Below are 57,050 nucleotides of genomic sequence, written 5' to 3'. Positions count from 1 at the left end.
TGCCGTCGAAACTGGCGCCATGGCTGGCCGGCACCAGGCTGAGCTTGCCATGCGCAAAGTTCTTGTCATCGGCGGGGTCCGGCGCCACCGGGCGGGCGCGGCGCAGGATGACGTTGACGCGCGCCACCAGCTCGCGCGGGCTGAACGGTTTCGTCACATAGTCGTCGCCGCCCATTTCGAGCCCGAGGATGCGATCGATCTCCTCGTCTCGCGCCGACAGGAACAGAACCGGCACATCGGAGCGCTGCCTCAGCCGCCGGCAGACTTCCAGCCCGTCCATCTCCGGCATGCCGATATCGAGCACGACGAGGTCGGGCTCGCGGCCTTCGATCGTCTGCAGGGCGGCTGCGCCGTCAGCGACGGCCTGCGTCTTCATCCCGGCCCTCTCCAGCGCAAAGCAGATGATCTCGCGAATGTGCGGATCGTCGTCGGCGACCAGGATCTGATGCGGCATGGATCTAACGGTCCGGCACTGAAGGTTGCGAGGGCTGGGTAGGTGGAGGAAGCACGAGCGGACCTCTCTTGTCGAGAACCTGCACGAGCCTCCAGCCGCGAAAGCTCCAGGCGCGCCACTGCTTCTGCTCGGCGATAGTGTCGTCGATCATCATTTGATCGGCCAGACAGGTGGTTTGGTTTCCGAATTGATGCATGTAGAGGCGGTCCAGCGCCGGCATGGCGGCAGCGCCAAGCGAGCGCAGATATTCGGTATCGATAGGCGTGCCGTCGCCGGTCATTTCAAGGGAATGGTCGACATTGAAGTTGGCGATCGCTGCGGCGAAGTTGATGAAGCAGCAGGCATAAAGCGTCGCCGATAACGTCGCAAGATTGGCGGAGAGCAGCCATTCGTTGGATTTTCCAAGCGCGATGCGGGCAATGATCAGTACAAGCCCTGACGCCACCAACCCCATCCAGACGAAGGCGGCGATGCGCCAGTAGGTCAGTGCATAGACGCCGATATAGAGATCGAGCCTGAGAATCGACGAGATGACCAGCACGATGTTCTGCGCCACCCAGGCATAGACCAGCCGGCGGATCAGCGGATCGCCTGAGGTTTCGCTGCCCGGCCGCAGCGCCGCCAGCACGAAGCCGGCGGCCAGCAGCGCGGTGGCGATCAGCGGATACGCGCCGCGATGGGCATAGGCGGCATAGCTCAACCCGTCGGGAAGGGCGACCCCGCCCCAGAGATAGGCGGCGTCGAGCCCGGTCTGCAACGCAAACAGGGCATTGAAGACGATCAGCGCGCGCAAGATCGCGGCCTTGCCGAAGACGACGGCCTCGATCGTTGTCGCTGGTTTAGTCGCGGCCGGTGCGGCCACGGCTGCAGGCGGCGTCAAAGGTGGAAGGCGGCGTGGAAGGCGGCGCGGGAAACGCGGCAGGCGAGGCCGCAGGAAAGCCCAGACGCCGGCGAGCACGAACAGCCAGAAGACGATCCGCGCCAGTTGGATGAGATCGAGCAGCTTCATCAGGTCGATCAGCGACAGCCAGTATTCGATGACCGGATTGGCGGCGCCGAACAAGAACAGGAACACCGCGCCCAGCGTCACCGGCATCACCCAGACGATGATGGACGCCAGGCGGATGCGGCGGCCGCCAAGCCGGCGCACCGTGCGGCGCCATTGGAAAAAGTCACGGATAAGGCGCAGCGGCGCCGCCAGCAGGAACAGCGCGACCTGGCCGGCAATGCGGGCGATGCCGTGCCGCAGCCGCCCGGACAGGGACAGCGCAAACACCACCAGCGCCACGACAGCTATCGCCACCGACAGCGGGCTGACGTTCTCGGCCAGCGGCAGCAGCGCGACGAACAAAGCGGCCGGCTTGAGCCAGGGTCGGGTGGAATTCAGTGCGGCAGGATGCACAGCGACCACCGCGCCGGCGATCAGGATGGCAAACAGCAGCACCGTGATCCCGGCGGGCTGGCCGTAAAAGAAAAAATCCGCCAGCGCCACGAGCAGGACGGCGATGCCGAAGCGGCTGGAAAAGCTTGCAAACGATGTCATGCGCGGATTTTCCTGATGGGCTGGGTCCGCTCGGCCGGTGGGCGGATAAAGGGAGCAGGCTCGCTTCCAGGTAAGGGCGGGCCTCCGTCCGGGGCGGATCCACCAACCACCAGCTTTCGCTGCGCAGGCGATAGGGCAAGGACCAAAGGTGAGCGTTTCGCTGTTGCATGCCGCTGTTGTCGCGGGCTCGCATGGAAACGGCGGGGCGCAGCGGAGGAGGTTTTCCGCAGGGATGTGCAGTTTTCGTGCAGGACCTGCGCTTCCAGCCAGGCTCCTTTTTCCTCTCCCTCCGGAGGGGGAGAGGTGGCTCGGCGAAGCCGAGACGGAGTGGGGGAATCACCTGGCAATCGCCGCGAACGGACATCGGAAGGGCACTGAGCGCATTGCTCGCGTTGCGCCCAAGGGTCGCTGGGGGCGCCCCCCCCCCCGCGGCCCCCGGCCGCACCCCAGCCCCCCCCCCCCCGCGCCCCCCCACGCCCGGGCGGCCTCCCCCCCCCACCTCTCCCCCGATCGACGGGGGAGAGGAAAGGCCCCCTTCCGCAACTGCTGCGGGACGGGCGGGGCAGCGCAAGCTTTCGCAGTTGGCTCGTCATCAGGTACCGGTCGGACGCTTGCCTCACCCGCCCCCACGCGGCATAGATCGGCCATGACAAGCGAACCTTACCGCCTGCGCCGCTCGGTGCTTTACGTCCCCGCCTCCAACGACAAGGCGCTGGCCAAGATCGCGACGCTGGCCTGCGATGCCGTGATCATCGACCTCGAAGACGCCGTCGCGCCCTCAGACAAGATCGCCGCGCGGGACAAACTGGCTGGCATTTTCGCCAGCCGACCGAAACGCCGCTGCGAGATGATCGTGCGCGTCAACGCGCTGTCCAGCGAATGGGGCACTGAAGACCTGCTCGCCGCGGCAAAATTCGAGCCCGACGGCATCCTGTTGTCCAAGGTCGCCACGCCGCGCGATATCCTCGAAGTCGGCGACGTGCTCGACGACAATTTTGCCCCGGACAGCGTCAAGCTCTGGGCGATGATCGAGACGCCCAAGGCCATGCTCAACATCGGCGCCATTGCCGAACTCGGCCGCGACCCGGCCTCCCGCCTAGCTTGTTTCGTGGCCGGAACGAACGATCTGGTCAAGGAAACCGGCATTCTGGCGACGCCCGATCGGCGCTACCTCGTGCCTTGGCTGATGCAGATGGTGCTGGCAGCGCGGGCCGGCGGCATCGACATGCTCGACGGCGTCTCCAACGATTTTCGCGACCTCGACGCGTTTGCGCGCGAATGCACGGAAGCCGCTGCCATGGGGTTCGATGGCAAGACGCTGATCCACCCCGCCCAGATCGAAACCGCCAACCGAGCCTTTGCGCCCGCGCCCGAAGCCTTGGCCCAGGCGCGCGCGGTGAAGGATGCCTTCGCCTTGCCGGAAAATGCCGGCAAGGGCGTGATTGCTTTGAACGGCAGGATGGTCGAGCGGCTGCACCTGGCGCAGGCCGAAAAATTGCTGGCGAAGGCCGCCGCCATCGGCGCATGATCCGCCCCGAAAAGACGAACTCACGACAGGATCTGACCCATGAGACTTTACCGCTTTTTGTCCGCCCCCGACGATTCAACCTTCTGCCACAAGGTGACCGCGGCGCTGAACAAGGGCTGGCACCTGTACGGCTCGCCGACCTACGCCTACGACAAGAAGACCAAATCGATGCGCTGCGGCCAGGCGGTGGTGAAGGATATCGACGGCCAGGAATACGGGCCGGATACCAAGCTGAGCGACTGGTAGGCTTTGCCAGGCACGGACGCAGGCTGTGTCGAGATTCAGGTCAGGCCGAGCCGAGAACAGTGGTTTCCGAGAACCGGAGCGGAGCGTACTTAAAGTACGCTTGCACCGGAAGCGCAGGAAGCTGCCGTTCGCAGGCCGGCTTCACCTGAATATCGGCGCAGCCTCACTCCGCCGCCTCTTCGATTTTCTCCATATCATCATCCGACAGGCCGAAATGGTGGCCGATCTCGTGGATCAGCACGTGGGTGACGATGTCGCCCAGCGTCTCTTCGTTCTCGGCCCAGTAGTCGAGGATGGCGCGGCGGTAGAGGGTGATGCGGTTCGGGCCTTCGCCGGTCTGCGGGTTCCAGCGCTCGGCGATGCCGCGGCCCTCGAACAGGCCGAGCAGGTCGAACGGCGTCTCCAGCGACAGATCGTCCATGATCTCGTCGGTCGGGAATTCGGCGATCATGATGACGATCTCGCCGGTCAGCTTGCGGAAATCGTCGGGCAGATGCGCGTACGCCTCCAGCGCCAGAAACTCCATCTCCTCGATCGAGGGCGAGAGTTCATCGTGCCAGGTGCGGGTCTTGTAGATGCGGGCCATGCTTTGTCCTTTGATCCCGGCATATAGGCTTTCCCTCCGGACTCGGCAAATGGACGGGTACCTGGCCGATGACTGTTTCTTTGCGCCGAATGGCTGCGACCAAAGTCCAAGGTTGGCCTCGCCACCTTTGATCAAGGAATAAATTCCTTCTGACTCCGCTTGACTCTTTCGGCACCCTCTGGAATCTATAGGAACATAACAGGAACAATTATGAGAGAAATTGACCGTCATGGCGACATCAGCCGTGGCGCGGGAGACTGTTTTTGCCCTGCGCCGCCAGATCGCGAAGATCGAGGGAACGCTGCCCGAGCGCCTGGCCGTGCCGGCCGGCGAGCGACCTCGTGCGCGTGCTGAGGGCTGTCTCCACGCCGCGCCTGAACCCGATTCCGATGTTACCATCATCCGGCGCGGGCTTGCCGCAGCTTTGCCGGATGCTTTCCTGGCCACCGGCATCGAACGCCTCGATGCGGCCCTCAGCGGCGGCCTTCCGAAAGCCGCCTTGAGCGAAATCCATGGCCTTGAGACCCGCAATGCCGGGGCCGTCGCAGGCTTTGTGCTGTCGCTTGTCAGCCTGATCCTCAAGGGCCAGCCCTTGCCCGTGCTGTGGATCGGCACGTCGGAGATTTTTCGCGAGGCCGGCTTTCCCTATGCCAGGGGATTGCAGGGCATGTTCGGTATCGCACCGGAGCAGTTGCTGTTTTCCGAGGCGCCGAAACTCACCGATGCGCTGTGGGTAGCCGAGGAGGCCGCCAAGATGACGGCGCTCGCCGCAATCATCCTCGAAATCCGTGGCAGCCCGCAGCGGCTCGACCTCACCGCGACGCGCCGGCTGCACGCGCGCGCCCAAAACGCCGGCCGGCCGGTATTCCTGCTGCGCCAGGCCGGCGAAGCCGAGCCGACCGCCGCCCCGGTGCGCCTCATCGTGTCGGCTGCACCAGCGACATCGCGCCGGACGATCGCCGGGCCGCTTGCCGGGTCGATCGGCCACCCTGCCTTCACCGTCAGCATCGGCAAGAGCCGCACCGCTCTGCCTGGACAATTCACACTGGAGTGGAACCCCGATGAACACGCATTCGAAGAAAGAAAGCCCCGCGAAAAACGGCCAGAGAATTCTGTCGCTGTGGTTCCCGCATCTGGCGGCCGAACGGATCCTGCGCCAGCGCCTGGGACGGTCGTGGCGTTCCCGGCCTTCGGATCATTTCCCGCTCGTGATCAGCCATCGCGACCGCAACGCCCAGCGCATATCGGCCCTCGACGAGCGGGCTGAGGCGCTGCATCTGAAGCCTGGCATGGGCATTGCCGACGCCCGTGCCATGCATCCCTCGATCGACATTGTCGAGGCCGATCCGGAGGCCGACCGCCGGCTGCTCGAAGGCCTCGCCGACTGGTGCGACCGCTATACGCCGCTGGTGGCGCTTGACGGCGTCGACGGGCTTTATCTCGACGTCACCGGCTGTACCCACCTGTTCGGCGGCGAGCGCGCCATGCTGGACGACATCCTTGCGCGGTTTTTCCAGCAGGGTTTCGATGTCCGCGCCGGGTTGGCCGCGACGCCGGGTGCAGCCTGGGCGGCAGCGCGCTTTTGCGGCGACCGCATCGTTGTCTCCGGCGAGGAGGAAGCGCTGCTCGCCCCCTTGCCGCTGGCCGCACTGCGCATCGAGGCCGATATCCGCGCCAGCCTGGAAAGCGTCGGTCTGCGCACCGCCGGCGCGGTCATGGCAGCGCCGCGAGCGCCGCTCGCCCGCCGTTTCGGCGCGACCTTGCTGTTGCGTCTTGACCAGGCGCTCGGCCGCCTCGACGAGGCGGTATCGCCGCGCCTGCCGGTGGCCCCGCTTTCGGTCGAACGCCACCTGGCCGAGCCGGTCGTGCTGACCGCCGAGATCGAACGGCTGGTGCTCTTGCTGGCGGTGACGCTGAAGGCCGATCTCGAACGCCGCGGCGAGGGCGCAAGGATGCTGGCGCTGCTTTTGTTTCGCGTCGACGGCGCCGTCAGCCGCATCGCTGTCGGTACCTCGCGACCGTTGCGCGAACCCAAGCTTATCCAGCGCCTGTTCCATGAGCGGCTGGCCGCGCTCGAACAGGACATCGATGCCGGCTACGGCTTCGACCTGGTGCGGCTTTCGGTGCTGGCGGCCGCCGGCTTCGACATGCAGCAGGCCGATTTGACCGGCGAGACCGAGGATGACGGCGCCGACATGGCACTCTTTGCCGACCGCATCCGCGCCAGGCTCGGCGACAGTGCGGTGCTGAAACCGGTCGCCCTCGAGAGCCATCTGCCGGAGCGCGCCATCGCCACCATCCCGTTCTCGGAAGCGCCACAACGCAAAACACCGCTCAGGAAGCCGGGCTCGAAAGACGCGCCGCGCGCAACCATCTTCCCGCCGGAACGGCCGATCCGGCTGTTCCGTTCGCCCGAGCCGATCGAGGTGCCGGCCACCGAAATGCCTGAGGGTCCGCCGATGAATTTCCGCTGGCGCCGCGCGCTCTACCGGGTCGCGCGCGCCGAGGGGCCGGAACGCATCGCGCCGGAATGGTGGCGTGAAACGTCAAGCGATCCGCTCACATCGACGCGTGACTATTTCCGGATCGAGGATGCCGACGGCCGCCGCTACTGGCTCTACCGGCAAGGCCTCTATGGCAACCCGCAGGTGCCGCCGCGCTGGTTCATGCATGGGGTCTTCGCATGAACGCGCTGACCGTCATCCCCTATGCGGAATTCGGCATCCAGTCGAACTTCTCCTTCCTGCGCGGCGCCTCCAAGCCGGAGGAGCTGGTGGTGGCGGCCAAATTCCTCGACTTTTCCTCGATCGGACTGGCAGACCGCAACACGGTGGCCGGCGTCGTGCGCGCCTGGCAGCAGGCCAAGGTCGAGAAGCTCGCCTATCACCCCGGTTGCCGCCTGGTGTTCGGCGACGGCACGCCGGACATTCTCGCCTATCCGCAGAACCGCAAGGGCTGGGGCCATCTCTGCCGCATGCTGACGCAAGCCAATTTGCGCGATGAAAACGAGAAGGGCGCGACCCTTCTCCAGCGCAGCGACCTGCTCGAATGGGGCGACCTGCTGTCGCTGGCGGTGCTGCCGGATCTCTCGGCGAATGCCGACGATCCCCTGGCATTGGTCCGTCAACTGAAAGACCGTTTCGGCGCTAATTTGCGGCTAGGCATGGCGCCGGATTATCGCGGCAATGACCGTTTCCGCATCGAGCAGGCGGCGGGCATGGCGGACATCGCCGGCGTGCCGCTGATGGCGACCAACGACGTGCTTTATCACAGCGCCGAGCGCCGCTCGCTGCAAGATGTGCTCACCGCCATCCGCCTCAATTTGCCGGTCGCCGAGGTCGGGCTGGAGCTGACGGCCAACGCCGAGCGCCATCTGAAGCCGCCGCTGGAAATGGCCCGTCTCTTCCGCCGCCATCCACCGGCGCTGGCCGAGACGCTGCGCTTTGCCGGCGAACTGACCTTCTCGCTCAGCGACCTCCAGTACAATTATCCCGACGAGCCGACGCAATCAGGGCTTGGGCCGCAGGCCGAGCTAGAGCGTCTGGCCAGGGAGGGGGCCGCCACGCGCTATCCGGCGGGCGTCCCCGCTTCCGTCTTGCAGCGCATCAGTGAGGAGCTCGCTCTGATCGAGCGTCTGAATTATGCGCGCTATTTCCTGACCGTTTACGACATCGTCCAGTTCGCCCGCAATGAGGGCATTCTGTGCCAGGGCAGAGGCTCGGCCGCCAACTCGATCGTCTGCTACTGCATCGGCATCACCGAGGTCGGCCCCGAGCGCATCGACACGTTGTTCGAGCGCTTCATTTCCGAGGAGCGCAACGAGCCGCCCGACATCGACGTCGATTTCGAGCATGAGCGGCGTGAGGAGGTGATCCAGTACATCTACTCCAAATACAGCGCCAAGCGCACCGCGCTGGCTGCCGCCGTCATCAGCTATCGCGGCCGCTGGGCGCTGCGCGAGGTGGCCAAGGCCATGGGCCTGTCGGACGATGTCCGCATTGCGCTCTCCAGTTCGATCTGGGGCTGGTCGACCTCGGAGCTCGGCGAGAAGGAGGCGCATGCCGGCGGCCTCGACCGCAACGAGACCTCGACCCGTCACGTGATCGCCCACGCCAACGAGATCATGGGCTTTCCCCGGCATCTGTCGCAGCATGTCGGCGGCTTCGTCATTACCCGCGACCGGCTCGACGAGATCGTCCCCATCGTCAAGACGGCGATGGAGGCGCGCAAGATGGTCGAGTGGGATAAGGACGATCTCGACGCGGTGAAGATCCTGAAGGTGGATATTCTAGCGCTTGGCATGCTGACCTGCCTGAAGCGCGCCTTCACCTTGCTCACCGACCATTATCCGAAGGCCCGGGATGATTACGGCCGACCCTATGTGCTGGCCACCCTGCCGCCGGAAGAGAACGACGTGTACGACATGATCTGCCGCGCCGACACGCTCGGCGTCTTCCAGATCGAATCGCGCGCGCAGATGTCGATGCTGCCGCGTCTAAGCCCGCGCGAATTCTACGACCTGGTCATCGAGGTGGCGATCGTGCGGCCCGGCCCGATCCAGGGCGACATGGTGCACCCCTATCTGCGCCGTCGGCAGGGCAAGGAAGCGGCTGAATATCAAAAGCCAGAGCTGGAGGCTATTCTCAAGAAGACACTCGGCGTGCCGCTGTTTCAGGAACAGGCGATGAATATTGCAATCGTCGCCGGTGGTTTCAAACCCGGCGAAGCCGACGAACTACGCCGCGCCATGGCCACCTTCAAGCGCACCGGCACCATCGGCAATTACCGCCAGCGCATGATCGACGGCATGGTCGGCAAGGGATACACCAAGGACTTCGCCGAGCGCTGCTTCAAGCAGATCGAAGGCTTCGGCGAATACGGCTTTCCCGAAAGCCACGCCGCCTCCTTCGCTTTGCTCGTCTATGCCTCCTGCTGGTTCAAGACCTTTTATCCCGACGTGTTCTGCGCCGCGATCCTGAATTCGCAGCCGATGGGGTTTTACCAGCCGGCCCAGCTGGTGCGCGACGCGCGCGACCATGGCGTCGACATCCGCGACGTCGACGTCAATTTTTCCGACTGGGACTGCACCCTGGAGAAAGCCCAATTCGATCCGGGCCGCATCCTGGCGCGCCATGCCGAAATGCGCGGTGTCATCAAGACCCGGTACGCCGTCCGGCTTGGCTTCCGTCAGATCAAGGGCTTGGCCGAGAAGCGTATGGAAGCTTTCACCGCGCGGCGCGGCGCCGGCTATACAAGCGTCAGGGATGTCTGGCTGCGCTCGGGCCTCGATGTCGGCGAAATCGAAAGACTGGCGCAGGCTGACGCCTTCCGCTCACTCGGCCTCGATCGTCGTGAAGCCTTGTGGGCGGTGCGCGCGCTGGATGGCAAGAGCGCCGCCGAACGGCTGCCGCTGTTCGACCAGCCGGCGATCCGGCTGCGCGAACTCGAGCCCGAGACAAAACTGCCGACAATGCCGCTCGGCGAGCACGTCATCCACGACTACCGCGCGCTCGGCCTGTCGCTGAAGGCGCATCCGGTCGCCTTTCTGCGCGAGCGGCTCGACCGCGCCGGCGTCATTCCCAATGCCAATCTCGGCTCGGTGCGCGACGGCAGGCGGGTCTCGGTCGCCGGCCTGGTGCTGGTGCGGCAGCGGCCCGGCAAGGGCAATGCGATCTTCCTGACGCTAGAAGACGACAAGGCCGTCGCCAACGTCATTTTCTGGGAGCGGACCTTTACCCGTTTCCGGCCCATCGTCATGGGCGCGCGCTTCGTCAAGGTCACCGGCAAGCTGCAGTCGGAATCCGACGTCATCCACATCGTCGCCGAAAAGATCGAGGATTTGACACCGTGGCTGACGGTGCTGCTGGAAGAGATGACGCCGGCTGCCCGGCCCGACATTGCCACCCTCTCGGACAAAGCTGAAAGGGTCATGCCCAAGGGGCGGAATTTTCAGTAGGGCAAGTGCAGGGCGGTCGGGAGCCCATGACATTAATGCCGGCAAGGGCAGAGGGGGGCGCGAAGGATCGCCAACAGAATGGCTTCTTAGGCTGAGGTCCGTTTGAACCACCCCTGGTCCCTCAGCCCGGCCCACCCAATCGCGGCGGCGACAGCACGTCTTCCGCCGAAATCGTCCGCGCCTCCGAGGGCAGCATGATCGGGATGCCGTCGCGCACGGGATAAGCGAGCTTGGCGATCCGCGAGATCAACTCGCCGCGCACCGGGTCCCAGGCCAGCGGCCCCTTGGTCAGCGGGCAGGCCAGCAGCTCCAGCAATTTTGGATCGACATTGACCGACTTGCCGTCACGCCCATCCGCAGCCATTGGATCCCCCTTCAGCCATCGGCTCAGCCCTTATTGCAGGCTGGAGCCAAAGTCCTCATTCTCGCGCGCCAGCGCCATTTCGGTGATGGCGATCAGCGTCTCCGCGCGGGCTTTCAGGTCGGGCGCCTCCAGCAGCGCCTGTTTCTCGGCCGGTCCGTAGGGCGCCATCATCGACAGCGCATTGACCAGCATGGTGTTCTCGGCGCGGCTGACGCTTTCCCAATCGGCTTCGAGATCGTTGGCCTGCAGATAGGCGCGAAACGCTTTCAACAGCGCCGGCCGGTCGACCTCGCTTGCCGCCTGGTCTTCGGCAAGATCGGTGAGGAACGGCGCCAGCTTGCATTGCCGGAAAGGCGTCTTCACCGGCAATTCGCTGGTGATGCGGAAACGGCAGACGCCCTGCAGCGAAATCAGATAGCGGCCGTCGCCGCTCTCGGCCATCGAGATGATGCGCCCGGCGCAGCCGACATTGCACAGTTCCGGCTCGCCGTCGGCGCGCAACGCGCCATTGAGGCTGGGCTGGACGATGCCGATCAGCCGCGCGCCGGCGATCGCCTCATCCACCATCTGCAGATAGCGCGGCTCGAAGATGTTGAGCGGCATGCGCCCGCCCGGCAGCAGCAGCGCGCCGGCAAGCGGAAACACCGGAATGGTTGCCGGCAGATCCTTGCCGACCCGGTAAAATGCGTTTCCGACCTGCACCTTCACTCCTCCGACCCGCTTCGGGCGCGATGTTATCGGCCTAATCTGGCGCGGCGGCCGCCGACCGCAAGGCCCGACAGCCACGCCCCGGCAATTTGGCCGGCAAACGGCTCAGGAAAACAGCAGCGACGACAATTTGCGCCGTGCCGCCAGCGTCGCCTCGTCGGTCATGCCCCAGGCCTCGAACAGTTTCAGCAACTGCGCCCTGGCGCCGTCCTCGTTCCACGTCCGGTCGGCTTTTATAATCGCCAGAAGATTGTCGGCCGCCGCATGGCGCTCGCCCTTGGCGTTCTGGATCATGGCGAGGTCGAAACGCGCCTGGTGGTCGCCGGGATTGGCGGCCAGTCGCTGCTCGAATTCAGCTGGATTGCCAAGTGCTGCCGCTTCCGCAGCCAGCGTCATCTTGGCACGCAGCGCGGCAAGTGCCGGCGCATTCTTCTTGGCCTCCGGCGCCGTTGCCAGCAGCGCCTCGGCGCCGTCGCTGTCGCCGGCCTCGAACAGAAGCTCGCCCAGCCCGGCAATCGCCTCGATCGTCTCCGGCGCCTGCGCCAGGATGGCGTCGTAAATGTCGGCTGCGGTCTGCGCATCGCCCGCCGCATGCGCTTCCGCCGCCGCGGCCAGTGCTTCGGCGACGGGCGGCGCGCCATTGCCCTTGCCGCCGACCTTGGTGATGAACTCGGCGATCTGGCTCTCGGGGATGGCGCCCATGAAGCCGTCGACAGGCTGGCCGTCCTTGAAGGCGATGACCGCCGGGATCGATTGGATGCCGAGCTGGCCGGCGATCGAGGGATGATCGTCAATGTTCATCTTGACCAGCTTGACCTTGCCGCCGGCGGCCTTGATCGCCTTTTCCAGAAGCGGCGTGAGCTGCTTGCAGGGCCCGCACCACGGCGCCCAGAAATCGACCAGTACCGGCTGTTTGCGCGATTCCTGGATGACGTCGGCGGCGAAAGTGGCGGTCGTGGTGTCCTTGATCAGCTCGCCAGCGGCAGGTGCTGCGCCGGGTGTCGGGCCAAGTGCCGACTTGGCCGGCTCGGCGCCGCCATATTGCACGGACGTGGTGTACTGGCCAGAATTGCCGCCGAATTGGCCGCCAAACGGATTGTTGTTGTCGCTCATGTCGTCGCCCTTCCGATCGCGCCCAGCGGAGCAGCGCGACGTCCTTAACTAGAGGTCAGTTTTCGCCATCCATGTGGCGATCAAGCCGAGACTTTCAAGATAGCAGCATCATGTCCGGTTGCCTCGACGAATCTGATGAGGTCGGCGGACGCGATCGACGTCGTCGCCTCATTGGTCAGCGGATGCGCGTTGACTGTCGCATGTGCCATCAAATCCTGGTCGAGCACCACCTTGACCCGTCTTTCGGTGTCGTTGATCAGCCCGAACACGGTGACCGCGCCCGGAATGACACCGAGCAGCTCCATCAGCATCTCCGGCTTGCCGAACGACACCCGGCCGGCGGCGCCGATGATCGTGTGGATCTGCTTCAGGTCGACGACCGCCTCCTCGCCGACGCTGACCAGGAAGAAATTGTCCTTCTTGTCCTTGAGAAACAGATTTTTCGTGTGCCCGCCCGGTATCTCGCCGCGCAGCGACTGCGAATCGGCCACCGTATAGAGCGGCGGATGGCGCACGGTCGACACTGATATGCCGAGATCGGCAAGAAAGGCGAAAAGCTCGGCTTCGGTCTTCGGCATTGGTGGTCTTCCCCTGTATCGGCGCGCGGCAAAGCCGTTTACGGCCAATGATGCCGCCGAGACAAGACCGTCATGCGGGAAGTCGATGAACCACCCGCGTGGCCGACAAGGTTCCGCCAAGCGATTTGCCGCGACCAAAAAGCCCGTCATTTCCCTGTTGCAATCGCCGCGCTCTTCAGCCATATAGGCCCGGCTTGCGGCCCCGAGGGCCGTGTGAGCGGGTGTAGCTCAGGGGTAGAGCACAACCTTGCCAAGGTTGGGGTCGAGCGTTCGAATCGCTTCACCCGCTCCAGTTTCCTCTAGGGGGAATCAAGCGATGAAGAGGCGCCTTTCGGGGCGCCTTTTGCTTTTTCCAGACCGGCGATGTAAGCGCGTTGCGGGACACTTGTTCTCCCTCAGAACCAGGCGCAGGTAAGACGGCGTGGCGCATAATCCCTTGGTTTCCAGTTCGGCGAACGGCGGCACCGCATCCGAAGCGCTTGCTTGGCTGGCGTTGCGGAACGCCGCGTCCGAATGCGGCTCAGGCTCGCGCTCGATAGACCCGCAGCCCCTGCGCGCGCTCCCGGCGGGACGCAAGTGGGCGCGTGAGATCGCCAAGGTGATCTTCGATGGCCTTGTGGCAGGAAGCCTTTCGGTGCCGGGGCAACTGGCTGCCCGGTGGGACAGCTTCGGCGGTGCCATCACAGCGTTGATCATCGGACTGGGCACGGTCTGGGACAATCCCGCAGCGGCTCGCCGCGTCCAGTACCAGCTTGAGCAAATGCTTCTCGAACCCGACGATCTTGCCACGCCGCGCAGGCTGGCGCGAACGCTCGGAGTTCGCGTCGACGCTCGCAACCCGACCGCGACCGAACTGCCGGAAGGCATCGATCAGATTTATGCCCATCTGATGCTGGATGGCCGGATCGAGGCTGTCGTGCAGTTCGGTGCACTCGGGACTGTGACGAGCGATCATTGGATTGAATTGATCCTGGATGTAGTGCCTGCTGAGCGGCTTGCGGGAGGATCGCCTGCACCGCAAAAGGGCGCCGGCGCGACCACGTCAAACACGCCTGCAGCCGAGGCATCGTTTGCCATGGCGGGAAGCGAGCCCGATCCGGACAGCCATTTCGGCAAACTCGCGCAATTGGCCGCACAGGCGCATGACCTGGTTCGGTCGAGCGCTGAACCGTCAGAGCCTGTTGCGCCGCGCCGCGCACGGGTCGCGGACAAGCACGACAAGGATCGCACGGCGTTCTGGAACAGCTATTTCGCGACCGAAGATCCCTGGAACTACGGTTCGTCCTATGAGCAGGAAAAATATGAGCGCCAGCTCGAAATTCTGCCTCCCGGTTCCATCGGGCGGGCGCTTGAGTTGGCCTGTGCGGAGGGTCATTTCACGCGGCAGCTGGCGCCTCGCGTCGGCCATTTGACCGCAACCGACATCTCCGCCATAGCCGTCGGGCGGGCCCGCGTGCGATGCACCGATCAGCCGAATGTCGAGTTCGGGGTACTCGATTTCGCTGCCGACACGCTGCCGGGTAAGATGGATCTGATCGTCTGCTCGGAAGTGCTCTACTACCTCGATGACCTCGCCGAGCTACGGCGCATCGCCAGGAAATTCGCCCAGGCGTTGGCGCCTGGCGGCAGCATCATCAGCGCACACGCATTCGTGCTGCGTGACAATGTCGAAAAGACCGGCTTCGACTGGAATACATTCGGTGCCCAGTCGATCTCCGAGACGCTGGCGGCGACCGAAGGCCTCGTCCTCGAGCAATCGATCCAGACCGAGCTCTACCGCATAGATCGCTTCCGCCGCCTGTCGTCGGGCGATGTGGCGACGGACCCGGTGATCGATCATGTGCCGATCCGCGCGCCCATCGAAATCGGCGTCGCGCGAAATATCGTCTGGGGTGGGGCGCGAGCCTTGCGCCGCGACGTCGCACGTAACGAGCAGCGCCGGCATATCCCTGTCCTCATGTATCACGGCGTTGCCGATGAAGGTCCGGCCGCGCTCGCTCGCTTTCGGCTCACGCCCGCCGCATTCGCCAGCCAGATGGCATGGCTGCGCGCCAATGGCTTTCACGCCATTGGCTCCGAGCAGTTGGAGCAGTTCATCACCAACCGTCAGCCTTTCGTCGGCCGCCCGGTGCTCATCACCTTCGATGACGGCTTCCAGAACTTCGCCGACCATGCCTGGCCGATCTTGCGCGCCAACGACCTGACCGCGGAAGTGTTCCTGGTGACGGACCTGGTGGGCGAAAGTGCAAAGTGGGACACCGACATCGGTCCGCCGACGCCGCTTATGGGCGCCGGGACGGTGCGACGCCTCGCTGCCGAAGGCGCCTTCTTCGGCAGCCACATGGCGACGCATCGCGCCATCGATGGTCTGTCGAGCGCTGACCTGGCCGCCGAGCTCCTGCGCTCTCGTCTGTTCATCGAACGCTGGACCGGCCGTCCAACCACGGCGTTCGCGGCACCCTTCTCCGTCACCGACCGACGGCTTGGCCGGCTGGCCAGGGAGTGCGGCTATCGAGTAGGCTTCGGCCGCAGGCACGGGCCGGCGGACCTCCATAGCGATCTCATCGACCTTCCGCGCATCGAGATTCGCGGCGACCGCTCGCTCGATGACTTTGTCGCCACTGTCGAGGCCGTGCTCGGATAAACGGTGAACTTGTCAGTTCATTATTGGGCGACTTGCGACACGGCTGACATCAGCTCCTTCGGGTTTGGGGCGCCAAACATGTATCGCCCACCCTCCGGGACCTCCGTGAAGCTCCAGCGGACGATCCCCTGCCGGTCCAGCAGGAACTGACCAACCAGTTGTCCGTGTCCCGTGGCCATCATCTGCTCGTCGGCTTCGGTCAGTTCGTAGTTGTCCTTCTTGTCGAGGATTGCGGCGGCTGTCATCGGATCCATGGGACCGGGCAATTCGCCAGGTATGTCGACCCGCATGTCCTGTGCCGCTGCCATCGCGACCTTGTACGGCCAGTTCGTCTCGTTCTCGGTGAATTCGAGATTGGGCAGTCCAAAAGCACGATGTGAAGCGCGTTCCGGGTCCGACGCCGCAAGCAGGTTCGGCATTGGATGGTAGCGGAAATAGAGCCGCGCCCGTTCGATCGGCGTGTTGACCACCGTCAGGCTCTCCACGCCCTTTTCGCGCAGCTCCGGATCGAGACGCGCCTGAGCGGCGATGTGGCGCCGGCAAAACGCACAATGCAGACCTCGAAACAGGCCGACCAGCACCGGTTTTTGCCCGCGAAAGTCGTCAAGCGCAATCTTGCCTTCCTGGGTAATGGCGTCGAGTATCAGGTTCGGCGCCCGGTCGCCCGGTTGAAGCGGTATCAATCCACTAGGCGCGGACATGTCCAACCCCCTATCCCGGCTAGTCGAGAAAAGGCAGCACCACAAGCGCTTCCGGGTCGAGCCCGTGCTGGGCGCATATACCCTGCGCCAGGGAAAAGTAGCGTTCGGCCTCGGCCAGATTGTCGAGGTCGAGATTAAGCGTTGCGAGTCCATCATAGCACGGAAACAGCAGTTGGGGCTCGCCCGTTTCGCGGGCTACCTCCAGTGCTTCGTGGAACAAGCCGATCGCCAGTTCCGGATGGCCGTTGCACTGGTGGATCTGCCCAAGCACGATCAACGGCACTGGCAGGTGCTCGCGCTGGTCGAGCGCCCGGTCAATCTCGATGGCCTTCTCGGCAGCAGGCACGCCCTCCGTTGGACAGCGATCCGTGAAAGTACAACAAGCTACCGCCAGATTGGCGAGGAGGCGCGCCTGGAAACCCAAATCGCCAATACGGCGCGCCACTTCAAGACCGCGCCGACAGACCTCCATCGCCTTCGCCGGATCGATGGTCGTGTAGAGCACCCCGAGATTGGTGTAGCCGCGGCAGGCCGCGCCCAGCAGACCGGCGGCTTCGGCCAATTCAATGCTGCGCTCAACCTCACGCACGGCTTCATGGTTTCGCCCAAGGCGAGCCAGCGCAACAGCCTTGGTATTAAGTGCCTCGGCGGTCACGAGGGTGGCATCATCGGAGACATGTTCCGTTGTCAGAGAGCGTACGCAATCCAGCGCCGCGTCTGCCCATTTTGCCGCGAGAGTGTGATCTCCGCTGCGGAACGCCTGTCGGCCACGTTCTTGCCAGAGATGCGCCTGCTCGATCGGGGCATCCGCTCCATCGAGGAGCGCTGCCGCTTCAGCGTAGCGCGATTCCGCGTCGTCCCGCTTGCCCACGTCCCAAAACAGCCGACCGATCTTGCGCAAAACGCGCGCCGCCGCGACACGATCGGCTGACTCGCGATAGGCCTGCAGCACCGCCTCGTAGTGGCGGTGTGCAATCTCGCGGCGGCCTGCCGGGCCGCTCAAATCGGCAATGCGCTCTGCAATTGCCAGTTTGAGCGGTGTTTGCCCGATCGCGCCCAACGCAGTCAGTGCTCGCTCGTAGAAACGAAGGGCGTCGTCATTGGCGTATATCATGCGAGCGCGATCTCCCGCCGCCTGCAGGTAATGCGCGCCCCTCTCCCGCTCGGCGCTCTGAGCGAAATGATGACCGAGCACGGCCAGATCCTCGAACCGTTCCGGCTTGTCGCCGCACAGTTGCTCCAGGGCGGCACCTACCCGGCGGTGGATGTCGGTCCGGCGTTGCAGGAGCAGATTCTGGTAGATCACGTCCTGCAGCAATGTTTGCGTAAAGCGGTAGCTTTGCGACGAGACCGAGCCTGATCCGGCAACTTCCTCGATGATTTCCGCATCGCAAAGCAGTTCGCAGCCCGCTTCCAGTCGGCCGGGGTCGGCTGCCACGGCTTTCAGAAGCGTGGCATCGAAGCGCGGGCCGATTACCGCGGCTTCCTGGGCCAACCGGCGCACCTCTTGCGGCAGCCGGTCGACGCGAGCAAGCAACATTGCCTGGATCGTGGCGGGGATGCCGGTTGCGACTTCGCCTGCCACGGTCCGCCATTGCTGGCCCTCGCGCACCAATACACCGCGATCGATAAGGCCGCGAACGATCTCCTCCAAGAAAAGCGGGTTGCCGCCCGCGCGCTCGAGGATCTGGTCGAGAAGCCCTCCTGCGGCGTTTACCCAGCTCTCGCCGAAAAGCGCCGCCACCAGGCGGCGTCCGTCATCGCTGTCGAGCGGCGAAAGCCTGAGCGCTGTGTGGCTGACCCGACTTGAGTCGAGTTGGTCGTTGTCCGACGCCGGACGATGCGTGACCAGCAACATCAGCCGCGTGCGTTCCAGTCTGTCCATCACGAAACGCAGTGCCTCGAGCGAGACGGAGTCGGCCCAGTGCAGGTCTTCGACGACAATCAATAGCGGCGACAACGCAAGCCGCCGTTCCATGATTGTGCGGACCGCGTAGAGAATTTGCCGCCGCAGCTGCTCGGGCTCGACATGCTGCAAGGTGGCATCGGGGTCGCCGAGGCCAAGCACATGGTAGAGCAAAGGCATCAGCCGCTTCGCCTCCTCGCCCTGCAGGCCGAGATCGGCAAGCAAGGCTGCGAGCTTGCCCCGCATTTCGTCCCCATTGTCGTTTTGCATCATCCCGGCAGCGCTGCGCACCACTGCACCCAGGGCGCCAAATGATTGTTCACCCAGCGGTGAGCACGTGGCCTGCCGCACGGCGACGTTGCGAAAACGATCCTCGTCGCCGACGCGGGCGACGAACTCCTTCACCAACCGCGACTTCCCGATACCGGCTTCGCCGACGAGGCGGACAAGCTGGGCCGAGCCGCCGCACGCCAAGTCAAGGCTCGCCAGCATTCTGTTGAGCTCCGCATCACGACCTATTATGGGCGCACTGAGGCCGAGCGCCTCGAGCCCGCGCGCTGCACGCGGCGCCGCAAGCGGTGCATCCAGTCGGTGGACGAGCACACTGCCAGCCTTGCCGCGAAAGACGACATCGCCCAGCGACTCGTACGAGAAGGCATGCCGGGTCAGCCTGTGCGTGAGTTCGCCCACCAGCACCTCACCCGGTGCAGCCAGCGATTGCAGGCGTTGCGCCGTATTCACCGTGTCGCCGGTCACCGAATAGGATTTGGCGGTGCCGATGCCCAATCCGCCAGTAACGACCGGACCCGTGTTTATGCCTATGTGGAGCAGCAGCGGCGAGCCGGAGTGGCGGGTGCTTTCACCGAGCCGCGCCGTCCGGGCGATCATGTCGAGAGCGGCTCGAAGCGCACGTTCCGGATCGTCCTCATGCGCGACCGGCGCACCGAACAAGGCGAGCAGAGCGTCGCCGATGAATTTGTCGACGAAACCACCAAAGCCTTGCACGGCCGCCGTCAATTCCTTGAACAGTTCGTTCTGCAGCGCCTGCATGACCTCGGGGTCGAGCTGCTCGCTGAGTGTCGTGAAGCCGCAGAGATCGGCGAACAGCACCGTTACCGTTCGTCGATCGGCGTCGGAGACGGAATGCGGCCCCTCTTCGCTTTCGATGTTCGGCGATGGAGCTCGAGAGGGCTGCGCAATGGTGCGGCTTGGTGTCGGAGCAGGCCGTTCGGCAGCTTTTGCGGACGCACCGACGCTTGCCCCACATTTAGGACAGAACTCGAAATCAGGTGCGCAGGCGTAGCCGCAACTGGCGCATGGCACGGGCTGGCGGCGGCCACACTTCGGACAGAAGGCGTAACCGCCCTCGATCTCGAAACCGCAGCCCGAGCAGTTCATGGACACCTCACCAGAGCATGATGCCGAAGAGTGTGAAGCGGTTTTCGGACGACATCATGCTCTATCTCTTTGACCTTGGGCCATGACGCGTGATCTCGCCACGCTCGTCACGGCCGGGGTATTCACAAGGATGAACCGATAGTCGTCAACCGGCAAGCGGCAGCGCAAATGGGCATCGGTCTGGGTTCGGCGGTGGAGCACTGCCGATACGGGCGGCTGCGTGGCCGTGATTTGCGAAAATTCCCTCGTCCCGCCGTCTTCCTGCTATGATGGAGATGAGGAGGCGACCCATGAGCGAGAACCGTAAGCTGGCCGCAATCCTGGCTGCAGATGTGGTCGGATACAGCCGGCTCGCGAGCGCGGACGAAGATCGTACCTTGGCGCGGTTGCGGGCACTGCGCAGCGACCTGATCGATCCGATCATTGCAGTGCACCACGGGCGGGTTATCAAGCGTACCGGAGATGGGGCACTGGTTGAGTTTCGCAGTGTGGTCGATGCCGTGCGCTGCGCCGTTGAGATTCAAAACGGTATGGTTGAGCGCAATGCCGGCGTACCGCAGGAGCGCCGCATCGAGTTCAGGATAGGCATCCATCTGGGCGACGTGGTCGAAGAGAGCGATGGCGACCTGATGGGTGACGGCGTCAACATCGCCTCGCGTCTGGAGGGCGTTGCGGCGCCCGGCGCCATCTGCCTGTCCGAGGATGCCTATCGCCAGGTCAAGGCCAGGCTTGACCTCTCGGTCAGCGATCTCGGCAGCACACAGCTCAAGAACATCGCCGAGCCGATCCGAGTGTATTCGCTGCAAGTCGGCGCCGGGGCCAAGGTGGCCGCGACCTCGCAAACCCCGACGAGCCCTCCGGCTGCGGCAACGCCGCCGAAACTGTCGATCGCCGTGCTGCCGTTCGCCAATATGAGCGGTGATGCCGAACAGGACTACTTCGCCGACGGCATCTCCGAAGACATCATCACGGCGCTGTCCAAACTGTCACAGCTCTTCGTCATCGCTCGCAATTCGTCCTTCATCTTCAAGGGCCAGAACGTCCATGTGCAGGATGTCGGCACGAAGCTCGGCGTGCGCTATGTCCTTGAAGGCAGCGTACGCAAGTCGGGGAACAAGGTACGCATCACCGCGCAGCTCATCGATGCAATCTCAGGCGGCCATCTTTGGGCGGAGCGGTTCGATCGCGATCTGACCGACATATTCGCCGTGCAGGATGACGTGACGCAGCACATCGTCGGTGCGCTGGCGCTCAATCTGACCGAGGATGACCGTCTGCGGCTGGCGCCCGAACACCAGCGCAACCCGGAGGCGTATGACTGTTTCCTGCGGGGCCGGGAGCTGTGGCACCGGCTGACGAAGGACACGAACGTCGCGGCCCGCGAGCTCTTGCAGCGGGCCATCGAACTGGACCCGAAATTTGCCTCTGCCCACGCTTTCCTAGCCCTCACGTACGGGCTCGATTACCTCAACAGGTGGGGTGCGTCGGACTCGATGGCGCAAGCGGAAGAGGCAGCAACGCGAGCGGTAACGCTGGATGACAGCGATCCCTGGGCGCACTGGGCGCTGGCATCGGCCAAGCTTTACACACGGCGGCACGATGAAGCCATCGGCGAGGTCGAGCGCGCGATAGCTCTCAATCCGAACTTCGCCGAAGCGCACGTCGCCCGCGGCGAGGCGCTGTATTATTCGGGTAGACCCGCGGAGGCACTAGAGAGTTTCGCCCGGGGAAAGACCTTGAATCCATACTTTCCGGATGTGCTTCTGCACTTCCAGGCTTTGGCATCGTTTCAACTGGGAAGGTACGAAGAGGCCGTCGACCTCGTGCTGCAACGGCTGGCTCGCAACGCTGTCACCGACGTCTCGCGTGCGCTTCTGGCGGCATGCTACGGCCATCTGGGCCGTTTGGAGCAGGCCCATGCGGCATGGCAGGACCTGCTTCGCGTCAATCCCGCCTATTCGCTGGAACACCGCCGCAAGGTCTTGCCTTACAAGAACCCTGCCGATTTCGAACTCATGGTCGAGGGGCTCCGCAAGGCCGGTGTGGTGCAATGACGGGCTAAAGCCCGGCCGGGTCAGAGGCGTGAGGCCCGGCCGATCTTGCGCCATCGGGGGTTTTCGCGAACCGGTTTCAGGTCGTCGGTCGTCTCGGCAAATGTCCGCAACCGGTATTGCCGCAGCAGGTCCGGGAACAGCGCCCCTTCCGGCAGTCCGGCAAGCTGCTCGCGGACCGAGATTTGTTCATCGATGACCCGCATGCCCCAGGCATTTTCCCGAACCTGCAGCTCGGCGGCCAGATCGCGCTCTTCTGGCGCGTTTTCATCAAGCGCAGCCAGCAGGATCGAGTGAAAAAGCGCGACATAGCCAATCTGTCTCAGGCCGCCCACAACCCGCACGCGCGGCAATATGGCAAGGGCAAGGAACATCAGGAACAAGTCCGGCAAAAGCATGCCGTCCAGCAGTGCCTGCTGGAGATGCGGCCGCTCGAACGGGATGGAAAGACCATGCGGCCTGTCAGGCTCGATCAGCCGCCCGTTCTCGAGGACGAGCTTGCGCACGCGCTGCTCGCGGATGCCCCAGAAATAGGCCGTGGCATTGGGCAGGAACCTGCCAAATGGGCCCGATGCGGCTTCTTGCAAGGCATGGTCGAGACGCCGGCGCCTTGCGGGCTCGAGGAGCAGCCTGGAAAGAAGACTGCCTTCATCTTCCAGATGCCGCGCCACGACAGTCGCGGCCAGCCTATCATCGATGAAAACCGGCCGGGCCATGCCGGAACGATCCCAATCGGCGACCAGATGCTCGTTGAGTTCTGTCAGCGCATCGGCGGCTGTTGCAAATACCTTGTCCTGGCTGGCAAGCAGCGTGCCGAGCCAGCTTCTGGCATCCGTCTCATTGCCCACGGTTTCGAGCGCGCGCCCGTTGAGGGCGACGGGACCGGCCGCGCAGGCGCTTTTGCGGCACAGTTTGTGGCGGCCCATGCCAAACAAATTGACCTTGTCGTCGCCGACATCCAGCCATCCCGGCCCCTCCCGGCCGGTTGTCTCCATGGTCATGGTCGTTCCCATGAAGCCGAAAAAAGCCGACAGCCCGTTTTCGACCGCGCCGAGCCAGGCAAGCAGCAGGGCATCGAAGGTGATGCGATCCATCAGAAGCAGGCAGTGCAGGCCGGACTGGATAACCGGTCTGTGGTCGAATTCGTCGAGGGCCTTGCCGATCGCTTCGGGCTGCATGATCGCACCGAGGCGCTGCTGCAGGACGTCGCGCAGGATCGAGCGGGCAGCAATCGACGGGGCCGATCCAGGCCTTGCCACCGGCCGCCACAGATGGCGGGCATAATCGGAAACCGGTGCATTCCAGTTCTGCTCGATGTCACGCACGACCTCCGGGCAGAGCAGCGACAGCACGGCCAAAATGTCCACCGGAGGGGCAAGGGCAGGGACGGTGGTCATCAGAACCGCAGCCGGGCCATGCTCAGGAGGTCGTGGTATTGCCCGTCGGTAAAACCGGCCTTCACATGCCGTCCCTCGACCTCGAAGCCGTGGCTTGTGTAGAGACGGATGGCCGGTTCGTTGTCGGCATAGACGCTCAATTCGACCCGCTTCAGGGCGCGCCAATTGTCGGCCACGTCAAGCAGCGCGCCAAGGATGGCAGAGCCGATGCCCCTGCCGACAAAGCCATCGTCGAGGCCGATATTGATCTCGCCGATATGCGAGCGGCGCGGCGAACCCTGCGCGACCAGGCTGCCATGGCCGACAACCTTGCCGTCCAACTCGGCAACGATCCAGGTGGTTTCCGGGCCGGACTTGGCGATGCGCCGCTGCACCTGCTCCACCATCTCGAACGGCATCCTGAGCGTGCCCCAGCGGAACCCCGGCATATTGAAGATAGCGCACAGCGCCTCGGCATCGCTTGGCCGGACGGCCCGGAGCTGCGGCTGGATTTTCTCTAGGGGTGGCGTGCTGGTCATGGCTTTTCCGGCTACAGCAATTCCAGGAAAAGTGTGAGCGGTTTTCCGTCCGGAATTGCGTCAGGACAAAGGACAGAGGCAATATGCCCGGCACGATGCACCGGACGTCACCTGAAAATCCAGCCGTCTCTGCGACCTATGCCGATTGCGCGGCAAAATGCCGGGGGGCGGCGCAGAGTTTGAGGATACCGCTGATGCCGATCCAGCCGAAAAGGGCAAGCCAGCACAATGTCCCGGCCGCCGTCCAGTCGATCCGGTGCACGGCAGCATCGGTGATGACGAGGCCAAGGACGGCAAGCAGGCCAACCAGAAACTGCGCCAGGCCGAGCACCAGCAGTTCCTCACGCGGCGCACTTCTCCAGACGAGATAGGTGCCGCCGGCACCCGCCAGGAAGATGGCGCTGTAGACCTGGGCGTGGAAGGCATCGATCGGCCACGGCCAGAAGCCACCGAATGTCAGGGGAAACAGCAACAGGCCGACGCCGTAGAGCCCGAGGATCGCCATCTCCACCGGTAGGTAGGCGCGCCATGCGGGGTTTAAGATCACGCCTTTTGCAGAAGGGAGGGCCCTTGCCCGCCACAGGAACAGCGCGGATACAGCGGCCGACGCAAGATAGACCAGAAACCATAGCCAGGGGGCTTTGCGCTCGAAGTTGAAATAGCCAAGGTTGATGAACGAAGCCGCCGACACGATGACGGTGAAGATGAAGGCCATGACCAGCACAAGCCTGCCGGGCGACCAGCGATTCCAGACCAGCAGCGCCGCCATCACTGCCATTTCGGCGGTGTAGAAGCCGCCGAGGAAGCGGGCATTGAACGGCGTGACGGCCCAGGGCCAGCGCGGCTTGACCAGCGCAGGCGCGAAAAACAGGCCGGCCCCAACGATCAGGACGATGATGACCCCCGCCGAGAAAAGGCGAAGGGCCGCCGGAAATGGCGGGTTGTCGCGTGTCGGCATGGAGAAAACCCCAGAGATGAATGCCCCATGGGCTATCATAGTTTGGAATTCAACAAATGGAAATTGACCTGTCACCAGGCTTGTCCATTCGAATGGCCGTACGGTCCGTTTCGCAGTATGATGGAGCGTTCGGGTCGAAGATCGGTCCGGCCAACACGCCTAGAGCCGGATGATTTCAGGTCTGTCCGACCTGAAATCTGAATCCGCCTCTAAATCAGGAAATAGAGCATGATGTCGTCCGAAAACCGCTTCACACTTTTCGGCATCATGCTCTAGCGGCGCAATTTCCGGAGCCTGCACGATGACCGAAGCTCAGGATCTGTTCTCGCTTCTGCGGCAATCGACCGATGTCGATCCGCAGGCAATCGACGCAATCCGGCAAACCATCGCCGAGGGCAAGGACCGCGAACTTTGCCGCATCAATGCGCTCGCCTTCGCCAGCAAGCATGGCCTCGACGAGGAACGCACCATAAGCGCCTTTCTCCATGCGGCGCGGGTGGGCATCTTCGACATTTCCTGGAATGTTCTGTGCCCCGGCTGTGGCGGCGTGCTCGACACCAACGCCACGCTGAAAACCATGCAGAAGGACGAATACACCTGCGCGCTGTGCTCCCAGGGCTATTCTCCGACCCTCGACGAGATGGTCGAGGTGACATTCACCGTCAGTCCCCGTGTGCGCAGGATTGCCGCCCACAATCCACACGAACTGCCGTTGGTGGAATATTACCGCCAGATCTACTGGGCGTCCGGGGCCGATCTGCCGGACGAGGATCTGGCGGAAAAGATGGAAGCGTTCTCGCTGGAAGATATCGAGCTTGCGCCCGGTGAAAAGGCGGTTCTGCACATCCAGCTTCCGCCCCAATTCATCATCGTCTTCGAGCCGGTCACGCATTCGGCCCAGTTCATCGACGCGAAGGGCGAACCGGCAAAAGAGCGGCGAAACCTCTCTCTGGCCTTCGACCGCGACCATGTCCAGAGCCAGACGCTGGAGATGCAACCCGGCCCATTGCGCATTTCGCTGGAAAACAGGACCGACACGCGCGTGCTGCCGACGGTCTTCATCGCCTGCCCGGTATTGCATGATTTCCTGGGCAAGCGCCGGCCCTTCGTGACCGCCAAGCGCCTGCTCACCAACCAGACGTTCCGGGATCTCTATCGCACGGATACGCTCGACATCAACCAGCGCCTGAAGATCACCAGCCTGACCTTCCTGTTCACCGATCTGCGCGGATCGACCGAGCTTTACGAGCGGGTGGGCGATCTTTCAGCCTTCGATCTCGTGCGCGAGCATTTCCAGGTTCTGCACGAGATCGTCGCGGCGGAGGCAGGCGCGGTTGTGAAGACGATCGGCGATGCGGTGATGGCGACCTTCGCGACGCCTGACCGTGCGATTGCCGCGGCGCTGCGGATGCGCGACGCCATGCGGGCCCTAAATGACAAAAGCGGGCGCGAGGACCTTCTGCTCAAGATCGGTGTTCACGCCGGCCCCTGCATAGCCGTGTCCATGAACGAGCGGCAGGATTATTTCGGCCAGACGGTCAACATTGCTTCGCGGGTCCAGAACCTCGCCAACGCACAGGCGATCTTCGCCACGCGTGCGGTGGTCGACGATAATCTCACCGCCGATCTGTTGCACAGGAACGCGCTGACGCCCGTGCCGCACGAGGTCTCGCTGCGCGGCATCGAGCGGGAGATTGCGGTTTATACGATCCCCTGAAGAGTTCTCTGCCGCTCACACGCGCCTGCAGAGGAAATAACGGTCGGCGGGCTCCGAAGTGGGCGCCGGGAGCTGTTGCAGCAGCGGGTGATCGAGCGGCGTGCCACTGACCGCGAAGCCGCCGACGCGAAGCAGGCTCGCAATCAGATCGGGAAGCCAGGTAGCGGTCACTGCATCGCGATCGTCATAGCCGGTGCCAATGTCGGCATGAACAAGGGCGGCTTCGATGCCAATGAACTTGCGGCCCGTCTCGCGTATTTCGCCGAGCACGAGGTTTTCAGCTTCGGGAATTGAGCTAGTGTGCGCGCCAACTTCGCGGTCGAACACCACGATCCGGCGCCCGGGCAGAAGCTCGCGCAGATGGTGGAATGTCCGGCCATTGCCGAGGCCGAGTTCAAGCACAAGCCCCTCCATCTTCGCCACCTCGGGGCAGATTCGATTGAGAATGTCGCGCTGCGCGGTCATCCTGCTGATGAAATTATCGAGGCGACTCATATGCGATTGTGTGTCCTGAACCAGCAGCCCCGATCGAGGCTTGCTGCATATAAAGGCGAACGACGAACCCTGCAATAACGCAACCGGCCGCCGACAAGCGTCATACCGGGTGGAGTGTTCGGCAGGCCGCGCGGTGGAACAGCGATATCACTTGTAGGGGTCTGCGGCGTCCCGCAAGCCGTCGCCGAGGAAGTTGAACGCCATGATGACGAGGATGACCGGCAGCATCGGCAAAAGCAGCCATGGATAGAACGCGATCACGCTGACGCTGCGCGCCTCGGTGAGCAGGATGCCCCAGCTGGTTATCGGCGCCCTCAGGCCGAGCCCGAGGAAGCTCAGCGCCGTTTCGCCCAGGATCATGCCAGGGATGGAGAGCGTCGCCGTCGCGATCAGATGCGACATGAAGCCGGGAATGAGATGCCGCCTGATGATGCGGCTGCTTCCGGCGCCCATCAACTGCGCGGCCAGAACGTAATCCTCCTCGCGCAAGGCCAGAAGCTTTGAACGCACGGCCCGCGCCAGTCCGGTCCAGTCGAGCAGCCCGAGGATGACGGTGATGCCGAAATAGATCAGGATCGGACTCCACGTTATCGGCATGATCGCCGCCAGGGCCAGCCATAGCGGAATGCTGGGAATCGATTGCAGGACTTCGATTATCCGTTGGACGATCAGGTCGAAGATACCGCCGTGATAGCCGGCCAGCCCGCCGATGACGATGCCGAGCAGGAAGCTGAAACTGATGCCGACGAGGCCGATAGTCAGTGAAATGCGTGCGCCATAGATCATGCGCGAGAGCACGTCGCGCCCCAGCCTGTCGGTGCCGGCCAGAAAGAGTTGGCCGTTCTCGGCAGGACAGACAAAATGCCTGTCACCTTCGATCAGGCCCCAGAACCGATAAGTGTCGCCCTGGCAGAAGAAACGGAGCCGCTGAACTTCGTCGTGGTTCTCGATGTAGTTCCGCTTGAGCGTGTCCATATCCAGCGTCATCTGGCGGCCATAGACGAACGGCCCGACGAACTCGCCATTGTGGAACAGATGCACGTGCTGCGGCGGCGCATAGATGTAGTCCATGTTGCGCGAGTGCAGATTGTAGGGCGCCAGGAACTCGCAGATCAGTATCCCGGAATACAGCACTGCCAGGAATATGCCGGATATAAGCGCAAGCCGGTGTTTGCGGAATTTCCACCACATCAGCCGCAACTGCGATGCCTGAAAGACCTTCGATTGCTCCGGCGTCATCGCCTCGACCGACTGCAGGTCGAAGGGCGCGCCGGAAATGTAGTGTTGCAGTGGAGCACCCGGAGCGGGCAGCGGCGAGTCCTGCTTCATTTGGTGCTGCCACCCTGCAAACGAATTCGTGGATCAAGCAGCGCCAGCGCCAGGTCGGAAATCAGCACGCCGATAACCGTCAGGAAGGCGAGGAACATCAGGAATGACCCTGCCAGATACATATCCTGGCTTTGCAGCGCCTTGATCAGCATCGGCCCGGTCGTTTCCAAAGACAAAACGATAGCCGTGATCTCAGCGCCGGAGATGATGGCCGGCAGGATCGAGCCGATGTCGGAAATGAAGAAGTTGAGTGCCATGCGCAGCGGATATTTGACCAGCGCCTTGAACGGATGAAGGCCTTTGGCGCGCGCCGTCACGACATATTGCTTGTGCAGTTCGTCGAGCAGATTGGCGCGCAGCCGCCGGATCATGCTCGCCGTGCCGCCGGTGCCGATGATCAGGACCGGGATCCAGAGATGAGCGAGGATCGACTTCGCCTTGGCCCAGCCCATCGGCTCGCCGAGATATTGCTGGTCCATGAGGTGGCCGATGGACGTGCCGAACCAGATGTTGGCGAAATACATCAGGATCAGCGCCAGCATGAAATTCGGAATGGCAAGGCCGAGAAGGCCGAAGAAAGTCAGGCCGTAGTCGCCCCAGCTGTATTGATGCGTGGCGGAGTACATGCCGATCGGAAAGGCGATGAGCCAGGTGAAGATGATCGTGACGAAGGAAACCAGCACGGTCAGCCACATTCGGTCGCCGACGACGTCGCGAACCGGCAGCTCATATTCGAAGGAATAGCCGAAATCGCCGTGCAGCATCCCGCCCACCCAGTAGAAGTAGCGAATGACCGGCGGCTGGTCGAAACCATATTCCTTGCGCATCATCTGGATGCGGTCGGAATCCACCGCTTCGCCCTGGGCCCGAAGCTCAGCGACATAGCTGTCGAAATAGTCGCCCGGTGGAAGTTCGATGATGGTGAACACCAGCGCCGATATGACCAGCAGCGTTGGAACCATCACGGCGATGCGCCAGACAAGATATCGAAGCACGCTCAGGAGCCTCCAAGCCAGAATGTGTCCGGCATGTAGACACCGAAATAGGAGGTCGGGTCGTAGCCGTAGAGTGCTTTGTCAGGCAGGTTGCGCAGCCGCGAGGATACCAGAATCGGCTGAAGTGTTTCGTTTACCGTACCGATAGAGAACACCTGATCGGTGTAGATCGACAGCATCGAGTTCCAGATTTCGGCGCGCTCGCTGGATTCGGTCGACCCGTTCCAGCGCTTGAGCAAAGCCATCAACTCGACCACTTCAGGAACATCGGGCGCCTCACCCATCTTGCCATGCGACAGATAGTAAGCGCCCCAGAGCGGCCATTGCAGCTGGTCGTCGATGGTGGGGGCCAGCTGGTATGGATTCATGTCGGCGGTCGGCACGCCATTGTCGATGCCCGACGACATCGACATCAGGATCTGGCCGCCAAGCGCACGGCTGCGGAAGATGTCGCGCTGCGAAGTCCGGATGAACAAAGCGATGCCGATCTTGCGCCAGTGATCGGTGATGAGTTCGAGCGCATCGGTTTCCAGCGTGCTTTCGCCGGCCGTTTCCACGATGATCTGCGCCGGGCGTCCATCGGGAAGTAGCCGCAGGCCGTCATCGTCACGGGCCTGAAGCCCGACCTCGTCAAGCAGTGCATTGGCCTGGTCGGGATCGTGGGCGACCCAGGCTTTCGCGAATTCCGGCCGGTAGAGCGGGCTCTCCGGCAAGACCGTATCGGCGCTTTCCTGCGCCAATCCGTAGAAGACGGCCATGTTGATCTCGCGCCGGTCCACAGCGAGCGAAAGTGCGCGGCGCACGCGCACGTCACGCAAAAGGCCACGCCACACCGGGTCGGCACAATTCAGATTGGGCATGAGCGCCAGCCGCGAACCCTGTGTGCGTTTCCACAGATGCATCTTCACCGGGTAGCGCTTCTCCGCGTCCTTCAGGAAGGAGTAATCGCTGAAGTCGATTCCCATGCATTGCAGGTCGCTCTCGCCCGCACCGGTCTTGGCGGAGATGATCGCCGACGAGCTGACATTCATGATGATCCGGTCGACATAGGGCAGTTGCCGGCCGTTCTCGTCTGTTCGATGAAAGAACGGGTTGCGCTCGAAGATGAACTGCTCGGCCGGCGGCTTGGTCCGGTTCTGCCAGGGGTCGAGTGTCGGCAGATCCGGGTTCTCCGGGCGATACTGCCGCGACATGCGGATGTGCAGCAGCGTCCATTTTGCGGTCCGGTTCTCCTTCATCAGGCCGGCGAGCCGGAATGGATCCTGATATTTCTTGTGGAACTGCTTGAGATAGGCGGCTGGCAAAACAAGCGGTGTCGGCGAAGCAGCGGCAAGTTTGGGCAGGAAGTCGGGATTGGGCGCGTCCCAACTGTAGCGGACCGTCAACGGATCGACGATCTCGAAACGTGGCGGCTTGCCGTCCGCCAGCAGGGCAGGGGCGAGCCCCCCTTGCGAAAGCTCATCGTTCAGCCAGACATCTTCCCAGCAATAACGAAAATCCTCCGGCGTCAGCAGGCTGCCGTCTGACCATTTATGGCCTTCACGAATCTTGAACGTGAAGACGCGATCATCCTTTACGTCGAAACTTTCGAGAATGTCGGCCTGAAAGTTAAGCTTTTCGTCATAGCCGACCAGCCGGGAATACCCGTAGATCGTCATCATCCGGATATCTTTCTGGCTGCCGATGATCGTACGCAGCGTGCCGCCATACTGGCCGGGCTGCCGGCCCATCGCCGCGAGGTTCAACGCGCGCGGGCTTTTGGGCAGGCGCTCCGCGAGTGGCGGCAGAGCCCTGGCTTTCAGCTGCGGCTGAAGAAAATCCGGCTCCAGATCGCCGGCGCGCGCCGTGCCCGGCAGAAATGCCGAAGCCATGAGACCAAGGACAATGCGGCGGCTGATCAATGGCGTAACTCGCTGACATCGGCCGAACGTCGGGCCAGCACGAGATGGCCGCCGCCGAGATCGAGCGGCGACAGCATATCCTCTTCGCCCTCGTCGCGGAATTGCGGGCCCCATGCGCTGGTGTCGGAAGCGCCGCCGAGCTTCAGCGTCTTGAAATCCATCGGCCGGTCGAGATCGGGGAAGGGGACTGCGGCGAGCAGCGAGCGCGTGTAGGGGTGGATCGGTTTCCTGAGCAGAATTTCGCGCGGTGCAAGCTCGACGATACGCCCGCCGCACATCACCGCGATGCGGTCCGCCATGTAGTCCACCACCGCCAGATTGTGGGATATGAACAGGTAGGTCAGGCCCAGTTCCTTCTGCAGGTCCTTCAGAAGGTTCAGGATCTGCGCCTGCACGGAGACATCGAGCGCCGAAACCGGCTCGTCGCAGATCAGCAGTTCAGGCCCCAGCGCCAACGCGCGCGCGATGCCGATACGCTGACGCTGCCCGCCGGAGAAGCTGTGGGGATAGCGCTGGATGAAGCGCGGATCGAGCCCGATTGCCTGCATCAGGCTCTTGACCGTGGCTAGCCGGGACGCCGCATTGCCACGTTGATGGATTTCCAGCGGCTCGCTCAAGATGTTTTCCACTGTCATGCGTGGCGAAAGTGACGAAACCGGATCCTGGAAGACCATCTGGAGTTTCGCGCGCAGCAAGCGCAGGGCGTCTCCCTCGGCTTCCAGGACGTCGATCGGTCCGTCGCGGCCGTTGAAGATCACGGAGCCACCGGTAGGGGTGACGGCCCGCATCAGGATCTTGCTGACGGTGGTTTTGCCGCAACCGCTTTCGCCAACCAGGCCCAGGCACTCACCTCGCCTGATGTCGAAGCTGACGCCGTCCACGGCGCGAACAGAGGTCTGATGGCTCCCGCTGAACCATCCGGAGTTGCGGATGGTGTAGACCTTTTTCAGATCCCTGACCGACAGCAGAATGTCGTCCGGCCCTTTCGCTTCCGGCGCCGTCTGCTTGCCCAGCAGGGTCCCGACATTCACCGGCACCTCGCGGAGCGCCTTCAGTCTTTCGCCAGGCTTCAGGTCGAAATGCGGAACGGCTGCCATCAGGCCCTTCAGGTAAGGGTGGCCTGGCCGGCGGAATATTGCCTCCACAGGGCCCGCTTCCATGATCTCGCCATGGTACATGACGACCACCTCGTCGGCGACATTGGCGACCACGCCGAGGTCGTGCGTGATCAGCAGCATTGCCATGTTGAGCTTGGTCTGGAGCCCACGAAGCAATTGCAGGATTTGCGCCTGGATGGTGACGTCCAACGCCGTCGTCGGCTCATCGGCGATCAACAGAGCGGGCCGGCAGATAAGCGCCATGGCGATCATGGCGCGTTGCCGCAATCCTCCCGAAAGTTCGAACGGATACATGTCGTAGGCGCGCTTGGGATTGGGAAACCCGACGAGCCCGAGCATTTCCTCGGTCCGTGCCTTGCGCTCCGTCCGATCCATGCACGTATGAATCTGCAGGGATTCGCTGACCTGGTTGCCGATCGTGTGCAGCGGCGACAGCGATGTCATCGGCTCCTGAAAGATCTTGCCGATGCGGCTGCCTCTCAACGCCCGGATTTCGGGTCCGTCTCGCGGCATCTGCAGGATATCCTGCGTCGTGCCGGGCTTTTTGGGATCGGAAAACAGGATACGGCCGCGAACATGGGCCGTGTTCGGCAAGATGCCCATCACGGCCTGGCTGAGAACCGATTTTCCGGAACCGGACTCACCGACAAGTGCGGTGACCTTGCCGGGCAGGACGCGAAGATTTGCCCGCCTGACGGCATGCAACGGTCCCCCGACAATGGCAAAAGAGATGCCAACATCCTCGATCCGCAGCAGATCAACGCCTGCATCCATTCCCACACCAGCCCCAATCTGGCGCCTCCCGACCGGCCCCAAAAAGCAAGACTAGCGCATTGTCAGCGCAGAGCAACTTGGATTCGAAACGAATTCCCCGGCGACCGGCGGCCGGACAGCATACCAGGGCGTCCAGATCGGATGGTGGTGACTACTGGAGCTTCCTCCGGTCGCCCGCCGACAGCCGCGCGGCATCGCGATGAAGCAGCATGACCTGCTCGGCGTCCGATATCCGATCGTGAAACGGCTGCAGCGCAGCGTCTTCATCGAGTGCGAGAGCACCCGACAGATCGGGTGAAAGCACCGTCAGCTTCTGCTTGCTGCCCGCCAGTTCCTCATCGCCGAGCGTCAGCCAGCTGTTGGCCCCGCAATAGCCGGCGAAGTCCTTGCTGGCGAGAACGCTGTGCGGATATTTCTTAGTCAGGGTCTGGAGACGCTGGACCTCGTTTACAGCCGAGCCGAAGACGGAGAATGTGAGTCGGTCGGTAAGCCCGACATTGCCGAACATCACATTGCCGACATGAAGGCCGATACCAAATTTTATGTCGCCCAGTCCTTGCTCTTTTCTGCGCAGATTGAGCTCCATCATGCGCATGCTGGCCTTGTGCGCAGCCGCAAGAGCAGCCTGGCAGGCGATCTCTGACTGCGCCCGGTGCCTTTCGCAGGGGTAGACGGCAATGAATCCATCCCCCAGGAAACTCATGATCTGCCCGCCTTTGCGATTAAAAGGTGCTGCGATGGCATCGAAAAACTGGTTCAGCGTATCGATATAGACTTCGCGGCCGGAGGTTTCGGCGAGCCTTGTCGACCCGCGCATATCGCCCATCACCAGCGCGGCCCGGATTGTGTCGCCCTCGCCGCGCTTGATCTGGCCGTCCAGCACGCGCCTGCCGGCGTCACCGCCGAGATACGTGGTCATCATGTTGTCGGCGAGCTTGGTGAGCACCGCCATCTTGCTTGCTATAGCGAGATGGTTCTGGATCCGCAGCAGCGCCGAAATCATGCTGTCGCTGAAGCCTGAAGCACTGTCGGTGGACCAGGACCCCAACATGCCCTGACTTGTATCGCCGTTGAAGGGATGGACGAAAGCCATGTAATCGGTGACGCCCATAAGCCTGAGCTCATCGAAAACAGGAAACTCCGACCGCACCGACGGGTCGAGCCGGCGCCGCAGATGGTCGAGCTTGTTGCTGAGCAGATGGTAGTATGGGCTGGTCAGGAATCTGTCGGAATGGACGCCGTTCTCACTCCGGAAGCCTTCCACTTCCAGGCCTTGGCCGCGAATCCAGGTGAAACCGAGCGCGTCATAAAGCGGATGCAGCATCGAAAAGCTCAAATGCACCCGCTTCAGCGGCAGGCCGGCAGCAGCCAGCCGTTCACAAAAACCCTTGACCAATGTTTCCAGGTCGTCGCCCGCCAGCGCCGATTGGGTCAGCCAATCGGCAACCTTATCCATGAGAATGTTGGAAATTTCTGTTTGCGCTGTGCTCATGCTATCTCGAAACCCGTCGAAGACGAGCCATCTCCTTTGATCCGCAAAATTCTCGAAGTCAATGAAGCCGGCTTCGGGGGCAGAAGCCGGCGAAGAATATCCCGAATGACTGTCCTTGCAGGAAGCAAGCAGACGTCGACCGCACAAATCACCTGCAACACTATGTGGCGAGGCTGCCGGCGAAGTGCAATCCCGATCCTGACATCGCGCAAATAATTGGTCGGCTCAGGCACCGTCGGGCTCGCCGGGTCCCAAGAACTATGGCCGCGGCGCATTGCGGAAAATCGATTCCCCAAGCCGTCATCAGACCGGCGCCTTCGCCTTCAGGCTTGCGGCAGCCATTGCATAGCCGCCGGCGGCGCCATCGATGAAGTGAACATGATCGCGCTGCAGCGGCGAGATGACGAGGCATGTCATCAAGGCCGACTTCTGGCGGTGCAGGCCATAGTTGCAGATGCCGGCCTCTTCCGCTTGTTTCAGCCGGTTCTCGATCCGCTGCAACACATCCGCGTCGACGTCGATGGTCATCTTCAAGCCGTCGTCGAACTTGCGGAAATCCGAATTGCTGGCCACCTCGCGCTTGTAGACCTTCGGGTCGAAACCGCCGATCGTCCAGCCCAATTTGTCGGTGACGGCCGTAAGCGTCATCAGGAAGATCACCCACAGCTTGGCCAGCCACCGCCGCCCCGGCGGCGCCGTGGCCCGTGCCTCGACATCGAGACCGGCGGGCAAGAGACTATAGGCCGGACCGTCCACCGGCACCGGGTGGCCATCGCGCTCCTGCCTGCCGGCAAGGGCGATGATGTCGGAAGCCAGAAACTGGAAACCACGCAAGTCGCGCGATGCCCCGGGCACGGCTATGATCGAGACAATTTCGCCATGCCGGGCTTCGATCGGGTTCCAGCGGCAGGAGAGGCCGGTCAGATCCGGCCGCGCGCCGGCCGGGGCGGGGTCGACGCGGTAGCGCCCGGCTTTCATTTCGGCTTCCGCCCAACTGCCGCCGCCGCCGGCGAACATGGCATAGAAGGCTGCTTCGGAGGCCTGGAACCTCGCCACGCGAACGTCGAGGCCTTGCGCTCTTATGTCCTTTATCGGCACGATTGCGGCACGCAAGGTCAGGTCCAGTTCGTCCGCCACCCATCTCTGGACAGAAGCCAGCGCGTTACGGGCGATCTCCAGCGCCGAGCCGGGAAACGCCACGAGCGCGCCGTCGCCGCCGAAGACGAAGGGAAGATCTTGCCGGCCCAGTGCATTGAGCAGCGCCGAAATGACGCTGGCGCCGGCCATATTGACGGTTTTGTAGCGCCCGGCTTCGATCGCCTTGGTCGAGCCGACGATGTCGGCGGTGGCCAGCGCCCAGCCATCGGGGAGAGGCCGATAGTTATCGATATCGGCAACGCTTTCGAACTTTGCGAAGACCGGCAAAGAAGCGACGAACGGGTCGGACGCGACAGCTGTTTCCATAAGCATCAGATAGCACATTCCAGCGCTTGAAGGTGAAGTCGATCATGCCTCGAAATTGACTTGGGCAGGCTTTGCGATGATAGGATCGCGCGATGCGAATTGCCTTCTACGCCCCGCTGAAGTCGCCCAATCATCCCGTTGTCTCCGGCGACCGCCAGATGGCACGGATGCTGGTCCAGGCGCTGCAGCATGGCGGGCATAGCGTCGAACTGGCATCGGAGTTGCGCTTCTATCTACGCCAGCCGGAACCGAAAAGTTTCGATGCGCTCATGATCGAGGCCCGGGACGAAGCCGCGCGACTGACAAGGCTTTGGGACCGTGACGGCAAGCCCGATCTCTGGTTCTCCTATCATCCCTACTACAAGGCGCCCGACCTGATCGGGCCCGAGCTGGCGTTGGCCTTTGCTGTCCCCTATGTGACGGCCGAAGCCTCCTATTCCGAACGGCGCAACGCCGGTTCGTGGGCCGATAGCCAGGCATTGGTGGCGCGAGCCATCGAGCAGGCGGCGCTGAACATCTGCTTCACGCAAAGGGATCGCCAGGGGCTGGCGGATGCTGTTCCCCACGCCGCTCTCGGTATGCTTTCACCCTTCATCGACACATCGGCATTCCACGAAATGCCGGTACTGGATTATCCGACGCGCCTCGTGACCGTCGCCATGATGCGCCCGGGCGACAAGGTCTTGAGCTATCGCATGCTGGCGCAGGCGCTCGGGTTGATCGGCCACCTCCCCTGGACGCTGTCGGTCGTCGGGGACGGACCTGCCCGTGACGAGGTAAAGGCGCAATTCGCCGGCTTGCCCGCCGACCGTATCGAATGGCTTGGCGCGATTGAGCCGGTCGCCGTGCCGGATGTCCTCTATCGCGGGGGAATCTACGTCTGGCCGGGTTACGGCGAGGCCTATGGCATTGCCTATCTTGAAGCACAGGCCGCCGGCCTTCCGGTGGTGGCTCAGGACATTGCTGGCGTGCCGGAGGTCGTGCGGCATGGCCAGACCGGGCTTCTCACCCCGCCAGGCGATGTGGCGGCGTTCGCTTCCGCAATTGCAAGGCTTCTGGCCAATAATGATGAAAGAACCATCATGGCTGCAGAGGCCAGACGTTTCGTTCTCGAAGAACGCTCTCTCGGTGCTGCAAAGGCCCGTCTGGCGGAACTTCTCAAGATGATCCCGTTGTCATGACATCCGACCCGACTTGGCAGCCCCTGGTGGACGAGCTGGCGTACCGGCAACGGGCGGGCCGCAAGGCAGAGTTCTGGCTGCGCGACGATGACGCCGTGGATCCGACGCCGGCGCTCGATCGGTTGCTCGACCTCACCGGTGACTTCGCGGTGCCGGTCACTCTGGCCGTCATTCCGGCCCGGACCGACGGGACGCTTGTCGTCCGGCTTGACGCGGCGCCGCATGCCACGGTCGCCATTCATGGCTGGGCGCACCGAAATCATGCGCCCGAGGGTCAAAAAAAGCAGGAGCTCGGCGCGCATCGGCCACGCGAGGTGGTGCTGGATGAGCTGGCCGGCGGGCTGTCGCGCGTAACAGGCCTGCACGGCGCACGTGCGGTTCCGATGCTGGTGCCGCCCTGGAACCGGATCGACGCCGGTCTGGTACCCGACCTCGGATCGATAGGATTTGCGGCATTGTCGGTGTTCGGGCCGGCAAGGCCGGCTTCCCTGGCGGTCATCAACAGCAATGTCGACATCATGGATTGGCATGGCACGCGCGGCTGCCGCGATCATGGTCTGTTGGTTCAGGCCATCGTCGCGCAATTGCAGGGTGCATTCGACGGCGGCGAACCGGTCGGCCTGCTCACCCACCATCTCGTCCATGATGAATCGGCATGGCTTTTCCTCGAACGGCTGTTCACGATCACCGCGCGGACCGAAGCCTGCGCATGGCTTCCGATCAGCACATTGACCGAACGCAGCGCCGGAAAATAGCTCAGCGCTTTTTGTTCACTGAAGTTGGAAATGTGAGCGTCTGGCCATCCCGCGCCGCAAAAGCGCCGGCAAATCTGTCTTTGGCCAGTTTCTCCATCTCGTCCAGCTCATCGTCGGTGCGTGCCGGATCGTGGTGAAACAGCGCAAGCCCGCGCGCGCCGGCCGCTTCGCAGAGCTTGACGCCCTGTTGCCATGTCGAGTGCCCGTTGCCGCGGTAGCGCTCCATTTCCTCCTCGGTGTAGGTGCAATCGTAGATGACGAGGTCGGCACCTCTGATCAGGCCGAGCACCGCCTGGTCGAGTTTGCCCGGCTCGTGCTCGGTGTCTGTGATGACCGCCACGACGCGGCCACCCCATTCGACCCGGTAGCCGATGCAGCCGCCCGGATGGGTAAGACTACCGGTTCGCACCACCACCCCTTCGCGCGGCCGAAGCACGTCTCCGGATGTGAAATCGCGGCAGTCGAGGCTCGCCTTGCAGACACCGAGTGTCACCGGAAACCATGGCGGCCGAATGAATTCATCGACCATCTGCCGCGTCGTCATGCGTCCAGCGAGATGCCCGGACCAAAGCGTAACTTTGATGCCTCGTTCATAAATAGGCTTGAAAGCCGGCAGCCCGATGACGTGGTCGTAGTGGCAATGGGTGAAAAACAGGTCGAAATCGGTGACGCCCGCCGCCCGAAGCGTCCTGCCGGCAGGCCGCAAGCCGGAGCCCGCGTCGAACAGAAGCGTATGCTTGCCGCATTGCATCTCGATGCAGATCGTGTTGCCGCCATAGCGAGCAAATTCTGGCCCCGACACCGCAATGCTGCCGCGCACGCCCCAAAACCTGACAAGGAAGAAATCGTCGTCCATGCACCCTTTCGCCCATCGTAGCCAACCAACTGCTGCCAGAGTCGTTCCAGGAAAGGTGTGACACGGTTCCGGAAACTGCATCAAAACAAAGAAACAGAGCGGCTCGCCGTTTCAGTGCAACTGTGAATCGCTCTCGGCCGTTCGTGCGTCGATCAGGTCCGCGGTCGTACTGCTTAGCCGATCGGCAAGAACCCGCAATATTTCGATGGTCATTTCGGGAAACTCCTTCATAAGCCTCAGGAAATGGTCCTTGCGGATTCTCAAGGCCTCCAGCTCACTTGCCGCTTTGACGGTGGCAGTACGGGAGCTGTTGCACAATATGGCAATCTCGCCAACGATCGAATTTGGCAGCAATTCGGCAACTTTGATCGGGCCATTGTCGGAATCGACCAGAATATCCGCGCTGCCTGAAAGGATGACATAGGCGGCGTCTGCCTCGTCGCCCTGCCGGAAAAGAATCTGGCCGGCACTGTAGTTCACGCGATCGGACGTGAACGCGAGCAGCTTGAGCTTTGTCGGCTCGATGCCAGAGAACAAGGGAACGCGTTGCAGCATTCCAACTTCATCCTTGAGCAGCATTGTCGCAAACCTTCCTGAATTCGCGTTTGCCAGACTATGACACAAGTTCCTTGAAGATACCGTTTCCCGCCAAGAGTGTCTCGTGTGTTCCGTCTTCCACCAATTGGCCTGAGTCAAAGACCACAACCCGATCGAACATCGCCGCCATTGCCGGATTCGTCACCACCCACACAATTGCCGGCGAATGGCCGTCGCGTCCGGCTTCGTCGAGCACATTCCGCAGCACCTTGTCCTGCACGCGCTGGTCGAGCGCCGACAGCGGCCGATTGAGAATGAGGAAATCGGGACGCTTGAGCAAGGCGCGGGCAACATCGAGCTTCTGTCGCTGTCCGCCGGTCAGCCGCCTGCCGGCGGCGCCGACGTTGAAGTCCAGGCCGACATCCAGAAGCTCGGCATAAAGCCCCAGTTCGTCAAGAATATCATAGACGATGGAGCGAATACGGTCCGGCGCGTCGGGATGGTTGTTGCCGACACGCCCGAACAGGACGTTGTCCATGACGGTGGCCGCGGCGATGTATTTGGCAGGGTCAAACCGTTCGACAGCTTTCTCCAGCTCGGCCGGCAGGTTTTCATAGAACTGGTTGCGTGCAGCGATGATCTTGCTCATCAGCTCGTCGGTCAACAGGCCGAAGCGATGCCGGGGCTCGATATAGGCAAAGCTTAAGGTGACCATCATGGCGCGGTCGGCCTCCGAAACCGCATCGTAGGGGCGATTCTTGAGCCGTTGCAGCAAGGTTTCGTAGGCGGGTATCTCCTCGGCGCTCATGAAGGCGAGCTGCTGGAAGAACTGGTGTTCGGGCGGCAGGTCGGCAAACAGCTCGATCGCCTGTTCGGCGATCTCCATGCCCATTTCGTAGAGCGTGCGGTCGAGGCCGGCTTGCTTCAGCACGGAAGCAAAATAGGGATTGGACGCCAGTGCCTTGTGAGCCAGTTCGGGGCCGGCAGCAGCGCCGAAGAGCAGGTTCTGGCCGATCGTCGCTTCCTTGTTGTAGGCGCCCGGTTCAAAAGGAACCACCAGCGCGCTCAGGCCTTCTTCCTCCAACCGGGTTCGCAGCGCCGCACGCAATTCGACGATCCGCTCGGCAAGCTTCGTGTGGCGCTTGAGGTCGGCCGAAGAGCGCAAGCCAAGATCCAGAATGTCGCGCGACAGAAGAACCGCGTCGAGCACCCGGCGCACGGCTTCGAAGAGGTCGTGCGGGCCGGTGGCGCCGGCGGAGGCATAGTTGATCCAGTCGCTGCGGATATCGAGATCCGGATTGCCCGACCGGCGCGCCTCGTCGATGTTCCAACGGTGCTGGTCCGCCGCGGCGCCGTCATATGTCACCGATGTCAGCGGCGCATGCTTCAAACCGTAGAGCAAATTGTCGCGCAGGCTTGCCTGGAACAGGAAAACATCCGACGAAGCGTAGGACATGCGCCGGCCGGTCACGGCTTCGGGGAGATCGAGCAAGTCATCGGAGCCCGAAACGATCCTTCCGCTGTCCGGCCAGGTCAGCCGCGCAAAGGCTTCCGCAAGCGCCTCCGCTCCCCCTGTTGCGGTGCTGACCAGCGCCACCGTCTCACCGGGCTTGACCTCGAGCGAGATGCGATTGAGGAGCATTGCGCCGCCATCGTCGGCTATCGACAGGCTGACCGCCGACAGCGGCTTGGTCATCGGAGCGGGATCGTCGACCGTCAATGCTCCGATTTCCGGCGCGATGATATTCTCGACGGTGAACTGTTCGACGACCTGCTGATATTTGACCTGGACATCCTGCCGGTCCTGATCCCAGTCGATCAGTTCCTTCATCGGTCCGGGCAAGTCCTTGTAGGCGCCGATCACGGCCACGAGCTGGCCGACATCCAGCCGCCCCTGGATGACCAGATAGCCACCGATCATGTAGAACAGAAAGGGCGTGAGCTGCGCGAGAAAATTGTTGAGGAACTTTACCATGAATTTCCATTGGTAAAGATCGAAGCGGATTTTGAAGATGAGCCCGAGCCGGGCTGCTATGTCGGCGCGCTCGTAGTTCGACGTATCGTGGACGTGAACCGCGCCGATGCCGTCGACGATTTCGCCAACCCGGCCTGAAAGCGCGCGCGCCGTCAACTGCCGCTGGCGCCCGAGCACGAGCAGCCGCCGCCGCATTCGCGGGATAAGCACGATCTGGATCGCCACGATCACGACCGCTATCATTCCGAGCCAGACGTTCTGGACCATGATGAACAGCATGGCCGTCAGCGCCTGGCCGCCGAGCAGCACCGGCTGCAGGAAGGCATCGCCAATGAAGCCGCCCAGCGGCTCCACCTCGTCCTTCACCATGGTCGCCACTTCGGCGGATTTCACCCGCTTGAAGTAAACCGGCGGAAACCGCAGCACACGATCGACCAGATCGAAACGAATACGCCGCAGCATGCGTTCGCCGAGCCGGCCCTTGTAAGTGTTGATGTAGAGCTTGAACAAGCCGTTGATGACGACCAGCAAGAGGAACACAAGGCTGAGCGCAAGCAGGGTCGAGGTGCGGTCCAGTTGAAAACCGGAGAAGAACTGGACCTCGCCGATGAACGGCAGGTTATAGTGCAACCGCATGAATGGCAGGGTCGCGCCCGGTTGCTCGAACCCCTTGCCCTGGATCGGGCCGTTGACGATCAGCTTCGGCAGGTCGAACGACATGAAATACGGGACCATCGAAAGCACGACGATCATCAATATCCAGAGCTGCTGCTTCCTGGTGTGCGTCCAGATATAGCGGGCTAGGCTGGTTTCCATATGCGATTGTCAGTTTGAAGGATGCGGAATGTAAAGGCACCTGCTGGCAAATGGTGTATCGGCCATGTCTTCGCCGCCAACGACGAGCTCAAAGCGGCAGCTGCGCGCCAGGCGGATGGGCGCCGATGGTCCGGACAAATTCAATTGGCCTCCTCCGGGCAATGGCGAAACGGCTTGCGGCACAGTCGCGTCCGCAAGTCGAACAGGCAAGAGGCAAGATTGCGTTGTGTCGCCGGAAATCCCAACATAGAAGACGAATATGATGGATGTCACGCAACCACGCAATGCCGGCATGGGTGGGCATGAGCAAGCCCTGGACCTCACGCGGGGAATTGCCGCCTACGTCGACCACCCTCTCGTGGCCGGGCTGGCGCGCGTCATCGCCAAGCATCCGCAGGCCGATATCGCTAATGCCTTCAACCACAAGCAGGTCGCCTGCAAGATGTGGGCGCTCGACAGGCTGTTCGAAAGCGACGGCGGCCGGTTCGAACGCATATGGGTTCTGGGTGGATGGTACGGCGTATTGCCGGCGATGCTTTTCAACGACGCCCGCTTCGACATCGGGGCGATCGACAGCATCGACATCGATCCCGAAGTCGGCGCGGTCGCCCGGACACTCAACCGGCAAGCCGGCGAGCGGTTTCAAGCACTGACGGCAGATATGTACGCACTCGACTATGGCGCCGGCCGACCCGACCTGGTGGTCAATACGAGCTGCGAACACATAGCCGATCTCAGCGCCTGGCTTGCCCTGCTTCCGCGGGGTACGAACGTGCTGCTGCAGTCGAACGACTATTTCAGCGAGCCGACGCACATCAACTGCGTGGCGTCACTTGCAGCCTTCGAAGCAATGGCGGCGCTGCGGCAGATCAGGTTCTCCGGCGAATTGCCGACAAAAAATTATACACGCTTCATGCTGATTGGAACTGTTTGAAGCGCTCGCGCAGGATTTGCGCCGAGCGCCGCGCCCCTTCCAGATCGAGACGATGCGAGGCTGGCGGCGGTCCCGCAAGCGCCTGCTCGATCGCATGCGCCAGACCTTCAGGCGTCAGGTCCTGTTCCGTCAGCACCGTTGCAAGACCGAGCTCTTCGAGCATCAGAGCGCGACGCGTCTGCTCGGTTTCCCCGCCGGCTGCAAATGGAACGAGCAGCGAGCGACACCCCGCGCGCATGACATCGCAGACCGTGTTGTAACCCGCCTGCGAGACCGACAGGCGGGCGCCGGTCAGCAGGCTGGCGAAATCCTCGCGGAACCGGAAGATGGACAGGCGTGGGGAGGCATCGCGTGAAATCGCGTCAAACTCGTCCTTCGGCAGGTTTGGGCCGGTGATCAAACACCATGTCCAGGCGTTGTCGGCATTTCGCGCCGCCGCGACGGTGAATCTGACAAGGCTCTTTCCGGCCGCCCCGCCGCCAACCGACACCAGAACGTCGAAGCGCTCTGAGGCCGCTTGCGCCGGCGGCGCGGCAACGAGCCCGGTGTAGGCGACCTCGGCCCTGATCGCCCCAGCCAGCGGAAATGTCTTGTCGATGGTTGCGAAAGCCGGATCGCCATGGACCATGACAAGATCGAAATGCCTGTTGACGAGATCGACCGTTTCTTCGTTTCGGCTCGGCTTCACGCGCTCCTGAAGGATGTCGCGGACGGACGCCGCCAGCAGCGGTCTGGGCGATGTCGCTTCGATGGCCTCGATCAGTGGCAAGAGTTCGAAACGCATCTGCCGGCGTCCAAAGGGAAACGCCTCGATAATGACGATGTCGGGCCTGTAATCCCGGAAAGCCTGCAGCAGCATCTCTGAGCGCCGCCTCTTGAAATCATCGTCGATGGCTTTGCCCTGCAGGTCGACAAGTCCGGAAAATCCTTCGTCACCGGAGGTGACAGGCGGCAGGGTCACGGATTTTACACCCGATCCCGGAAATCCCGCGATCGGCGCTCCGCCGGTCACGACGATGACGTCGAACCCGTCATCGACCAGAGCCGCCGCAATGCGGCTGGCGCGCGCGAGATGGCCGATGCCGAGCAGGTGCTGAACATAGAAGAAAGCGCGCAGCCGCTTCATTCGGCGGCCCGCCACTCCCGCTCGAACAGTTCCTTGAGCTGTCCAATGCCTGCCACATGATCGAAATTGCTTCGCACGCGCCGCTCCGCGGCGTCGCCGAGGCGGACGCGCAGGACGGGATCGCGGATCAGGCGCTCCAGCGCCTGTGCCAGGGCAGTCGGGTTTTCCGAGGGAATCAGCAGCCCGGTTTCATCCGACGATAAAAGCTCCGGCACGCCGGAAATATCGGTCGACACGCAGGCAAGCCGCTGGCTGGCCGCCTCCACCAGAACATTCGGCAGGCCGTCCCGGTCGCCATCCGCGGTGATCCTGCAGGCCAAAGCGAAGATGTCGGCGCTGCGGTAGTGCTCAAGCACCTCCTCCTGCGCCAGCGCGCCTTTCCAGGAGACGCGCCCCTCCAGTCCGAGCCTTTGCGCCAGCGCCTTCAGCCGTTTCAGTTCCTCGCCGCCACCGATATGCTCGAAACACCACGCCAGATCGCCAGGCAAGAGGGCAAGAGCCTCCAGCAACGTATCATAGCCCTTCTTTTCAACGGCGCGTCCGACACTCAAGATCATGACCGGTTCGGCCGGCGCCGAGCCGTCACGCTGTTTTCGCGCCTCGCCGAAACTGCCGAAGCGGTCAAGGTCGAGCCCATGATAGCTCAGATGCACGGACGAACTGCCGTTGGCGAGTTTTTTCAGATGGTCGAAGCCGGTTTTCGTGCACGTGACCGTCCAGCGCGCCGAGGAAAGCTTGCCGGCCAGATCCCAGTCCGCCGACGTCCAGATGTCCTTGGCATGGGCTGAGCAGCTCCAGGGCAAGCCACGAAGCTGGCTGGCATAGCGCGTCACCGATGCCGGCGTGTGCGCGAAATGGGCATGCAGCCATCCGGCATCTTGCGGCCATTCGGCCGCCAGCACCAGCGCTTGCCCGAAGCGCCGCGCGCGATTGCGGGTAAAGTCGCGGCGGATATCGGCAGCGAGCGATCTGAGCGCGCGCCAGAAGCCAGGCCGCGGCAGACAGGCAAACAGCGATCGAACCACGCGCAGCGGCTCTCTGTGCAGATATTCCGGCAGATAATGGACGGGGGCCTTGATCTCGTCATGCACGGGATGACGTTTTGCGTCGGTCGGCCGCCTGAGCGCGAAAAGTATCAGGTCGAACCCCGCACGCTCCAGACCGAGCAGCTCCTGCGCGATGAAGGTTTCCGACAGCCGCGGGTAGCCCTTCAGAACCACGACGATCTTGCGGTGTTGCAACTCAGTTCATGCCTTCAATGACCGAAAGGTGATGGCCGGCCCGCCGGTCGAGCAGTTCCGCGACAATTTCGGAAATATGAGGCAGCCCTTCCAGCGTCAGATGCGCATTGCTCTGCGATGGGCGCGGCCGGCCCGGCAAAACCTGCAGCGCATCGGCAAACCGCTGGGCATCCTCGGCCTCCTCGGGCAAAAGCATCTCGATGAGGCCGAGTTCGGCTGCGCGCCGTGCCCGGATCAGCTGTTCCTCGCGCGGCGTGACGCGCGGCACGATCAGCGCCGGCTTGTCGAAAGACAGTATCTCGCAATAGGTGTTGTAACCGCCCATCGCCACCACCGCCTTGGCGCCGGCAATCAGCTCTTCCATCCGGTTGTCGAATTCGATGATCTTGACATAGGGGATCTTGGCCCCCTTCCGGACCAGCTTGTTGCGCTTGCGCGCCGGCATGTAGGGCCCAAGCACGATCAGCGCCCGGTGCTGCAATCGCGGATCCTGCTGATAGGCCTCGATGACGTTGTGGATCAGGTCGGCGCCGTCACCGCCGCCACCGGTGGTAACCAGGATATAGTCGCCCTCGGGCCGGTGGCCGGGCAACTGGTTCTGCTGCAGGCTCCGTTGCAGGAAACCGACGAACTTCATCTTTGCCCTGACCGCCGGCGGCACCTCCAGGCCGGTCAGCGGATCGTAGAAATCCGGCGGGCCATAGACCCAGACCTTGTCGTAGAACAGGCCGATCTTGCGCATCACATCCCTGCGTGCCCACTCCGCTTCGAGCAAATGCGGCGCGTCCATCACCTCGCGCAGGCCAAGCACGAGCGTGGTGCCCCGCGTCTTGAGGTAGGACAGCGTATCCTCAATCTCTCCGCGCAGCCCCAGCGGTTCCTTGTCGACGATGAAGATATCCGGCCGGAAGCTCTCGGCCGTGTGGCGGATAATCGACTGCCGCATCCTTAGCGTCTCGTGCAGATCGATGTCCTTTTCCAGCGAGGTGTATTCGCCGTTTCGCAGCTTGATGACGCTGGGGATCTTCACGAAGTCGACGCGGGCGCGGTAGTCGAAGGCGCCGGCGATGGTGGCGCCCGAAATGATTAGCACCTGAAGTCCGCGGAAATCCCCGACCAGCGAATGCGCGATCGTTCGGCAACGCTGCAAATGGCCGAGCCCGAACGTGTCGTGGCTGTACATGAGAATTCGTGCGTCTTTTGCGTGCTGTGTCATTGTGAACGTCTTTTAGAATTCTCGCCGGACCGTGGGCAACCCCGCAGGCTTCGAAACCATTCTCGCGGGTCTATCGACCTGTTTTGAAACATGGGGGCGAGAGGTACGCAACGGCATTCTTCACCAGGTCACGAATGCCAGGGGCGCTGATTGTGGCGCCATGCCTTGTCTTCGCCGACGATAGACGGCCCGAGCACAAATCTCTGTCATGAGGCTTGACCCCGTGGAATTAAATGCCCTGCGGCCTGAGGCAGGCAAAGCGCACATTGCGAAAAATCAAGGGCGACCAAGGCGAAACGAGGCTGCCGCACATTGTGAGGAGAACCCGCACCTTGGGAAAATGCTTCATAATCCATCGAAACACAACGGCCGCCAGAGGCCGCACGTTGCGGCCTTTTATCCTGCCATCAGCCTTGGCCTGTGGCAAGCGTCCGGTCCTTGCACCGTTGAAGCTGGTGCAATCTCGCGTCATGCCGGCTTCCTCCGTCATGTGGAGGATAGCTGCGGCCCCAATGAGATTCGTCAGCCAGGCGACCCATTCGCCAGATCCGTCACAAAGCTTTGCGTGAACACGCCGGCCGGAAGGACGGCTACGCCAACCTTGCCCTTGTCGTCCTCGGCGTTGCCAGCAGCAGACTTGTCTCGCTGCCGGTTATCCCCGGGATGAGCCGTATCCGCCTAAGCACCGCGTCGAAATCGGTGAGCGACGCCGTTCCGAGTTCGACCACCAGGTCCCACCGGCCATTGGTGGTGTGAATGGTCGAAACCTCGGCGAGGCCGCCGAGCGCCCGGACCACGCGGTCGGCGGCATGGCCCTCGATCTCGATCATCATCACGCCGCGTATCCGCTGGTCGACCGCGTCGGCGCGCAGCACCACCGTGTAGCCGATGATCTCGCCCGTTTTTTCCAGCCGCTCCATGCGCGCCCTGACCGTGGCGCGCGACACCCCCAGATCGACCGCGAGATCGGAGATGCTGCGCCGGGCATCATGCCTGAGCAGCGTGACCAGCCTTTCGTCGAGCAAGTCCATGATTCTATCCACTTTGACCAAACTGACTTATCGAATTGATAAATCATTCTTCTCGAAATGCCAATTTCGCCTGTTCAAACTGCCGGTCCAGGATGGTTCATTCCACGCATCAATTGCCCAATCAATTTGCAAGGACACCAAAAACCATGCGCTGCAGGATCGTTGGCGCGCCGGTGCAGGACGGCGCCGGCAGGATGGGATGCGAGATGGGGCCGAGCGCGCTGCGCACGGCCGGGCTTGCCTCGGTGCTGTCGGAACTCGGCCACGAGGTCGAGGACTGGGGCGCGGTGCAACCGGCCGCCGTGCGCGCAATCGTCCACGGCAATCTCGCGCTGAAGGCCCTGCCGGAGATTTCCGCCTGGACGGCGGCAATTGCCGAGACCGCCTATGCGGCTTCGCGAGACGCCATGCCGATCTTCCTTGGCGGCGACCACGCGATATCGGCCGGCACGGTGTCGGGCATAGCCCGCCGCGCCGCCGAACGCGGCCGGCCGCTCTTCGTGCTGTGGCTCGACGCACATCCCGATTTCCACACGCTCGATACCACCGTCAGCGGCAATCTGCACGGCGTGCCGCTCGCCTATGCCAGCGGCCGGCCGGGCTTCAACGGTTATTTCCCGGACCTGCCTGTCGCCGTCGACCCTGCCCACATCTGCGTCATGGGCCTGCGCAGCGTCGATCCGGCGGAGCGCCGGGCGCTGAGCGAAGCGGGGGTTACCGTGCACGACATGCGCACCATTGACGAGCACGGCGTTGCACCTTTGCTGCGCGCCTTCCTGGCCATCGTCGAAAAGGAAAACGGCCTGCTGCATGTCAGCCTCGACGTCGACTTCCTCGACCCCTCCATCGCGCCGGCCGTCGGCACCACCGTGCCCGGCGGCGCCACTTTTCGCGAGGCGCATCTGGTGATGGAGATGCTGTCCGACAGCGGCCTGGTCTCCAGCCTTGATCTGGTCGAGCTCAACCCGTTCCTCGACGAGCGCGGCCGCACCGCCACGCTGATTGTCGACCTCGCCGCCAGCCTGATGGGCCGGCGCATCATGGACCGCCCGACCCGCAGCCATTCCGGAAGCATTGCATGACCCAGCCTTCCCGCCTTGCCATCGTCCCCTTCGTCAGCGTCGACCGCATGATGAAGCTGGTCCTGACCATCGGCGTCGAGCGGTTCCTCACCGAACTCGCCGCCTATATCGAGGAGGATTTTCGCCGCTGGGAGCTGTTCGACAAGACGCCGCGCATCGCCTCGCACAGCCATGACGGCGTCATCGAACTGATGCCGACCAGCGACGGCCGGCTATACGGCTTCAAATATGTCAACGGCCATCCCAAGAACATGCGCGAGGGGCGCCAGACCGTCACCGCCTTCGGCGTGCTCGCCGATGTCGGCTCCGGCTATCCGATGCTGCTCACCGAAATGACGATCCTGACGGCGCTGCGCACCGCGGCGACCTCCGCTGTCGCGGCCAAATATCTGGCGCCGAAAGGCGCGCGCTCGATGGCCATCATCGGAAATGGCGCCCAGTCCGAATTCCAGGCTGTCGCCTTCAAAGCGCTGCTCGGCATCGACCGGCTGCGGCTCTACGACATCGACCGCTCGGCTTCGGAAAAATGCGCCCGCAACCTCGCCGGCAAAGGCTTTGACATCACCATCTGCGCCACCGGCCAGGATGCTGTGGAAGGAGTCGACATCATCACCACGGTGACCGCCGACAAGCTGTCCGCCACCATTCTGACCGACAACATGGTCGGTTCCGGCGTGCACATCAACGCGGTCGGCGGCGACTGCCCCGGCAAGACGGAACTGCACCGCGACATCCTTTTGCGCTCCGACATCTTCGTCGAGTTCCCGCCGCAGACGCGCATCGAGGGCGAAATCCAGCAGCTCCACGCCGACCATCCGGTGACCGAGTTGTGGCAGGTGATGACCGGCAAGGCGGAAGGCCGCAAGACGGCGGAACAGATCACCCTGTTCGATTCCGTCGGCTTCGCCACCGAGGATTTTTCCGCGCTGCGCTATATCAGAGACCAGCTTCAGGCCACCGGCCTCTACGAGGAGCTCGACCTGCTCGCCGATCCCGACGAGCCGCGCGACCTCTTCGGCATGCTGCTCAGGGCAGCGCTGCAGCCGGCCGCCGCCTGAGGGGCTTCAGCCGCGCAACGGCGCGCAGCTCTCCCGCTCGACGAGCACAGGAGTGAGCACTTCGCGGCGCGAATGCGCCGCCGGCTCGGCAACCCGCTCGAGCAGCAGGCTGACGGCGCGGGTGCCGATCTTCTCGACCGGCTGTGCGATCGTCGTCAGCGGCGGCCAGGTGGTGCCGGCAGAGGGGATGTCGTGGAAGCCGATCATCGATATGTCGTCGGGGACCCGCAGTCCGCGCCCGTGCAGCACCGTTAGCGCGCCCATGGCCATCAGATCGTTGCAGGCAAACAGCGCCGTGATCCCAGGCGCCTGCGCCATCAGCCGCTCCATCGCCGTGCGGCCGCCGGCAAAGTGATAGTCGGAATCCACCACCGAGGCCACCGGCAGGTCGAGGCCGGCTTCCTGCAGCGCCCTGGCAAAGCCGCGCAGGCGGGCCGGGCTGGAGCTGGAATCGCGCGGGCCGCCGATGACGCCGATCTTCTCGTGGCCGAGCCCGGCCAGATAGCGGCCGGCGAGATAGCCGCCATGATCGTGATCGACCAGAACGGAATCGACATTGACCGAATGGATCTCGCGGTCGATCAGCACCGCCGGCACGCCGGGCAGAAGGCTGGAGAACACCCGCGCATGATCCGACGAGCCGGCGAAGATCAGCCCGTCGATCTGCTTGGCCATCAGCACCTGGAGATAGCGCTCCTCCTTCTCGGCGCTGCCGTCGGAGTTGCACAAGATCACCGTATAGCCGGCAAGGAAGCCGGCATCCTCGATCTGGCGCGCCACGCCGGCGAAGAACGGGTTGGAATTGTCCGGCAGCAGCAGGCCGATGGTCTTGGTCTCGCCGCGCCTAAGGCTGCGCGCCAGCGTGTTCGGGCTGTAGCGCAAGGCGGCGATGGCCGAATGGACGCGCTCGGCCGTCTCAGGCTCGACATGGCGCGTGCGGTTCATCACATGTGAGACGGTTGCGACCGACACTCCGGCATGGCGCGCGACATCGGCAATCGTCGTCATTTCTTGTCCCCTAGTGCATGTCGCCCGGAGTGTCCGGCGGATCTGGGAAAATGACATCCATAAAACAAAAACCAAAAAGCGCGACGCGCTTTATCGGATCACCCTCAACAGCTTTTCCCGATAGGCATCCAGAATGACGGCGAGCACAATGACAAGGCCTAGCACGATCGGCTTGAAATTGTCGCCGACGCCGAGCAGCTCGTAGCGAACGCCGGCGACCGGGCCACCGATGTTGACGCAACAGATAGACCATGGCGACGATGCCGGCGCGTTCTCCCTTCCGCCGGAGCGCTGTATCCTTCTCAGGCTAGTGATTCCCGCAGACAGGAAACCTTCATGAACGGCCTGACGCCCATACTTTCCACCGTGACCGCCTCGTTCCTTGCCTCCTTCGTCGAAGTGGTCGAGGCCTTCACCATCGTGCTGGCGGTCGGCGTCACCCGCAGCTGGCGGCCAGCGCTGACAGGCGCGGCGCTGGCGCTGGCGGTGCTGGCGGCTCTGGTGCTGGCCTTCGGACCGCTGCTGGCGCTGATTCCCGTTGCGGTGCTGCAGTTCGTCGTCGGCGTGCTCCTGGTCCTGTTTGGCATGCGCTGGTTGAGAAAGGCCATTTTGCGCAGTGTCGGCGTCATCGCCCTGCATGACGAGGACGCGGCCTTTTCAAAGGAAACCGCCGCTTTGCAGCAGCAGGCCAATGACCGCCGCGCCGATTATCTGGCCGGGCTCGCAGCCTTCAAGGCGGTGCTGCTCGAAGGTGTCGAGGTGGTGTTCATCGTCATTGCCGTCGGCGCCGCGCATGCACAGACCTTCTATGCCAGCGTTGGCGCGTTGGCGGCCTTCATCCTGGTAACGATCATCGGCCTTGCGGTGCACAGGCCGCTGGCGCGGGTGCCGGAAAACGCGCTCAAATTCGCCGTCGGCCTGATGTTGACAAGCTTCGGCATTTTCTGGACCGGCGAAGGCCTGGGTGCCGACTGGCCGGGCGCCGATCTGGCGCTGCTGGCCATCTTCGCAATCATCGCCGTCGCGTCCTTCGCCATGGTGCGCTGGTTGCGCGCCAGCTACCCCAAGGCTGCACAAGGAGTTGCTCGATGAACGTCGTCCGCCTCATTCTAAAGGAGCTCGTCGGCATGTTCATCGACGACGGCAGCCTTGCGACGCTGGCGCTGCTGTTGATCGTGGCGATTGCCGCGGCAGTGAAGCTGCTGGCCTTGCCGCCGCTTGCCGGCGGCGTCCTGCTTCTGCCCGGCTGCCTCGTCATCCTGCTCTACAGCGTGCGCCGCGCGGCACGGCGCTCCGGTCAGTAGAGGGTGAAAAACACCGGCAGCATGCCGCTGATCCGCAACTGCTCAATCGTCTCGATGGCCGGGAACAGCGCCAGGAAATAGAGCCCGTCCGTGAATGTCCGCCGCAACGCCTTTGTCGAGAACCGGCGTTCGGCTTGATCGTGAAACAGCAGCGGGTTCGGCCAGAAAGGCGGCGTGCGTTCGGCATAGACGCTGTAGGCGGGGCCGAACTTTCCAAACAGGAACTCGGCTTCCTTGCGCGCCGTCACCCGGAACACCAGGTAGCTCACCAGAGCCAGCGCCGCCGCCACCAGCACCGAGCCGTACATCAACCCGACGCCCGCCGCGCCGACCGTGGAAAAGAAGTAGAGCGGGTTCCGGCTCATCGAGAACGGGCCGATGGTGACCAGCTCGTCGTTCTTCCTGCCGCCGACATAGAGAATGCTCCACAGACGGCCAAGGAAGCAGACCAGCACGAAGCCGATGCCCAGCGCCTCGATGTATTCGTGCCCGTCCGAGCCTTCGACGAGAAAGGGCTTGGTGAACAGCAACAGCATGACGGCGAGGGCTGCCGCCACTTGTATGACGAGCAGGCGCTTGTGCTGGTCGAACGCCTTCGCTGCCGGCTTGGGGGGAGCGTAGCTCATCATAGTTCCTGCTCTCCGGCAGGGCTCATAGCGCCGGTGTCTCGCCACCCACTAGCGCTTCCGTGCGGCGATGGCGAGGCAACCGGCAGGAATTTCAGCCATTCTTACGAATTTGTAAGCGGGCGGACAGATTGCGGCGAGGTCGCCTGCCCATAGTCCTTATGCCGGCCGACCTGCCGGACATCGTTTCATCACCGCCTGGATATCGGCGCAAGACAGGAACACCAGCATGAAAAAGCTAGCCCTCGCTTTCTCGCTCTGCGCCATTGCCATCGCCAACCCGGTCTTTTCAGCCGCTTCCGCTGCGACGCCTTGCGAAGACGCTCTGAAGGACCTGCGCGCGGCGGAAGCCTTGGCGGCGCTGAGCGCCGCGGACAAGACAAAAGTATCCGATCTCGAGGCCAAAGGCGTCGAGCGCTGCAATGCCGCCGACGACAAGCGCGCCGACGACTTCTTCGCTCAGGCCATGAAGATCATGGGGAAGTAAGGCCAAGCCTCGCCGCACGTACCGGGGAATAGGCCCTTCCCCGCCGAAACGACAAGGATCCCATCATGCTATTGTCTGCAAGCACTGCACCCGCCGCACTGGCATCACCCAACAGGGTCCCTGATGTCACCGTCGAATTCTGGCTGATCAAGCTTTTGGCGGTCACCATGGGGGAGACGGCGGCCGACTATCTGGCCGTCAATCTTGGCTTCGGACTGACCGTCACCTCGCTGATCATGACCGGCATCCTTGTCGTCGCGCTGGCGCTGCAATTCGCGCAGAAGCGTTATGTGCCATGGGCCTATTGGCTGGCGGTGGTGCTGATCAGCGTCGTCGGCACCTTGATCACCGACAATCTGGTCGACAATTTCGGCGTCCGTCTGCAAACCACCACGATTGCCTTCACGGTCTTGCTCGCCGCGACATTCGCGGTCTGGTACGCCAGCGAAAGAACGCTCTCCATCCATACGATCGTCACCACCAGGCGCGAGATCTTCTACTGGCTGGCGATCCTGTTCACCTTCTCGCTCGGCACCGCGGCCGGCGACCTTGTCGCCGAGACGTTCGACATTGGCTATCTCACGACTGGCTTCTTGTTCGGCGCGGTCATCGTCTTTATAGCCCTCGGCTATTTCGCCTTCGGCCTCGACGCCATCCTCGCCTTCTGGCTGGCCTACATCCTGACGCGGCCGCTTGGCGCCTCGTTCGGCGACCTGCTGTCGCAGCCGGTCGAATATGGCGACCTCGGCTTCGGCACCACCTTCACCAGCATCATCTTCCTGGGCTGCATCGTCGCCCTCGTTCTCTATATGAGTCTGAAGAAGGATGAGTCTGAAGAAGGGCACCGGCGAGGCCGACAAAATCCTGCTTGAATCGGAATAGATGCAAGCACCTGCACGCCCGCCTGACGCGACGAGAATGCGCCAAAACGTCAATGGATCCCTGCCGTGGGTCGCCCTGGGCAGCTATCGCGCTCACCTCATGGACAGAAGAATGAACTCCAGGAAATCCGGTTATAGCGGCCTCCAAATTAGCCTGCATTGGATGATAGCGGCGCTTGTCCTGTACCAGCTCCTGTTTGGCGAAAACATGACAATCTATGTCGATGCGGCAGCGGACAGACGCCAACTGTCGTCCTACGGGCAGACCATGGGGTCCGCCCATTACTGGGTCGGCCTGGCGATCCTGTTGCTGGTGTTCGTGCGACTGGCGGTCCGCCTCTTCATCGGTGCGCCCAAGCCGCAATCCACAATGCCGAAATGGATGGCTTTCGCCTCACGCACAACGCATGCGCTGTTCTATGGCCTTCTCGTTGCCGCTCCTGTTTCCGGGCTTCGGCCTTTTATGTTTGGAGCTGGATGGGCGATGTCCATACTTGGGCAAAGCCGGTATTCATCCTTCTGATCTGCATTCATGCCGGTGCGGCACTCTTCCATCATTTTATTCTGAAAGACGCCGTGCTGCGCAGGATGCTTGTCCCTGCGCGCGATCCGGCCGGATGACACTTATGGACATGTGCAACGACCACGAGCGACCAGGCGCCGGCGGATATTCTAGGAACGGACCGCCGCCGGTGCTAGCATGCCGCTCTGGCAAAGCCTCGGCAACAGACCGGAACAGAGATGCGACTTCTCCTTGTTGAGGATGACCCCAGGACCGCAGACTATGTCGTCAAGGGCCTGAGCGAAGCCGGGCATGTCTGCGATCTGCTGCGCGATGGCCGCGACGCGCTGTTTGCTGCGACACGCGATGCCTATGACGTGATCGTCGTCGACCGCATGCTGCCCGGCCTCGACGGCCTGTCGATGATCAAGGCGGTGCGGGCAGCGGGCGTGCGCACGCCGGCGATCTTTCTGACCTCGGTCGGCGGCGTCGACGACAGGGTTGAAGGGCTCGAGGCCGGCGGCGACGACTATCTCGTCAAGCCATTCGCCTTTTCCGAACTGCTCGCCCGCATCAACGCGCTCGGCCGTCGCCCTGCGGTGCAGGAGCTGAAGACGACGCTGCGCATCGCAGACCTCGAAATGGACCTGATCCAGCGCCGCGTCACCAGGCAGGGCCAGGCGATCGACCTGCAGCCGCGCGAATTCAGCCTGCTCGAAGTGCTGATGCGCGGCGAGGGCCGCGTCATCACCCGCACCATGCTTCTGGAACGGGTCTGGGATTTTCACTTCGACCCCAAGACCAGCGTCGTCGAAACCCATATCAGCCGGCTGCGCGCCAAGATCGACAGGCCGTTCGAAACCACGTTGATCCACACCGTGCGCAACACTGGCTACAGTGTTCACGACTGAGGCGCGGCATGACAGAAACTTGCCATGACTGAAGCTTGCCATGACTGAAACGCACTATGACTGAGACAGGCTCTCGCCTGCTGCGCAGCACGCCGTTTCGGCTGGCCCTGACCTTCGCCTTGCTGTTCGTGCTCGCCTTCATCCTGTCAGGCGCCATCGTCTACCAGCTGATGAGCGCGGATCTTGCCGAGCAGCTCGACCAGTCGGTCAAGGAGACCTATTCGGTCGTGGCGGTGACCTATGCCGGAAACGACCGGGAGGATCTGGTTTCGGCAGTCGACAGCCACGCCGCGCTCAGCCCGAGCAAGGAACAGCTGTTCTCGCTCACCGATCCCGCCGGCAATCGCCTGGCCGGGAATTTCACCGCCGCCGACCTTCCCGATGGCTTTTCGGATTTTGCAGCGTCCCTGCCCGATGTGACGCCCGGCACCATGTACCGCGCCTGGTCCGGTTCGGTCGGGCCGAACAGCCTGACCGTGGCCTTCTCGCTGACTGAGATAAGGGAGTTGGAAAACATCGTGCTGATGAGCTTCGGTTGGGCCACCCTGATCATTTCCGGCCTTGGGGTGGCCGGCGGCGCCCTGCTGGCGTCGCGCGTGCAGCGCCGCCTCGACGGCATAGCCGCCACCATGGACGATGTCTCCAACGGCCGGCTCGACGCCCGCATTCCACTGCTCGGCAATGGCGACGACATTGACGGCGTCTCGCGCCAGGTCAACGCCGCGCTGGAGCGGCTGGCGGCGCTGGTGGACGGCATGCGCCAGGTCAGCGCCGACATCGCGCATGATCTGAAGACGCCGCTCAACCGGCTGCAGATGATTTTGGAAGCTGCGGCCGACAGGACCGCGCGGGGTGAGGCCGTTGCCGATGAGCTGGCGGAGGCACGTGGGGAAAGCCTGCAGATCAACGATACTTTCGATGCGCTGTTGCGTATTGCCCAGATCGAGGCCGGCGCCCGCAAGGCGCGCTTTGTCGATCTCGACCTCACCGGCGTCATCGATGCCATTGCCGAAATCTACGCCGGTGTCGCCGAGGATGACGGCAAGTCGCTGTCGGCCACGATCGTCCACGGCACGCCATGCCTGGTTCACGGCGATCGCGACCTGCTGACGCAATTGTTTGCCAATCTGGTTGAGAACGCGCTGCGGCATTGCCCCGATGGCACGGCGATCCTTCTATCGGTGCGGCGGCAAGGCGACCGCATTCTGGCTGAGGTCGCCGACAATGGCCCCGGCATCCCGGCGCAGGAGCGCGAAAAAGTGTTCCAGCGGCTGTACCGGCTGGACTCCAGCCGCACCACGCCCGGCAGCGGGCTGGGCTTGAGCCTGGTACGGGCCATCGCCGATTTGCATGGTGCAACGATTGCGCTGGAGGATTGCCAACCTGGGCTGGCGGTAATTGTCGGGTTTCCTCGGGCGCAGGGCACCGGCCTCGGCTTGAAATGACACCGCCCGAGCCAGGTCGCCGCCCCCCCACCCAGGGCGCGGCGGACACCACCCCCCCCCCCACCGGGGGGGGGGGGGATCCGGGCGGCCGGGCACCTCGACGACCACCGCCCCCCCCCCCGCGGGGGGGCGGGGGCGGGGTTT

General features: G+C 63.0%; 48 protein-coding genes, 1 tRNA gene and 1 pseudogene (1 of these 50 running past the window's edge). 21 read left to right on the top strand and 29 right to left on the bottom strand.

What is annotated here, in order from left to right:
• Positions 1 to 454, bottom strand: the 5' portion of a protein-coding gene (locus NKI32_RS29525) for a response regulator (protein WP_353004860.1). The gene continues 242 nt to the left of window position 1, outside the view; 454 of the gene's 696 nt are visible here — the first part of the coding sequence; it begins with the start codon at positions 452 to 454; its stop codon lies beyond the left edge, outside the window.
• Positions 455 to 458: 4 nt separating this feature from the next.
• Entirely contained in the window at positions 459 to 1,997 is a 1,539-nt protein-coding gene (locus NKI32_RS29520; RefSeq protein ID WP_353004858.1) for a DUF4153 domain-containing protein, read from the bottom strand.
• Between the two features lie 646 nt (positions 1,998 to 2,643).
• On the opposite strand from NKI32_RS29520, the gene NKI32_RS29515 reads away from it, so the two are divergent.
• Both NKI32_RS29515 and NKI32_RS29510 read left to right on the top strand, forming a co-directional pair.
• A complete protein-coding gene (locus NKI32_RS29515) occupies positions 2,644 to 3,525 on the top strand; it encodes an HpcH/HpaI aldolase/citrate lyase family protein (RefSeq protein ID WP_353004856.1) in 882 nt (293 codons plus the stop codon).
• 39 nt (positions 3,526 to 3,564) lie between these two features.
• A complete protein-coding gene (locus NKI32_RS29510) occupies positions 3,565 to 3,771 on the top strand; it encodes a DUF1737 domain-containing protein (RefSeq protein WP_023673921.1) in 207 nt (68 codons plus the stop codon).
• Between the two features lie 163 nt (positions 3,772 to 3,934).
• Here NKI32_RS29510 and NKI32_RS29505 read toward each other — a convergent pair whose 3' ends face one another.
• Positions 3,935 to 4,357, bottom strand: a complete 423-nt coding sequence (locus NKI32_RS29505) for a metallopeptidase family protein (protein ID WP_023702572.1) — start codon at positions 4,355 to 4,357, stop codon at positions 3,935 to 3,937.
• A 229-nt stretch (positions 4,358 to 4,586) separates the two neighbouring features.
• Between NKI32_RS29505 and NKI32_RS29500 the strand changes: the two genes are divergently transcribed.
• Genes NKI32_RS29500 through NKI32_RS29490 form a run of 3 tightly spaced genes read left to right on the top strand, consistent with a single transcriptional unit; the run spans position 4,587 to position 10,313 of the window.
• Entirely contained in the window at positions 4,587 to 5,624 is a 1,038-nt protein-coding gene (locus NKI32_RS29500) for an ImuA family protein (protein WP_352839063.1), read from the top strand.
• Positions 5,566 to 7,044: a DUF6504 family protein gene (locus tag NKI32_RS29495; RefSeq protein WP_353004853.1), complete on the top strand. Its 1,479-nt coding sequence runs from the start codon at positions 5,566 to 5,568 to the stop codon at positions 7,042 to 7,044. Before NKI32_RS29500 ends, NKI32_RS29495 begins: the two co-directional genes overlap by 59 nt.
• Positions 7,041 to 10,313, top strand: a complete 3,273-nt coding sequence (locus tag NKI32_RS29490; RefSeq protein WP_353004851.1) for an error-prone DNA polymerase — start codon at positions 7,041 to 7,043, stop codon at positions 10,311 to 10,313. Before NKI32_RS29495 ends, NKI32_RS29490 begins: the two co-directional genes overlap by 4 nt.
• A gap of 121 nt (positions 10,314 to 10,434) precedes the next feature.
• Here NKI32_RS29490 and NKI32_RS29485 read toward each other — a convergent pair whose 3' ends face one another.
• From NKI32_RS29485 to NKI32_RS29470, 4 genes are all read right to left on the bottom strand, one after another.
• Complete coding sequence (locus tag NKI32_RS29485) at positions 10,435 to 10,677, bottom strand: Trm112 family protein (protein ID WP_023687636.1); 243 nt, start codon at positions 10,675 to 10,677, stop codon at positions 10,435 to 10,437.
• A 30-nt stretch (positions 10,678 to 10,707) separates the two neighbouring features.
• On the bottom strand, positions 10,708 to 11,379 hold the full coding sequence (locus NKI32_RS29480; RefSeq protein WP_353004850.1) for an LON peptidase substrate-binding domain-containing protein: 672 nt from the start codon (positions 11,377 to 11,379) through the stop codon (positions 10,708 to 10,710).
• Positions 11,380 to 11,490: 111 nt separating this feature from the next.
• Complete coding sequence (gene trxA, locus NKI32_RS29475) at positions 11,491 to 12,498, bottom strand: thioredoxin (RefSeq protein ID WP_023698125.1); 1,008 nt, start codon at positions 12,496 to 12,498, stop codon at positions 11,491 to 11,493.
• 80 nt (positions 12,499 to 12,578) lie between these two features.
• Entirely contained in the window at positions 12,579 to 13,076 is a 498-nt protein-coding gene (locus NKI32_RS29470) for a prolyl-tRNA synthetase associated domain-containing protein (RefSeq protein ID WP_023710270.1), read from the bottom strand.
• Between the two features lie 217 nt (positions 13,077 to 13,293).
• On the opposite strand from NKI32_RS29470, the gene NKI32_RS29465 reads away from it, so the two are divergent.
• Positions 13,294 to 13,368 (top strand) — tRNA-Gly (locus NKI32_RS29465).
• Positions 13,369 to 13,497: 129 nt separating this feature from the next.
• Positions 13,498 to 15,720, top strand: a complete 2,223-nt coding sequence (locus tag NKI32_RS29460; protein ID WP_353004848.1) for an SAM-dependent methyltransferase — start codon at positions 13,498 to 13,500, stop codon at positions 15,718 to 15,720.
• Positions 15,721 to 15,740: 20 nt separating this feature from the next.
• Here the strand turns inward: NKI32_RS29460 and NKI32_RS29455 are convergent, their stop codons facing one another.
• Together NKI32_RS29455 and NKI32_RS29450 are read right to left on the bottom strand one after the other, a co-directional pair.
• Positions 15,741 to 16,421 carry a redoxin domain-containing protein gene (locus NKI32_RS29455; RefSeq protein WP_352513604.1) on the bottom strand — a complete coding sequence of 227 codons (681 nt, stop codon included), beginning with the start codon at positions 16,419 to 16,421 and terminating at the stop codon, positions 15,741 to 15,743.
• Between the two features lie 19 nt (positions 16,422 to 16,440).
• Positions 16,441 to 19,725, bottom strand: a complete 3,285-nt coding sequence (locus tag NKI32_RS29450) for an adenylate/guanylate cyclase domain-containing protein (RefSeq protein ID WP_023672128.1) — start codon at positions 19,723 to 19,725, stop codon at positions 16,441 to 16,443.
• A gap of 290 nt (positions 19,726 to 20,015) precedes the next feature.
• On the opposite strand from NKI32_RS29450, the gene NKI32_RS29445 reads away from it, so the two are divergent.
• The gene (locus NKI32_RS29445) at positions 20,016 to 21,779 is read left to right on the top strand and encodes an adenylate/guanylate cyclase domain-containing protein (protein WP_353004844.1); all 1,764 of its coding nucleotides are present in this window, start codon (positions 20,016 to 20,018) and stop codon (positions 21,777 to 21,779) included.
• Between the two features lie 20 nt (positions 21,780 to 21,799).
• Here the strand turns inward: NKI32_RS29445 and NKI32_RS29440 are convergent, their stop codons facing one another.
• The 3 genes from NKI32_RS29440 to NKI32_RS29430 form a co-directional block, all read right to left on the bottom strand.
• On the bottom strand, positions 21,800 to 23,173 hold the full coding sequence (locus tag NKI32_RS29440; RefSeq protein ID WP_353004842.1) for a hypothetical protein: 1,374 nt from the start codon (positions 23,171 to 23,173) through the stop codon (positions 21,800 to 21,802).
• Positions 23,173 to 23,691 (bottom strand): GNAT family N-acetyltransferase, encoded by a 519-nt coding sequence (locus tag NKI32_RS29435; RefSeq protein ID WP_353004840.1) that lies wholly within the window; start codon positions 23,689 to 23,691, stop codon positions 23,173 to 23,175. The genes NKI32_RS29440 and NKI32_RS29435 overlap by 1 nt, the downstream gene beginning before the upstream one ends.
• 136 nt (positions 23,692 to 23,827) lie before the next feature.
• Positions 23,828 to 24,649, bottom strand: coding sequence for a hypothetical protein (locus NKI32_RS29430; RefSeq protein WP_353004838.1), 822 nt, complete (start codon positions 24,647 to 24,649; stop codon positions 23,828 to 23,830).
• A 301-nt stretch (positions 24,650 to 24,950) separates the two neighbouring features.
• On the opposite strand from NKI32_RS29430, the gene NKI32_RS29425 reads away from it, so the two are divergent.
• Complete coding sequence (locus NKI32_RS29425; protein ID WP_023685078.1) at positions 24,951 to 26,366, top strand: adenylate/guanylate cyclase domain-containing protein; 1,416 nt, start codon at positions 24,951 to 24,953, stop codon at positions 26,364 to 26,366.
• Positions 26,367 to 26,381: 15 nt separating this feature from the next.
• Here the strand turns inward: NKI32_RS29425 and NKI32_RS29420 are convergent, their stop codons facing one another.
• From NKI32_RS29420 to NKI32_RS29390, 7 genes are all read right to left on the bottom strand, one after another.
• Positions 26,382 to 26,861 (bottom strand): class I SAM-dependent methyltransferase, encoded by a 480-nt coding sequence (locus NKI32_RS29420; RefSeq protein WP_023831901.1) that lies wholly within the window; start codon positions 26,859 to 26,861, stop codon positions 26,382 to 26,384.
• 147 nt (positions 26,862 to 27,008) lie between these two features.
• Positions 27,009 to 28,190 (bottom strand): ABC transporter permease, encoded by a 1,182-nt coding sequence (locus tag NKI32_RS29415; RefSeq protein WP_031249370.1) that lies wholly within the window; start codon positions 28,188 to 28,190, stop codon positions 27,009 to 27,011.
• A complete protein-coding gene (locus tag NKI32_RS29410; protein ID WP_352538741.1) occupies positions 28,187 to 29,185 on the bottom strand; it encodes an ABC transporter permease in 999 nt (332 codons plus the stop codon). Before NKI32_RS29410 ends, NKI32_RS29415 begins: the two co-directional genes overlap by 4 nt.
• Before the next feature lie 2 nt (positions 29,186 to 29,187).
• Positions 29,188 to 31,086, bottom strand: coding sequence for an ABC transporter substrate-binding protein (locus NKI32_RS29405; RefSeq protein WP_353004835.1), 1,899 nt, complete (start codon positions 31,084 to 31,086; stop codon positions 29,188 to 29,190).
• The gene (locus tag NKI32_RS29400) at positions 31,083 to 32,978 is read right to left on the bottom strand and encodes an ABC transporter ATP-binding protein (protein WP_023706796.1); all 1,896 of its coding nucleotides are present in this window, start codon (positions 32,976 to 32,978) and stop codon (positions 31,083 to 31,085) included. The genes NKI32_RS29405 and NKI32_RS29400 overlap by 4 nt, the downstream gene beginning before the upstream one ends.
• A 151-nt stretch (positions 32,979 to 33,129) precedes the next feature.
• On the bottom strand, positions 33,130 to 34,470 hold the full coding sequence (locus tag NKI32_RS29395) for an adenylate/guanylate cyclase domain-containing protein (protein ID WP_353004833.1): 1,341 nt from the start codon (positions 34,468 to 34,470) through the stop codon (positions 33,130 to 33,132).
• Positions 34,471 to 34,773: 303 nt separating this feature from the next.
• Positions 34,774 to 35,952: a DUF3095 domain-containing protein gene (locus NKI32_RS29390; protein WP_031196755.1), complete on the bottom strand. Its 1,179-nt coding sequence runs from the start codon at positions 35,950 to 35,952 to the stop codon at positions 34,774 to 34,776.
• 74 nt (positions 35,953 to 36,026) lie between these two features.
• Here NKI32_RS29390 and NKI32_RS29385 point away from each other — a divergent pair, with 74 nt between their 5' ends.
• Together NKI32_RS29385 and NKI32_RS29380 are read left to right on the top strand one after the other, a co-directional pair.
• The gene (locus NKI32_RS29385; RefSeq protein WP_352460930.1) at positions 36,027 to 37,115 is read left to right on the top strand and encodes a glycosyltransferase family 4 protein; all 1,089 of its coding nucleotides are present in this window, start codon (positions 36,027 to 36,029) and stop codon (positions 37,113 to 37,115) included.
• Positions 37,112 to 37,870, top strand: a complete 759-nt coding sequence (locus NKI32_RS29380) for a polysaccharide deacetylase family protein (RefSeq protein ID WP_353004831.1) — start codon at positions 37,112 to 37,114, stop codon at positions 37,868 to 37,870. Before NKI32_RS29385 ends, NKI32_RS29380 begins: the two co-directional genes overlap by 4 nt.
• A 1-nt stretch (position 37,871) precedes the next feature.
• Here the strand turns inward: NKI32_RS29380 and NKI32_RS29375 are convergent, their stop codons facing one another.
• The 3 genes from NKI32_RS29375 to NKI32_RS29365 all read right to left on the bottom strand — a co-directional run bounded on the left by NKI32_RS29375 (position 37,872) and on the right by NKI32_RS29365 (position 42,054).
• Positions 37,872 to 38,726, bottom strand: a complete 855-nt coding sequence (locus tag NKI32_RS29375) for an MBL fold metallo-hydrolase (protein WP_352652285.1) — start codon at positions 38,724 to 38,726, stop codon at positions 37,872 to 37,874.
• 111 nt (positions 38,727 to 38,837) lie between these two features.
• Complete coding sequence (locus NKI32_RS29370) at positions 38,838 to 39,305, bottom strand: cyclic nucleotide-binding domain-containing protein (protein ID WP_023672144.1); 468 nt, start codon at positions 39,303 to 39,305, stop codon at positions 38,838 to 38,840.
• 34 nt (positions 39,306 to 39,339) lie between these two features.
• Positions 39,340 to 42,054, bottom strand: a complete 2,715-nt coding sequence (locus tag NKI32_RS29365) for an ABC transporter transmembrane domain-containing protein (protein ID WP_353004828.1) — start codon at positions 42,052 to 42,054, stop codon at positions 39,340 to 39,342.
• Between the two features lie 262 nt (positions 42,055 to 42,316).
• Here NKI32_RS29365 and NKI32_RS29360 point away from each other — a divergent pair, with 262 nt between their 5' ends.
• Positions 42,317 to 42,988: a class I SAM-dependent methyltransferase gene (locus NKI32_RS29360; RefSeq protein WP_081725482.1), complete on the top strand. Its 672-nt coding sequence runs from the start codon at positions 42,317 to 42,319 to the stop codon at positions 42,986 to 42,988.
• Here NKI32_RS29360 and NKI32_RS29355 read toward each other — a convergent pair.
• From NKI32_RS29355 to NKI32_RS29340, 4 genes are all read right to left on the bottom strand, one after another.
• Entirely contained in the window at positions 42,966 to 44,114 is a 1,149-nt protein-coding gene (locus NKI32_RS29355) for a glycosyltransferase family protein (protein WP_352712994.1), read from the bottom strand. The two genes, NKI32_RS29360 and NKI32_RS29355, sit on opposite strands and share 23 nt — an antisense overlap.
• Positions 44,111 to 45,355 carry a glycosyltransferase gene (locus NKI32_RS29350; RefSeq protein WP_023692899.1) on the bottom strand — a complete coding sequence of 415 codons (1,245 nt, stop codon included), beginning with the start codon at positions 45,353 to 45,355 and terminating at the stop codon, positions 44,111 to 44,113. The genes NKI32_RS29355 and NKI32_RS29350 overlap by 4 nt, the downstream gene beginning before the upstream one ends.
• Before the next feature lies 1 nt (position 45,356).
• Entirely contained in the window at positions 45,357 to 46,571 is a 1,215-nt protein-coding gene (locus NKI32_RS29345) for a glycosyltransferase family protein (protein ID WP_023672150.1), read from the bottom strand.
• A gap of 590 nt (positions 46,572 to 47,161) precedes the next feature.
• Entirely contained in the window at positions 47,162 to 47,602 is a 441-nt protein-coding gene (locus tag NKI32_RS29340; RefSeq protein WP_023685065.1) for an Lrp/AsnC family transcriptional regulator, read from the bottom strand.
• Between the two features lie 146 nt (positions 47,603 to 47,748).
• On the opposite strand from NKI32_RS29340, the gene rocF reads away from it, so the two are divergent.
• Entirely contained in the window at positions 47,749 to 48,684 is a 936-nt protein-coding gene (rocF, locus tag NKI32_RS29335) for an arginase (RefSeq protein ID WP_023822324.1), read from the top strand.
• Positions 48,681 to 49,742 (top strand): ornithine cyclodeaminase, encoded by a 1,062-nt coding sequence (gene ocd / locus NKI32_RS29330; protein WP_353004826.1) that lies wholly within the window; start codon positions 48,681 to 48,683, stop codon positions 49,740 to 49,742. Before rocF ends, ocd begins: the two co-directional genes overlap by 4 nt.
• A 6-nt stretch (positions 49,743 to 49,748) precedes the next feature.
• Here the strand turns inward: ocd and NKI32_RS29325 are convergent, their stop codons facing one another.
• Both NKI32_RS29325 and NKI32_RS29320 read right to left on the bottom strand, forming a co-directional pair.
• Positions 49,749 to 50,750, bottom strand: a complete 1,002-nt coding sequence (locus NKI32_RS29325; protein ID WP_353004824.1) for a LacI family DNA-binding transcriptional regulator — start codon at positions 50,748 to 50,750, stop codon at positions 49,749 to 49,751.
• A gap of 90 nt (positions 50,751 to 50,840) precedes the next feature.
• A pseudogene (locus NKI32_RS29320) lies at positions 50,841 to 51,027 on the bottom strand (ABC transporter permease); the annotation flags it as partial.
• 59 nt (positions 51,028 to 51,086) lie between these two features.
• On the opposite strand from NKI32_RS29320, the gene NKI32_RS29315 reads away from it, so the two are divergent.
• Together NKI32_RS29315 and NKI32_RS29310 are read left to right on the top strand one after the other, a co-directional pair.
• Positions 51,087 to 51,842: a COG4280 domain-containing protein gene (locus tag NKI32_RS29315; RefSeq protein ID WP_353004822.1), complete on the top strand. Its 756-nt coding sequence runs from the start codon at positions 51,087 to 51,089 to the stop codon at positions 51,840 to 51,842.
• Positions 51,839 to 52,054 (top strand): hypothetical protein, encoded by a 216-nt coding sequence (locus NKI32_RS29310; RefSeq protein WP_023672157.1) that lies wholly within the window; start codon positions 51,839 to 51,841, stop codon positions 52,052 to 52,054. The genes NKI32_RS29315 and NKI32_RS29310 overlap by 4 nt, the downstream gene beginning before the upstream one ends.
• Here the strand turns inward: NKI32_RS29310 and NKI32_RS29305 are convergent.
• The gene (locus NKI32_RS29305; protein WP_023685059.1) at positions 52,048 to 52,680 is read right to left on the bottom strand and encodes a methyltransferase family protein; all 633 of its coding nucleotides are present in this window, start codon (positions 52,678 to 52,680) and stop codon (positions 52,048 to 52,050) included. The two genes, NKI32_RS29310 and NKI32_RS29305, sit on opposite strands and share 7 nt — an antisense overlap.
• A gap of 229 nt (positions 52,681 to 52,909) precedes the next feature.
• Here NKI32_RS29305 and NKI32_RS29300 point away from each other — a divergent pair, with 229 nt between their 5' ends.
• The 5 genes from NKI32_RS29300 (at position 52,910) to NKI32_RS29280 (ending at position 56,906) form a co-directional block, all read left to right on the top strand.
• Complete coding sequence (locus NKI32_RS29300) at positions 52,910 to 53,167, top strand: hypothetical protein (protein WP_353004820.1); 258 nt, start codon at positions 52,910 to 52,912, stop codon at positions 53,165 to 53,167.
• Positions 53,168 to 53,232: 65 nt separating this feature from the next.
• Positions 53,233 to 54,039, top strand: coding sequence for a COG4705 family protein (locus NKI32_RS29295; protein ID WP_353004818.1), 807 nt, complete (start codon positions 53,233 to 53,235; stop codon positions 54,037 to 54,039).
• A gap of 121 nt (positions 54,040 to 54,160) precedes the next feature.
• A complete protein-coding gene (locus tag NKI32_RS29290) occupies positions 54,161 to 54,571 on the top strand; it encodes a cytochrome b/b6 domain-containing protein (protein WP_353004816.1) in 411 nt (136 codons plus the stop codon).
• A gap of 218 nt (positions 54,572 to 54,789) precedes the next feature.
• Positions 54,790 to 55,461 (top strand): winged helix-turn-helix domain-containing protein, encoded by a 672-nt coding sequence (locus tag NKI32_RS29285; RefSeq protein WP_353004814.1) that lies wholly within the window; start codon positions 54,790 to 54,792, stop codon positions 55,459 to 55,461.
• A 56-nt stretch (positions 55,462 to 55,517) separates the two neighbouring features.
• A complete protein-coding gene (locus NKI32_RS29280; RefSeq protein WP_352626955.1) occupies positions 55,518 to 56,906 on the top strand; it encodes a HAMP domain-containing sensor histidine kinase in 1,389 nt (462 codons plus the stop codon).
• Positions 56,907 to 57,050 lie beyond the last annotated feature (144 nt).

Origin of the sequence: Mesorhizobium sp. M0761 (assembly GCF_040320205.1) — a bacterium.
Lineage (GTDB): Bacteria > Pseudomonadota > Alphaproteobacteria > Rhizobiales > Rhizobiaceae > Mesorhizobium.
Note: the sequence above shows the minus strand (reverse complement) of the source record. Positions and strands in the feature narration are given on the sequence as shown.

What these genes read in the sequence shown, in the direction of transcription:
- NKI32_RS29370 (WP_023672144.1), bottom strand. Translation starts at nt 39,305, where the DNA reads ATGCTGCTCAAGGATGAAGTTGGAATGCTGCAACGCGTTCCCTTGTTC.
- NKI32_RS29355 (WP_352712994.1), bottom strand. Translation starts at nt 44,114, where the DNA reads ATGAAGCGGCTGCGCGCTTTCTTCTATGTTCAGCACCTGCTCGGCATC.
- NKI32_RS29440 (WP_353004842.1), bottom strand. Translation starts at nt 23,173, where the DNA reads ATGACCACCGTCCCTGCCCTTGCCCCTCCGGTGGACATTTTGGCCGTG.
- NKI32_RS29455 (WP_352513604.1), bottom strand. Translation starts at nt 16,421, where the DNA reads ATGTCCGCGCCTAGTGGATTGATACCGCTTCAACCGGGCGACCGGGCG.
- NKI32_RS29505 (WP_023702572.1), bottom strand. Translation starts at nt 4,357, where the DNA reads ATGGCCCGCATCTACAAGACCCGCACCTGGCACGATGAACTCTCGCCC.
- NKI32_RS29305 (WP_023685059.1), bottom strand. Translation starts at nt 52,680, where the DNA reads ATGAGCTACGCTCCCCCCAAGCCGGCAGCGAAGGCGTTCGACCAGCAC.
- ocd (WP_353004826.1), top strand. Translation starts at nt 48,681, where the DNA reads ATGACCCAGCCTTCCCGCCTTGCCATCGTCCCCTTCGTCAGCGTCGAC.
- rocF (WP_023822324.1), top strand. Translation starts at nt 47,749, where the DNA reads ATGCGCTGCAGGATCGTTGGCGCGCCGGTGCAGGACGGCGCCGGCAGG.
- NKI32_RS29375 (WP_352652285.1), bottom strand. Translation starts at nt 38,726, where the DNA reads ATGGACGACGATTTCTTCCTTGTCAGGTTTTGGGGCGTGCGCGGCAGC.
- NKI32_RS29390 (WP_031196755.1), bottom strand. Translation starts at nt 35,952, where the DNA reads ATGTGCTATCTGATGCTTATGGAAACAGCTGTCGCGTCCGACCCGTTC.
- NKI32_RS29325 (WP_353004824.1), bottom strand. Translation starts at nt 50,750, where the DNA reads ATGACGACGATTGCCGATGTCGCGCGCCATGCCGGAGTGTCGGTCGCA.
- NKI32_RS29415 (WP_031249370.1), bottom strand. Translation starts at nt 28,190, where the DNA reads ATGAAGCAGGACTCGCCGCTGCCCGCTCCGGGTGCTCCACTGCAACAC.
- NKI32_RS29290 (WP_353004816.1), top strand. Translation starts at nt 54,161, where the DNA reads ATGAACTCCAGGAAATCCGGTTATAGCGGCCTCCAAATTAGCCTGCAT.
- NKI32_RS29340 (WP_023685065.1), bottom strand. Translation starts at nt 47,602, where the DNA reads ATGGACTTGCTCGACGAAAGGCTGGTCACGCTGCTCAGGCATGATGCC.
- NKI32_RS29300 (WP_353004820.1), top strand. Translation starts at nt 52,910, where the DNA reads ATGAAAAAGCTAGCCCTCGCTTTCTCGCTCTGCGCCATTGCCATCGCC.
- NKI32_RS29520 (WP_353004858.1), bottom strand. Translation starts at nt 1,997, where the DNA reads ATGACATCGTTTGCAAGCTTTTCCAGCCGCTTCGGCATCGCCGTCCTG.
- NKI32_RS29380 (WP_353004831.1), top strand. Translation starts at nt 37,112, where the DNA reads ATGACATCCGACCCGACTTGGCAGCCCCTGGTGGACGAGCTGGCGTAC.
- NKI32_RS29315 (WP_353004822.1), top strand. Translation starts at nt 51,087, where the DNA reads ATGAACGGCCTGACGCCCATACTTTCCACCGTGACCGCCTCGTTCCTT.
- NKI32_RS29360 (WP_081725482.1), top strand. Translation starts at nt 42,317, where the DNA reads ATGGATGTCACGCAACCACGCAATGCCGGCATGGGTGGGCATGAGCAA.
- NKI32_RS29490 (WP_353004851.1), top strand. Translation starts at nt 7,041, where the DNA reads ATGAACGCGCTGACCGTCATCCCCTATGCGGAATTCGGCATCCAGTCG.
- NKI32_RS29510 (WP_023673921.1), top strand. Translation starts at nt 3,565, where the DNA reads ATGAGACTTTACCGCTTTTTGTCCGCCCCCGACGATTCAACCTTCTGC.
- NKI32_RS29515 (WP_353004856.1), top strand. Translation starts at nt 2,644, where the DNA reads ATGACAAGCGAACCTTACCGCCTGCGCCGCTCGGTGCTTTACGTCCCC.
- NKI32_RS29430 (WP_353004838.1), bottom strand. Translation starts at nt 24,649, where the DNA reads ATGCCGACACGCGACAACCCGCCATTTCCGGCGGCCCTTCGCCTTTTC.
- NKI32_RS29420 (WP_023831901.1), bottom strand. Translation starts at nt 26,861, where the DNA reads ATGAGTCGCCTCGATAATTTCATCAGCAGGATGACCGCGCAGCGCGAC.
- trxA (WP_023698125.1), bottom strand. Translation starts at nt 12,498, where the DNA reads ATGAGCGACAACAACAATCCGTTTGGCGGCCAATTCGGCGGCAATTCT.
- NKI32_RS29435 (WP_353004840.1), bottom strand. Translation starts at nt 23,691, where the DNA reads ATGACCAGCACGCCACCCCTAGAGAAAATCCAGCCGCAGCTCCGGGCC.
- NKI32_RS29470 (WP_023710270.1), bottom strand. Translation starts at nt 13,076, where the DNA reads ATGCCGAAGACCGAAGCCGAGCTTTTCGCCTTTCTTGCCGATCTCGGC.
- NKI32_RS29445 (WP_353004844.1), top strand. Translation starts at nt 20,016, where the DNA reads ATGAGCGAGAACCGTAAGCTGGCCGCAATCCTGGCTGCAGATGTGGTC.
- NKI32_RS29485 (WP_023687636.1), bottom strand. Translation starts at nt 10,677, where the DNA reads ATGGCTGCGGATGGGCGTGACGGCAAGTCGGTCAATGTCGATCCAAAA.
- NKI32_RS29450 (WP_023672128.1), bottom strand. Translation starts at nt 19,725, where the DNA reads ATGAACTGCTCGGGCTGCGGTTTCGAGATCGAGGGCGGTTACGCCTTC.
- NKI32_RS29285 (WP_353004814.1), top strand. Translation starts at nt 54,790, where the DNA reads ATGCGACTTCTCCTTGTTGAGGATGACCCCAGGACCGCAGACTATGTC.
- NKI32_RS29425 (WP_023685078.1), top strand. Translation starts at nt 24,951, where the DNA reads ATGACCGAAGCTCAGGATCTGTTCTCGCTTCTGCGGCAATCGACCGAT.
- NKI32_RS29295 (WP_353004818.1), top strand. Translation starts at nt 53,233, where the DNA reads ATGCTATTGTCTGCAAGCACTGCACCCGCCGCACTGGCATCACCCAAC.
- NKI32_RS29500 (WP_352839063.1), top strand. Translation starts at nt 4,587, where the DNA reads ATGGCGACATCAGCCGTGGCGCGGGAGACTGTTTTTGCCCTGCGCCGC.
- NKI32_RS29345 (WP_023672150.1), bottom strand. Translation starts at nt 46,571, where the DNA reads ATGACACAGCACGCAAAAGACGCACGAATTCTCATGTACAGCCACGAC.
- NKI32_RS29280 (WP_352626955.1), top strand. Translation starts at nt 55,518, where the DNA reads ATGACTGAGACAGGCTCTCGCCTGCTGCGCAGCACGCCGTTTCGGCTG.
- NKI32_RS29365 (WP_353004828.1), bottom strand. Translation starts at nt 42,054, where the DNA reads ATGGAAACCAGCCTAGCCCGCTATATCTGGACGCACACCAGGAAGCAG.
- NKI32_RS29385 (WP_352460930.1), top strand. Translation starts at nt 36,027, where the DNA reads ATGCGAATTGCCTTCTACGCCCCGCTGAAGTCGCCCAATCATCCCGTT.
- NKI32_RS29310 (WP_023672157.1), top strand. Translation starts at nt 51,839, where the DNA reads ATGAACGTCGTCCGCCTCATTCTAAAGGAGCTCGTCGGCATGTTCATC.
- NKI32_RS29400 (WP_023706796.1), bottom strand. Translation starts at nt 32,978, where the DNA reads ATGGATGCAGGCGTTGATCTGCTGCGGATCGAGGATGTTGGCATCTCT.
- NKI32_RS29395 (WP_353004833.1), bottom strand. Translation starts at nt 34,470, where the DNA reads ATGAGCACAGCGCAAACAGAAATTTCCAACATTCTCATGGATAAGGTT.